General features: G+C 46.8%; 28 protein-coding genes and 1 pseudogene. 17 read left to right on the forward strand and 12 right to left on the reverse strand.

Going from position 1 to position 42,788, the window contains the following annotated elements; translation table 11 throughout:
* Positions 1-232: 232 nt before the first annotated feature.
* The 6 genes from NDA06_RS16755 to NDA06_RS16780 all read left to right on the forward strand — a co-directional run bounded on the left by NDA06_RS16755 (position 233) and on the right by NDA06_RS16780 (position 9,602).
* Positions 233-1,768 carry a ferredoxin--nitrite reductase gene (locus NDA06_RS16755; RefSeq protein WP_190985878.1) on the forward strand — a complete coding sequence of 512 codons (1,536 nt, stop codon included), beginning with the start codon at positions 233-235 and terminating at the stop codon, positions 1,766-1,768.
* An 80-nt stretch (positions 1,769-1,848) separates the two neighbouring features.
* Positions 1,849-3,183 (forward strand): CmpA/NrtA family ABC transporter substrate-binding protein, encoded by a 1,335-nt coding sequence (locus NDA06_RS16760; protein ID WP_190440138.1) that lies wholly within the window; start codon positions 1,849-1,851, stop codon positions 3,181-3,183.
* A gap of 90 nt (positions 3,184-3,273) precedes the next feature.
* Positions 3,274-4,116, forward strand: a complete 843-nt coding sequence (gene ntrB / locus NDA06_RS16765; protein WP_190440140.1) for a nitrate ABC transporter permease — start codon at positions 3,274-3,276, stop codon at positions 4,114-4,116.
* A gap of 166 nt (positions 4,117-4,282) precedes the next feature.
* Entirely contained in the window at positions 4,283-6,283 is a 2,001-nt protein-coding gene (locus NDA06_RS16770; RefSeq protein WP_190410258.1) for a nitrate ABC transporter ATP-binding protein, read from the forward strand.
* Between the two features lie 79 nt (positions 6,284-6,362).
* Positions 6,363-7,208 carry a nitrate ABC transporter ATP-binding protein gene (locus NDA06_RS16775; RefSeq protein ID WP_190430024.1) on the forward strand — a complete coding sequence of 282 codons (846 nt, stop codon included), beginning with the start codon at positions 6,363-6,365 and terminating at the stop codon, positions 7,206-7,208.
* A gap of 102 nt (positions 7,209-7,310) precedes the next feature.
* Positions 7,311-9,602 (forward strand): nitrate reductase, encoded by a 2,292-nt coding sequence (locus NDA06_RS16780; RefSeq protein ID WP_190985877.1) that lies wholly within the window; start codon positions 7,311-7,313, stop codon positions 9,600-9,602.
* 273 nt (positions 9,603-9,875) lie between these two features.
* On the opposite strand, the gene NDA06_RS16785 is transcribed toward NDA06_RS16780, so the two are convergent.
* A complete protein-coding gene (locus tag NDA06_RS16785; RefSeq protein ID WP_190985876.1) occupies positions 9,876-10,817 on the reverse strand; it encodes a DUF5996 family protein in 942 nt (313 codons plus the stop codon).
* Positions 10,818-10,976: 159 nt separating this feature from the next.
* Between NDA06_RS16785 and NDA06_RS16790 the strand changes: the two are divergent.
* The 3 genes and pseudogenes from NDA06_RS16790 to NDA06_RS16800 all read left to right on the forward strand — a co-directional run bounded on the left by NDA06_RS16790 (position 10,977) and on the right by NDA06_RS16800 (position 12,658).
* Positions 10,977-11,132 (forward strand): annotated as a pseudogene (locus tag NDA06_RS16790) (DUF4351 domain-containing protein).
* Positions 11,133-11,145: 13 nt separating this feature from the next.
* Positions 11,146-11,985 (forward strand): M28 family peptidase, encoded by an 840-nt coding sequence (locus NDA06_RS16795; RefSeq protein WP_190535916.1) that lies wholly within the window; start codon positions 11,146-11,148, stop codon positions 11,983-11,985.
* Between the two features lie 73 nt (positions 11,986-12,058).
* Positions 12,059-12,658, forward strand: a complete 600-nt coding sequence (locus NDA06_RS16800) for a metalloregulator ArsR/SmtB family transcription factor (protein ID WP_190535918.1) — start codon at positions 12,059-12,061, stop codon at positions 12,656-12,658.
* A 47-nt stretch (positions 12,659-12,705) separates the two neighbouring features.
* Here NDA06_RS16800 and NDA06_RS16805 read toward each other — a convergent pair whose 3' ends face one another.
* Together NDA06_RS16805 and NDA06_RS16810 are read right to left on the reverse strand one after the other, a co-directional pair.
* Positions 12,706-14,688, reverse strand: a complete 1,983-nt coding sequence (locus NDA06_RS16805) for an alpha-amylase family glycosyl hydrolase (protein ID WP_190985875.1) — start codon at positions 14,686-14,688, stop codon at positions 12,706-12,708.
* Positions 14,689-14,817: 129 nt separating this feature from the next.
* Entirely contained in the window at positions 14,818-15,747 is a 930-nt protein-coding gene (locus tag NDA06_RS16810) for a ribonuclease D (RefSeq protein WP_190985874.1), read from the reverse strand.
* A gap of 249 nt (positions 15,748-15,996) precedes the next feature.
* Between NDA06_RS16810 and NDA06_RS16815 the strand changes: the two genes are divergently transcribed.
* From NDA06_RS16815 to NDA06_RS16830, 4 genes are all read left to right on the forward strand, one after another.
* Positions 15,997-19,725: a hydantoinase B/oxoprolinase family protein gene (locus NDA06_RS16815; protein WP_190985873.1), complete on the forward strand. Its 3,729-nt coding sequence runs from the start codon at positions 15,997-15,999 to the stop codon at positions 19,723-19,725.
* 720 nt (positions 19,726-20,445) lie between these two features.
* Positions 20,446-25,152, forward strand: a complete 4,707-nt coding sequence (locus tag NDA06_RS16820; RefSeq protein ID WP_190985872.1) for an MHYT domain-containing protein — start codon at positions 20,446-20,448, stop codon at positions 25,150-25,152.
* 272 nt (positions 25,153-25,424) lie between these two features.
* Positions 25,425-27,239: an EAL domain-containing protein gene (locus NDA06_RS16825; RefSeq protein WP_190985871.1), complete on the forward strand. Its 1,815-nt coding sequence runs from the start codon at positions 25,425-25,427 to the stop codon at positions 27,237-27,239.
* A gap of 166 nt (positions 27,240-27,405) precedes the next feature.
* The gene (locus tag NDA06_RS16830) at positions 27,406-28,704 is read left to right on the forward strand and encodes a response regulator (RefSeq protein WP_190985870.1); all 1,299 of its coding nucleotides are present in this window, start codon (positions 27,406-27,408) and stop codon (positions 28,702-28,704) included.
* 107 nt (positions 28,705-28,811) lie between these two features.
* Here NDA06_RS16830 and NDA06_RS16835 read toward each other — a convergent pair whose 3' ends face one another.
* The 4 genes from NDA06_RS16835 to NDA06_RS16850 form a co-directional block, all read right to left on the reverse strand.
* Positions 28,812-30,359, reverse strand: a complete 1,548-nt coding sequence (locus NDA06_RS16835) for an ATP-binding protein (RefSeq protein WP_190410246.1) — start codon at positions 30,357-30,359, stop codon at positions 28,812-28,814.
* Positions 30,360-30,367: 8 nt separating this feature from the next.
* On the reverse strand, positions 30,368-30,814 hold the full coding sequence (locus tag NDA06_RS16840) for a response regulator (RefSeq protein WP_190410245.1): 447 nt from the start codon (positions 30,812-30,814) through the stop codon (positions 30,368-30,370).
* Positions 30,807-32,264: an ATP-binding protein gene (locus NDA06_RS16845; protein WP_190985869.1), complete on the reverse strand. Its 1,458-nt coding sequence runs from the start codon at positions 32,262-32,264 to the stop codon at positions 30,807-30,809. The genes NDA06_RS16840 and NDA06_RS16845 overlap by 8 nt, the downstream gene beginning before the upstream one ends.
* A gap of 364 nt (positions 32,265-32,628) precedes the next feature.
* Positions 32,629-34,086: a heme peroxidase family protein gene (locus NDA06_RS16850; RefSeq protein WP_190985868.1), complete on the reverse strand. Its 1,458-nt coding sequence runs from the start codon at positions 34,084-34,086 to the stop codon at positions 32,629-32,631.
* 778 nt (positions 34,087-34,864) lie between these two features.
* On the opposite strand from NDA06_RS16850, the gene NDA06_RS16855 reads away from it, so the two are divergent.
* Complete coding sequence (locus NDA06_RS16855; protein ID WP_190410242.1) at positions 34,865-35,077, forward strand: DUF2945 domain-containing protein; 213 nt, start codon at positions 34,865-34,867, stop codon at positions 35,075-35,077.
* Positions 35,078-35,086: 9 nt separating this feature from the next.
* Entirely contained in the window at positions 35,087-35,416 is a 330-nt protein-coding gene (locus NDA06_RS16860) for a DUF3140 domain-containing protein (protein ID WP_190410241.1), read from the forward strand.
* Positions 35,417-35,705: 289 nt separating this feature from the next.
* Here the strand turns inward: NDA06_RS16860 and NDA06_RS16865 are convergent, their stop codons facing one another.
* Together NDA06_RS16865 and NDA06_RS16870 are read right to left on the reverse strand one after the other, a co-directional pair.
* On the reverse strand, positions 35,706-36,695 hold the full coding sequence (locus NDA06_RS16865; protein WP_190410240.1) for a pentapeptide repeat-containing protein: 990 nt from the start codon (positions 36,693-36,695) through the stop codon (positions 35,706-35,708).
* Positions 36,696-37,094: 399 nt separating this feature from the next.
* The gene (locus tag NDA06_RS16870; protein ID WP_190410239.1) at positions 37,095-37,334 is read right to left on the reverse strand and encodes a hypothetical protein; all 240 of its coding nucleotides are present in this window, start codon (positions 37,332-37,334) and stop codon (positions 37,095-37,097) included.
* Positions 37,335-37,510: 176 nt separating this feature from the next.
* Between NDA06_RS16870 and NDA06_RS16875 the strand changes: the two genes are divergently transcribed.
* Positions 37,511-38,236, forward strand: coding sequence for a TPM domain-containing protein (locus NDA06_RS16875; protein ID WP_190410238.1), 726 nt, complete (start codon positions 37,511-37,513; stop codon positions 38,234-38,236).
* On the opposite strand, the gene NDA06_RS16880 is transcribed toward NDA06_RS16875, so the two are convergent.
* Together NDA06_RS16880 and NDA06_RS16885 are read right to left on the reverse strand one after the other, a co-directional pair.
* Entirely contained in the window at positions 38,233-38,616 is a 384-nt protein-coding gene (locus tag NDA06_RS16880) for a DUF4346 domain-containing protein (RefSeq protein WP_190410237.1), read from the reverse strand. The genes NDA06_RS16875 and NDA06_RS16880 overlap by 4 nt on opposite strands.
* Positions 38,617-38,726: 110 nt before the next feature.
* A complete protein-coding gene (locus tag NDA06_RS16885) occupies positions 38,727-39,908 on the reverse strand; it encodes a GNAT family N-acetyltransferase (protein ID WP_190985867.1) in 1,182 nt (393 codons plus the stop codon).
* Between the two features lie 568 nt (positions 39,909-40,476).
* On the opposite strand from NDA06_RS16885, the gene NDA06_RS16890 reads away from it, so the two are divergent.
* Positions 40,477-42,108: a chemotaxis protein CheB gene (locus NDA06_RS16890; protein ID WP_190985865.1), complete on the forward strand. Its 1,632-nt coding sequence runs from the start codon at positions 40,477-40,479 to the stop codon at positions 42,106-42,108.
* 82 nt (positions 42,109-42,190) lie between these two features.
* Here NDA06_RS16890 and NDA06_RS16895 read toward each other — a convergent pair.
* A partial coding sequence (locus NDA06_RS16895) for an S-layer homology domain-containing protein (RefSeq protein ID WP_348251782.1) occupies positions 42,191-42,788 on the reverse strand: 598 nt, incomplete at its 5' end.

Genomic DNA, 42,788 nt, shown 5'->3' on the forward strand with positions numbered 1-42,788 from the left:
CCAAAACCCCTCGCTACAAGAATTTCTTATGTAAATCATTAATCCTCCTTAAGGGGGATGTCATGACTAAATGGCATCCGATCGATGCAAAAACTTCATTTGTATTAACATTTTGTAATTTCTTATACGAATTTCACAGTTGAGTTTGCATAACTTATCATCAACGAGCAATTGACAAACACAAGATTATCCGTTTGCGGGCATTCGAGCGCCACGTAATGAGGACACACCCATGACAAGCACAGCCACGCCCACAGCAAGTCTTAATAAATTTGAAAAATTCAAAGCAGAGAAAGATGGTCTGGCGGTAAAGGCAGAAATTGAACATTTTGCCCAGGTTGGCTGGGAGGCGATGGACGAAACAGACCGCGACCACCGACTCAAGTGGGTAGGGATTTTCTTCAGACCCGTTACGCCCGGAAAATTTATGATGCGGATGCGGATGCCCAGCGGTATCCTCACCAGCGATCAAATGCGAATGCTCGCCGAGATTGTGCAGCGTTACGGCGAAGATGGCAGCGGCGACATCACCACCCGGCAAAATATCCAACTGCGGGGAGTCCGAATCGAGGATGTGCCAGAAATTTTCCGACGGTTAGAGCGAGTCGGGATGACCAGCATTCAGTCGGGGATGGATAACGTCCGCAACATCACGGGTTCGCCAGTTGCGGGGATTGATGCGGATGAATTGTTTGATACGCGAAGTCTGGTGCAGCAAGTCCAGGACATGATTACGAATCATGGGGAAGGCAACAAAGCTTTCAGCAATCTGCCCCGGAAATTCAATATTGCGATCGCGGGTTGTCGCGACAACTCGGTTCACGCTGAAATCAACGACCTTGCTTTCGTCCCCGCCTACAAAGAGGGCGTCTTTGGGTTTAATGTCCTCGTCGGTGGTTTGTTCTCTGCCAAGCGGTGCGATGCTGCCATTCCCCTGAATGCTTGGGTGCATCCTGATGATGTTGTCGAAGTATGCCGAGCCGTTTTAGAAGTTTTTCGCGATCGCGGTCCCCGATCGAATCGGCACAAGGCACGGCTGATGTGGCTGATTGATGAATTGGGGTTAGGCCAATTCCGAGCCTTGGTAGAAGAATATCTAGAGAAGCCTCTCCAACCAGCCGCCGAAAAAGACGAAATTGACTGGGAAAAGCGCGACCACATCGGCGTGTACCCCCAAAAGCAACCCGGCTTAAACTACGTCGGCTTACACGTTCCCGTGGGGCGTCTCTATGCCCAGGATATGTTTGACCTGGCTCGGATGGCTGAAGTTTACGGCAACGGCGAAATGCGGTTCACCGTTGAGCAAAATGTCATCATCCCGAATATTCCCGACTCGCGCTTAGACGCCTGCTTAGCCGAACCCCTGCTAGAACGATTCTCCATCAATCCCGCTCCCTTAGCGCGATCGCTAGTCTCCTGCACCGGATCGCAGTTCTGCAACTTTGCCTTAATTGAAACTAAAAACCGTGCCCTGGCAACGATTGAAGAACTGGGAGCAGAATTATCTCTAACTAAACCCGTGCGGATTCACTGGACTGGTTGCCCCAACTCCTGCGGTCAGCCTCAAGTAGCCGACATCGGTTTGATGGGGACAAAAGTTCGCAAAAACGGCAAAACCTTAGAAGGTGTCGATCTTTACATGGGAGGCACAGTTGGTAAAGAAGCCCATTTGGGTACCTGCGTCCAGAAAAGCATTCCCTGCGAAGACCTCAAACCTGTATTGCGGAATTTATTGATCGAACAGTTTGGGGCGACTCCTCGCTTCTAGGAGTTGCAAAGAAGCTTTTAGCGACTCCCTACCACTAATTCCCGACTACGTACCACCGAGTTACCACTTCCAAGAGAAATATGAGCAGAGTTTCTAGACGGCAATTTATCATTACAGCAGGCGCAGCCACAGCCGGAAGCTTGCTAGCTCATGGCTGTAGTTCCGGCCCGACCGATAGCGCCAAGTCCGCTTCAAAATCCTCCCCCGTTGCCACCAGCACGGCAGCCAACGCGCCGAAAGTAGAAACAACCACCGCCAAGCTAGGATTTATTGCTCTAACGGATTCCGCGCCCCTAGTTGTAGCCCAGGAAAAAGGGTTGTTTGCCAAATACGGCATGACAGAGGTTGAGGTTGTCAAGCAAGCTTCCTGGCCCGTCACCCGCGATAACTTGGAGCTAGGCACAGCCGGTAACGCCGGTGGCATTGATGGGGCGCATATTTTATCCCCCATGCCTTACTTTATGAGCTTGGGACAAACCAAGAACAAGCAGCCAGTGCCGATGTACATCCTGGCGCGGTTGAATACCAATGGTCAAGCAATTTCTGTTGCCAATACTTACAAAGAATCCAAAGTCGGCTTAGACAGCAAAGGACTTAAAGAAGCCTTTACCAAAGCTGGGGGCAAAAATGACTTCAAGGCAGCTATTACCTATCCTGGTGGCACCCACGACCTCTGGATGCGCTACTGGTTAGCCGCAGGCGGCATCGATCCAAACAAGGATATTTCTACAGTCCCCGTACCACCGCCTCAGATGGTGGCGAATATGAAAACGGGCAACATGGAAGCCTTCTGTGTAGGCGAACCGTGGAACGCCCAGCTGGTGAACCAAGGGCAGGGTTACACCGCTTTGGTAACGGGAGAACTGTGGAAAGACCATCCCGAAAAAGCTTTTGCGATGCGGGCTGATTGGGTAGATAAAAATCCCAATTCTGCCAAAGCGCTGCTAATGGCAATCCAAGAAGCCCAGCAGTGGTGCGATAAGGCAGAAAACAAAGAAGAGATGTGCCAAATTGTCTCCCAAGCAAAATGGTTTAAAGTCCCAGCCAAAGATATTATCGAACGCTCCAAAGGCAACATTGACTACGGCGATGGTCGCCCGGTCGTGCAGAATAGTCCGCTACTGATGAAGTTCTGGTCCGATAACGCTTCTTATCCCTACAAGAGTCACGACACCTGGTTCCTAACTGAAAACATCCGTTGGGGGAATATTCCTGCTGACACCAACATTAAAGAACTTGTTGACAAAGTGAACCGGGAAGACCTCTGGAAAGAGGCAGCCAAAGCACTAGGAGTTCCTGCTTCAGAAATTCCGACTAGCAGTTCTCGCGGTGTTGAAACATTCTTTGATGGCGTCAAATTTGACCCCGAAAAGCCAGAGGAATACTTGAAGAGTCTCAAGATTAAGAAGGCATAAATCGCGAATAGCGAATAGTTCCAGAGGAATCGGCTATTCGCTGTTCGCTAGCCAATGACGAATCAATATGATTAACAATTAGGAGCGAGAATGACCGCTAGAACTGAGAATCGCCTTTCAAGTAATAATCCCCAGAAGTTAATCGGAACCTTCTTTCAGAAGAAACTTAAACATATTGTGCCACCGCTGCTAGCACTTGCAGCTTTTATGATCCTTTGGCAAATCCTCTGCCCTCCGGGTTCTAAAGGTTTGCCAGGGCCAATCCAAGTACTAAGAGAAACTTGGAATCCCTATATTATCAATCCATTTTTTGATAATGGCGGTACGGATAAAGGCTTGGCGTTGCAAATTTTCGCCAGTTTACAACGGGTAGCGATTGGCTTCTCTCTGTCTACCTTAGTTGGGATTGGGTTGGGGATTTTGATTGGTACCAATCAGTTTACTTACCGCGCTTTAGACCCCCTCTTTCAGGTTCTGCGTACCATTCCCCCTCTGGCATGGCTACCGATTTCTCTGGCAGCATTTCAACAAAGTAATCCCTCAGCTATTTTCGTGATTTTTATCACGTCGATATGGCCCATTATTATTAACACCACGGTGGGAGTACAGCAAATTCCTCAAGATTACCGAAACGTTGCCAGAGTGTTGCGGCTTTCTAAGCAGAAGTATTTCTTTAAGATTCTCTTTCCCGCAGCGGTTCCTTATATCTTTACTGGACTGAGGATTGGTATTGGTTTGTCTTGGCTGGCAATTGTTGCGGCTGAAATGCTAGTCGGCGGCGTGGGAATTGGTTTCTTCATCTGGGACGCTTACAACAACTCTTTACTGAGCCAAATTATTCTCGCACTTGTGTATGTCGGTGTTGTTGGTTTGCTGCTAGATAGGCTAGTAGGCTTCGTCGCCTCCAAAGTTGTACCAGAGGAACAGAAGTAAGGACTGAGGACTGAGTAGCAAGTATTTAAGTAAACTCTTCGCCCTTAACTTCTCAACTCATCCTCAATCCTTATCCCTGACTCCTCTTTTAGTTCCTTCTCTCAGTCCTCAGCCCTCATACCTCAGTCCTCACTTCTCTCAGTCCTCATACCTCAGCCCTATTGCTATGTCTGTCTTTGTAGAAATTGACCATGTTGACCGGGTGTACTCGCTTGCCAATGGCGGTACTTATGTGGCACTCAAGAATATTGACCTGAAAATCAAACAAGGTGAATTTGTTTCTTTAATTGGACATTCTGGATGCGGCAAATCAACCCTGCTAAATATGGTGGCTGGTCTAGATAGACCGACGAGTGGGGGTGTGATTTTAGAAGGGCGACAGGTGACTTCGCCGGGACCAGACCGAATGGTCGTGTTCCAAAATTATTCGCTGCTTCCCTGGCTCACCGTGCGGGAAAACATCGCTCTGGGGGTAGATGAAGTATTACAGGATCGGCCCAGAGGTGAGCGCAAGGGGATTGTGGAGCATCACATCGATTTGGTGGGATTGCGGCACGCTGCGGATAAACGACCCGGTCAGCTATCGGGGGGAATGAGACAGCGGGTAGCGATCGCGCGTGCCCTCGCCCTTCGTCCCAAGTTGCTGCTACTCGATGAACCGTTCGGGGCGCTGGATGCTTTGACACGAGGCGGCTTGCAAGAAAAGTTGATGCAAATCTGCCAGGAAAGCAAAGTCACCGCGATCATGGTGACGCACGATGTGGACGAAGCGCTGCTACTGTCTGACCGAATTGTGATGCTGACCAACGGCCCAGATGCCCATATCGGACAGATTCTGGACGTTCCCATCCCTCGCCCACGCAAGCGCATGGAGGTCGTCAATCATCCCAGCTACTACGGCTTGCGGAATGAGATGATTTACTTCCTCAACCAGCAGAAAAAAGCCAAGCAGCGCAAAGCAACGCAACCGGCGGTGGTTGCCCGGAATGGGTTGGAGAAAGTCAATCTGGAAATTGGCTTTATTCCCCTAACTGACTGCGCCCCTTTAGTGGTGGCAAAAGAAAAAGGTTTCTTCGCCAAGCACGGGTTAGAAGATGTGACGCTGAATCGCGAACCCAGTTGGAAAGCGATCGCGCAAGGGGTGGCGACGGGACGCCTAGACGCTGCCCAGATGGTTGCCGGAATGCCGATGGCAATGACCTTGGGAGCCGATGGCCCGCCACTGCCCGTGTGTACGGCGATGACTTTATCGCGCAATGGCAATGCGATTACCTTCAGTAAGGATTTGTACGATCGCGGCGTTCGCACCTTGGCAGATTTCAAGGAAGCGATCGCGCAAACTCCCGACAAGATCCATACGCTCGGAGTGGTGCATCCTGCCTCTATGCACAACATGATGCTGCGCTACTGGCTGGCAAGTGGCGGCATCGATCCCGACCGAGATGTCAGTTTGACGGTGATTCCACCCGCCCAGATGGTCGCCAATCTGAAATCTGGAAGTATTGATGGCTACTGTGTCGGCGAACCTTGGAACTCTCGCGCCGTTCATGAAAAACTCGGTTTTGTCATCGCCACCGATATGGAGTTGTGGGCGGGACATCCGGAGAAGGTACTCGGATGCCAGGAAGAATGGGCAAATAAGTACCCGCAAACTCATATCGCATTGATAAAAGCGCTTTTGGAAGCTTGCGAATACTGCGATGACCGACGCAATCGGGAAGAAATTGTCAACTTACTGTGTCAGCCGCAATACATCGGCTCCGCCCCAGAATACACCCGTCCCGGCTTTATCGATCCCTACATTCGCGGGACGGGCGCAGCACCCGAACAGATGTTGCGTTATAACCAGTTCTTTGTCGATAAAGCGAACTTTCCAGAACCGGAGGAAGGACTGTGGGTGATGACTCAGCTAGCACGATGGGGAATTGTTCCGTTCCCCAAAAACTGGCTAGAAATTCAAGAACGAGTGCGGCGCATCGATGTATTTAGGGAAGCGGCGCGGGAACTCGGCTTAATGGATATCGGACGCGATCGCGCACCCATGCAAATGTTTGATGGCACCATTTTCAATCCCGACGATCCCATTAAGTACCTCAATAGCTTGGAAATTAAGCGTCCAATTCGTATCGAAGAGATTAACATCGACCCCTTAGTTGCGAGTCGTTAGTAATCAGTCATTAGCCATTCGCTAATGGAACTATGGCAAGAACAATTCGCGATTAGCGATTAACAACCTTCACCTCCCCATGCACACTTTGAACAACACTGGCGTCGTCACCCAACTAACCCAAGAAACCGTCAACCGCGACCCGTTTTTGGTCATTGAAGACGTTTCCAAGGTTTATCCCACTCCTACCGGACCGTATACCGTTCTAGATGGGGTAAACCTCACCGTCTATGAAGGCGAATTTATCTGCCTGATCGGTCACTCTGGTTGCGGCAAATCCACCCTGTTAAACATGGTGTCAGGTTTCAATAAGCCAACTGACGGTGAAGTGCGCCTGGAAACCCTGAAAATCCGCGAACCCGGCCCAGACCGGATGATGGTATTCCAGAATTATTGCTTGCTTCCCTGGCTGACTGCCTTCGAGAACGTTTACCTAGCAGTGGATTCTGTTTATCCTGGCAAACCCCGGTCAGAAAAAGTCACCATCGTTCGGGATCACCTCGCAATGGTGGGGCTGACTGAAGCAGCAGATAAAAAACCATCTCAGCTGTCTGGAGGGATGAAACAGCGAGTCGCGATCGCGCGTGCCCTCTCGATTCGTCCTAAAGTATTAATTCTGGATGAGCCATTCGGCGCTTTAGATGCCATCACCAAGGAAGAATTACAAGAGGAACTGCTGACCATCTGGCGCGAACATCAAGTTACTGTCTTGATGATTACCCACGACATCGACGAAGCACTCTTCCTAGCAGATCGGCTGGTGATGATGACCAACGGGCCATCGGCAAACATCGGTGAAGTTTTGAAAATTCCCTTCGCCCGCCCCCGGAATCGCGCCCGGATTATGGAAGACCCGGAATATTACAACCTGCGGAACTACGCCCTCGACTTTCTGTTCAACCGATTTGCTCATGATGATGATTAGTCATCGCTTGTTAGGTATTATCCAATGGGTAATCCCCAACAAGCGATGAAAGTATGGCTAATCGCAATTAGCAATTAGCAATTAGCAACGGACGACTGACGAATGACAACTGACAGTACAAAAACCCTTTGCCCTTACTGCGGCGTCGGCTGTGGATTGGAGGTGACACCTCCAGCGCAAGCCGGTAAGCCAACGCATCGGGATGCTCAAGGGAATCCCATCTGGAAAGTGCAGGGCGATCGCGCGCACCCTTCCAGTCACGGGATGGTGTGTGTCAAAGGTGCTACCGTTGCCGAGTCCCTTTCCAAAGACCGCCTTCTCCATCCGATGATCCGCGACTCCCTGGATGAACCTTTCCGCCGCGCCACCTGGGAGGAAGCCTTGGATCTCGTCGCGAGCAAGATTCAAAACGTTCTGGCAACTCAAGGATCGGACGCCGTGTGTATGTACGGCTCCGGGCAACTGCAAACTGAAGATTACTACGTTGCTCAGAAACTACTCAAAGGGTGTCTGGGCACGAATAATTTTGATTCCAACTCGCGCTTGTGTATGTCCTCCGCCGTTGCGGGTTATATGCAAAGCTTTGGTTCGGATGGCCCCCCTTGCTGCTACGAAGATTTAGACTTAACCGACTGTGCTTTTATCATCGGCAGCAACACCGCCGACTGTCATCCCATCATTTTTAACCGCCTGCGGAAACACCACAAGAAAAATTCTCACGTCAAAATGATTGTGGTCGATCCGCGCCGGACGAACACGGCTGAGGCAGCAGATTTGCACTTAGCGATTCGCTCAGGCACCGATATGGATCTACTCAATGGCATCGCTCACCTGCTGATGCGTTGGGGCGCAATTGATACTTATTTCATAGAGGACTGCACGACGAATTTTCCAGCTTTTGCAGAAGTCATCCAGCACTATCCACCGGAAGTGGTCGCCGAACGATGCGGTATTTCCATCTCTGACCTGGAAACAGCAGCTCGATACTGGTCACAGTCGAAGCGCGTGCTGTCTCTGTGGTCGATGGGCGTGAATCAGTCTTCTGAAGGCACTGCCAAGGTGCGAACGATCGTGAATCTGCACCTGATGACGGCTCAGATTGGCAAACCCGGTGCAGGGCCGTTTTCGCTGACGGGTCAACCGAATGCGATGGGCGGTCGGGAAACCGGCGGTCTTTGCCACATTCTGCCCGGATATCGAGTGGTCAAAAATCCCCAACATCGAGCGGAACTTGAAGCGTTTTGGCAACTCCCCGCCGGACAAATTTCGCCCTATCCGGGTCGCACGGCGTGGGACATTATCACGGGTTTGGAAACCGGAGATGTGGGCGTTCTCTGGATTGCCGCTACGAACCCGGCTGTCAGTTTACCTGACTTGGAACGTGCGAAAGCCGCATTGCAGCGATCGCCTTTTACGGTCTATCAAGACGCCTACTACCCCACTGAAACCGCCGCCTTTGCTCACGTTTTGCTCCCGGCGGCGCAGTGGAGCGAGAAAACTGGCACGATGACTAACTCCGAGCGAGTGGTCACGCTGTGTCAGGCATTTCGCACTCCCCCAGGAGAAGCCAAACCCGATTGGCAAATATTTACAGAAGTCGCACGGCGCTTAGGTTTTGCTGAAAAATTTCCCTACGAGACGCCAGCGTCTATCTATGCCGAATATGTGAAGTTGACACGCGATCGCGTCTGTGATATGAGCGGCATTAGTCACGAACGACTGGCGCAAGAAGGTCCGCTTCAGTGGCCCTGTCCCGATCGTAGTTTTGATACCCCAAGTTTGAGTTCTCCGTTAAACTCTTCAACTCAAAACTCAAAATGTGCTACGCATCGCTACGCTAACAAAACTCAAAACTCAAAACGGCTTTACACGGATTTTCACTTTCCGACGCCGGATGGACGGGCGCGGTTTGGAGCCTATCATTCGCGGGGGCTGGCAGAACCGCCCGATCCCAATTATCCTTTTGTTCTGACGACGGGCAGACTTTACGGACACTGGCACACCCAAACCCGTACCGGACGAATTGATAAAATTCGGCAGATGCACCCGCAGCCATTCATTGAAATTCATCCCCGCGATGCGGCTTCTCTGAAGATTCAGGAAAATGATTGGGTGGAAGTGCGAACCCGTCGGGGCACGGCGCGATTCCCTGCCAGAGTCACCAAGGCGATCGCTCCCGGTGTTACCTTTGTCCCCATGCACTGGGGCGCTCTTTGGGCGGATGGTGCCGAAGCGAACGTCCTCACCCATGCCGAATCTTGTCCCGAATCACTGCAACCGGAACTGAAAGCTTGTGCGGTGCAACTGGTGCCCTTGACTGCTGAAAAAGTTGACTCTGAGTATCTACTCCAGCCTACTCAGTCCAAGGCTTTTTCCTCCGCTTTGTCTGTTTAAAATTGCCCCTAAGCTGAGGTAATTTATTCTCAATTCTGGCGTTTGAAATTCAATTTTTTTAGGCTAAAAAAGGGGGACGGCATTACCGTATCCCTTTTTTTATCAATCACGTCGGTCTGCTCTCCAGTGAGAAGATTGGGGCGAGGCGCGGTTGGATTTCTTCTCTTGTCAATAATTAGATCGCCTGGTGATACCAATTCTCTATGAAGTGACGCGGAAAAAAGCACAGATAGTGTCATCCCATATACCAATAGAAGCGATCGCAGACTCACTTTATTCACTTGCTACTGGAATATCTTCCAACGCAGCTCGCTCCCAATCTCCCAAATTCGCCCCTGCCTCATAAGTGCTTTGTAGGAATTGCAGCACGGCTGTATCTGGATCGTCTGCTTGTCGCACCGCCTCATAGGGCAGGACAAATTCTTGCAGCTCCGGGCTATAGAATGCAGACTGTGGTTGAATTGGATAATCCTTAAATCCTCTTGGTGTTGGGTAGGCGTAGGCATAAAATAAGGCTTCTGTTGAACCACCCCCAAACCAAAAACCACAACTGCTGACTTCATGGGAATAAGCCTCTCGCGTTACCCAATCTGCCATGTTGGGTACACCTTCTGGATGTTCGGGTGCCCTTCGTCCCGAAAAGCGAGTCACAGCCAGATCGAAACTGCCCCAGAAAAAATGGACAGGACTGCACTTTCCAATATAGTGGGAGCGAAACACCGTCATGATGCGATTGGCTTGTACCAGAATTTGCCAGAAGCGTTGAGCAGATTCCGGATTGTAAGCATGATGTTGATGGTCTTGCTCAAAGGGAATCGCATCGGCAATTTCTTGGGGCATTGTCCAGATTTGCACTTCGATACCGAGATCCTTCAGGGTGTTCATCACTTCCTGATAAAAATCAGCCACCGAGCGAGGAGCAAGTGCCAGACTTTTGGTTGTACCTTCGCTTGTCTCGATTTTGAGTTGGTGAGCGAGAAAATCAAAGGTGATTTGAAAGCTACGTGTTCCGTTAGGAATTGAACCACTGGTAAGTCCTGGGGTGGTGACATACAGCGTCGAGTGCCACCAATGGTTGATTTTCGGGGCTAATGCTAACCGGATTTTACCAATAATTTGTGTCCACAAATGCAGCGTTTGATAGGTATCTTGCCAAGCTGAGAGTGACAAAGGGAGCCAAACAGCGTTCGATGAGCGGTGAGCGGAAGTCGTCATCAGATGAATCTCCATGCTCAGGATTGGCGGTAGATACTATAAACAGTATCAGGCTTTGAAAAAGATTTGATTAGCCAATTATTTAGAGAGGAGATTATGCAAGGTTCGGTAATTTATCAAAATATCCGCCAAAAGTGACAGCAATGAGAAAGGGTAGCATTGATTATGCATCAGCTTACCCGTCGGTTTGGCGCGATCGCTCCCGAACTACAAACTAGAATTCAGCAATTATCCATTCCCCAGTAAGAAGATTTGGGCGAGGCGCTGTTGGATTTCTCCTCTGTAAATGATTTGAGCGCTTGGTTAGAAACTTAGGAGCAATAGACAATTGGATTTAAAAGAAAACTTGCGATCGCATCTCACCCAGATAGTACGCGATCGCGACCCTTATCTCGCCAGTTCGGGGCATTTCTACGTACAGCATTACATCCGCGAACAACTGCAACAATGGGGAACTGTAGAAACCCACGAGTTCAGCATTCGCGGTCAAAATCATCAGAATCTCATTCTGAATCTACCAGCGGCGACAAATAATCAGAAGCCACCGATTCTTATTGGCGCACATTATGACGCTGCACCTGGAACCCCAGGCGCAGATGATAATGCCACGGGTGTCGCCGCGCTATTGGAATTGGCGAGAATTTTCGCAGCAGAACCTGCAAAATACCCGGTGCGATTGGTTGCTTTTGATATGGAAGAATACGGGATGCTAGGGAGTCAGCAATATGCATCTGATTTAAAGCAACAAGGACAATCACTTCGTTTGATGCTTTCCTTAGAAATGCTGGGATATTGCAACTCCGCCCCTGGTTCGCAACGCTATCCGGCCGGATTAGAACGTTTTTACCCAAATCGGGGTGATTACATTGCTTTGATTGGCAATTTACCGAGCATTCCCGATCTAATTCACCTGAGTCGCAACATTCGTAAAGTTGGAGTTCCAAGCGAATGGTTGCCGGTGCCGAATAAAGGTTTAATCGTCAGCTCAACGCGACTGAGCGATCATTCGCCCTTCTGGGATTTAGGCTATAAAGCAATGATGGTGACAGATACAGCATTTATGCGAAATCCCCATTACCATCAACCGAGCGACACCATAGAAACCCTGGATTTAAACTTTCTGACCGGCGTCTGTCGCGGTTTGGCTTCCGGTATTAGCCGTCTGTGAAAGATGACTTGCATACCGCACAATTAATTAGATAAACTTCTAGTTAGATATGTATCTAATTAGAAGTAAAACGATGGAAAAAGCGGAATTTCAAACCCTGCTACGCTTCTTCAAGGTTCTCGCTGACGAAAGCCGATTGAAGATTTTGGGGATTCTGGCGAATCGGGAATGCAGCGTCGAAGAATTAGCCGCGATTGTGAAACTGAAGGAGCCGACTGTCTCCCATCATTTGGGTAAACTGAAAGAACTCAATTTGGTGAATATGCGCCCTGACGGCAATACTCATTTGTATCGACTCAATAGCGAGGCGCTGCAAAACTTTAGCAAAGAGATTTTCACTCCAGATAACATGGCTTCTCTCGTCGAAGATGTAGAAGGGGAAGCATGGGAGAGCAAGGTATTGAAGAACTTTTTTGAGGAGATTAGCGAAGCGGGATGCGATCGCGTCCTTCGCTTGAAAGAAATTCCTGCCAGTCGTAAAAAACGCCAAGTGATTCTCAAGTGGTTGGCAAACCAATTTGAAATCGGGATTAATTACCCAGAACTTCAGGTGAATGAAATCATCAAGCGCCACCATCCTGACTCCGCCACTCTGCGACGAGAGTTGATAGCTTCTAAACTGATGCAGCGGGAAAATGGTGTGTATTGGCGTTTAGAGACCAGTATTGAGTAAGTAGGGACACGACACTGCCGTGTCTCTACCTCTGAGGGTGAATAAGTTTAAACTAGCGCGTAAACCTTCGCTTCCCACGGGAAGATGCCTTCTCTGCCTACCCATTCAGCAGGAACCATACGATCTTGCGCGATCTCTTTCCACTGTTTACCTGCCGGAGTTGCAGGCCAATTAGGTATTTTATACTCAGAACCTGGAGGGGTCCCGTACTCAGAGAAATTCGCCACCACAATCACTAATCGATCGTCTTTGCCTCGCTGCCAGACGATAACTCGCTTACCTTCATTGAAGTCAGAATGGATAAAATGAGTGTCATTTACAGCTAAAGTATCAGAAGTAGTCCGAAACTTCACTAATCTACAAACATAATTAAAAATACGCTGTCGCCAATCATCTGTCAGACGGCTGTAGTTAACCGGATCAACCTGTTTTTTATGGTCATCTGAAGTTGGCAAGTCATTTTGATCGGCGAATTCATCTCCTGCCAAAATCATCGGAATCCCGACAGCAGTGAGCAAACAAACAAATGCTAGCTTGATGCGCTTTTCTGTATCAAAAACTTGATTATTATTTAGGTAGCTGTAGAAGCGTTCGTTGCCAAAGCCTCCTACATCATGGGAAGTCAGATAATTAACTGCTTGAGAACCATCTGCAAACCCTAAATTACGACAGTCAATGAGTTTGCGGACGCTCCATTCAAAGCTAGGCTCATCAGACGAATTTTGTCCTAGAATGACGCTACGGATAATATGCTTAAACTTTTCGTTCCACAACCCATCGAGACGATTCTGTGAAATTAAAGCGAGAGGTACGCTTAATTCTTCACCGACTACGAGAAATTTATCGCCGCTTCCTTCCCGTTCCTGCCAAAGCGATCGCGCATAATCTTTGAATTCCTGTAAAAAGTCATAATTGCCGATATTGTTGACGCTATCGAGGCGCAAACCATCTACCCGATAGTAATCCATCCAGTGGGCGATGTAGGCTTTCATATATTCGCGGGCAGGAACAAAACGCGATCGCGTACCTGCAAGCGGATGATACCCTTCTACCCAATAGTTGTACTTAAACAAATCACCGCCAAATCCGTCCCGATTTCCTTGTTCTGGATCGCCACTATTAAACTTGATATAAAATTCTACATAATTAACGTTGCGGTAAGGATTGTTGTAAGAAAAAGCCATTACCGCATCAACAAAAAAGCGCACGCCGTGTTGATGACAAACTTTGATGAGATTGATTAAATCAATGGAAGCCGTAGGTGCTTCTTGACCGTCCGGGCGACCTAAGTCATAATCGGCTGCAAAATAATTAGCCGTACCGTAGCCCCAATTATCTGTTTGATCGCTATCAGATGGCGGTAAAAGTTCCAAAGCATTGACACCTAATTCCACCAGATGAGCGCGGTTTTGTAAGGCGCGGACTGAGGAAAAAGTAGGTGCGATCGCTTCTTCCACAAATAGAGAAACTACGTCTCGAAAAGTTCCGTTTCCTTCTTGAATTCCCCCAGTTGAACGAATTTGAGTCCAGCGAGTGGGCAACTCGTAAATCACTAGCCGATTATTCGGTTGTAGGTTTTCTATCGTATCTCCTTCCCAGTCCGCTGTTTGCCCCTTCGGATCGCACGGAACCAGCATTTTATCTCGGTAGAGGATGACGCTAGCTGGATCTAGGTCGGACATACCCTCTTCTGAAAGGACTTTCGGTGCAGAGAAACGCCGATCCACCGTGTAAGCGGTAGGATCGGTGCAGTAGAGAATTCGATGGGTGTTGGTGTAGGGGTCAGTGTCGCGGACTTTAAACCAGTAAAAATAAACCTCTCCGTCTGTTAAATTGCAGTTTTCCGCTGGTATTTCCCAAAGTTCTGGAAAATCTGTTGATTGGATTAAGTCGAATTCTTGAAAATTTTCAAATGAGCTTGGATTATCTCCAGCGAAGTTGCCGATGTAAAGGGTTGGAGGGGGTTGAATCTCTCCTGGACGCCACAAAACGAAATGTGTCTGTTTGCGATGCAATAAATCAGGAAGCATTACAGAAACCCCTTGGATACGAAGGTTAGCTACGAGCTTTTACACACGAGAACAGACTGTTATTCCAGATAAAAGGTGAATCTCAAGACGGGAAGAAAGAGATAGTTACTTGAATTAACAGAATATTCCTTAAAATGGAATCCCATCATCCTCTTCATCTTCCTGCTCTTTGGGATTCAACCGCCAGATAGTAGTTTTCTCTTCTTCCACTGGAAGTTCCGCGATCAATTCTCCCAAGTCTTTCTGAAGATTTTGGGTTAGTGTCACCGGAAACTCTAAATCAATTCCATGAATTTCCGCCATTCTTGCCAACTGGTTAAACGGAATTTTTTTTGTAGTTCGCTCATAACTGGATAATTGGAAATATTTCGTTTCTGATAGTTCTTGTGCTTGCATCGCGGCTTTGAGCCTATTTTGGATGTGGTCAATTTCGGTATCTAGCAACTTCCATTCCTGCTCAATTTCTCGATAGCGTTGGGCTAGAGCTGTTACATCTTCCTGTTCTGGATCTGGACTACTCAATTGAGTTAATTCCAACAGTCGCTGATGCACGTGAGCCAGATAAATCGGGTCCATTTTTGCATACTGTAGCTGACTTTCTGTCAGCGGTCGCTGTCCCCAGTCGCTGCTTTGTTCGGTTTTGTCTATATTGGGAAAATAGCACAGCTTTTCTGCCAGAGTTCTCAATTGTAAATTTGGCACTGGCAATAAATAGTAAGGGATTGATTTGGCAATCTCTAAGGTGCAACTTACATTTTTAGCTTTGGTTTTCCCTAATAACTTCAGGTCATAGCTGGAATTGTGGAAGACCTTTTCAATTGCAGGATTGACCATGATTTCTTTAATAAAAATTTCTGCAATTTCAGGATTATCTAAAACATCTAAGATGCAAACGCTATCTCCGCTTACATCGGTAAAGTCATCTAATATTTGAATTAAAGAGAGTTTAGGCTTGCGAGTATTATAATCGGCAACTTCTGTATCTAAGTATAAAAGCTGACGTTTTGAATATTCATCAATTAGAACTTTAGCTTTCTCTGTTTCTGTGAAGTAAAGCATTCTCTAAAACATCCTTTTTGTAAATAAAAGTTAAATAAAAGGTTAGATTGTTTATTTTAAGTTCGGAAGTTATAGCAATTAATATTTATAAATAATCCTGCTACAAAAGCTACTTTTATATTAAAAAATATGTTTATTAAAATAGTTTTGATTTTCTTAAACTAAAACCGGACAAACTAGCAACGGTATTTATAATAAGAATTAATTAGAAAGATTTTATCATCAACATCGCGCAATTATTTTTTTATTATGCATTCCAATCTACCTTCCCACGTAAATAACCGCTGGCAATTCTGGATCGATCGGGGTGGTACGTTTACTGATATTGTGGCGCGGCGTCCGGATGGACAACTGGTGATTCATAAGCTGCTGTCGGAGAATCCCGAACGGTATACTGACGCGCCGATACAGGGAATTCGGGACATTTTGGGAATTGCGGCAGATGCACCTATTCCATCGGAACAGATTGCAGTTGTCAAGATGGGAACCACTGTGGCGACGAATGCGCTACTGGAACGCAAGGGAGATCGCACTCTTCTGGTCATTACTCAGGGATTTCGAGATGCCCTTCGCATCGGCTACCAAAATCGCCCCGATATCTTCGCCCGTCACATTGTATTGCCAGAGATGCTCTACGAGCGAGTGATTGAGGTCGAGGAACGCTACAGCGCCCAAGGCGAAGAATTAATCCCCGTAGAAACAGGATATATCACATCTCTACAAGAAGCGTACAACGACGGGATTCGCTCCTGTGCCATTGTCTTCATGCACGGCTATCGCTATCCCGAACACGAGAAACAAATAGCAGATGCAGCGCGGAAAATTGGATTTACCCAAGTCTCGGTATCGCACGAAGTTAGCCCGTTGATGAAGTTGGTGAGTCGCGGTGATACTACCGTTGTTGATGCTTATTTATCGCCTATTTTGCGGCGTTATGTAGATCGAGTTGCCAGTCAGCTAGCCAGTTTGGAATCGGAATTTTCAACTCAAAACTCTCCCCAGTTGATGTTCATGCAGTCCAACGGTGGACTTACTGATGCCCAACAGTTTCAAGGGAAAGACAGTATTTTATCTGGCCCTGCTGGGGGCATCGTCGGCGCGGTACAGACAAGCTTGATGGCGGGATTCGACAAAATTATCAGCTTTGATATGGGCGGAACTTCTACGGATGTCGCCCACTACAACGGTGAATACGAACGCACCTTTGAAACGGAAGTTGCCGGGGTACGACTGCGAACGCCGATGATGGCAATTCATACGGTTGCTGCTGGTGGCGGTTCGATTCTCTTTTTTGATGGGGCGAGGTATCGCGTGGGACCCGAATCAGCGGGGGCGAATCCGGGTCCCGCTGCCTATGGAAAAGGCGGTTCGCTGACGGTGACGGATTGCAATGTGATGGTGGGCAAGTTGCAACCGGAGTTTTTCCCGAAATTGTTTGGAGCGAACGGAGATTTGCCGCTAGATGCAGAAGTAGTGCGGCAAAAGTTTAGTCAACTGGCGGCAGAAATTGGGGACAATCGGACGCCGGAACAAGTGGCGGCTGGATTTCTCGCGATCGCAGTTGAAACAATGGCGAGTGCAATTAAAAAAATCTCTCTCCAGCGCGGTTATGACGTTTCGGAATATACTTTGTGCTGCTTTGGGGGCGCGGGGGGACAACACGCTTGTCTGATTGCCGATGCGTTGGGGATGAAGCAGGTATTTCTGCATCCCTACGCTGGCGTGTTATCGGCTTATGGTATGGGTTTGGCAGATATGCGGGTGCTGCGAGAACGGGCGGTGGAAGCACCGCTGAGTGAGGAGTTAGTGCTGAGTTTGGAGGGGATGTTAAGCCAGTTGGCAAGGGAGGGGCAGGAGGAATTAAACCGCCACGACGCCAAGGACGCAGAGGAAAGAGAGGAAGAAGAGAGAAGGGAGGATGTTGAGATTGAGGTTTTTCGGAAGGTGCATTTACGGTATGAGGGGACTGATTCGGCGCTGATTGTGGATTTTGGGGATACGGCGGCGATGAGGGGGCGGTTTGAGGAGTTGCACCGGCAGCGTTACGGCTTTGTTGTGGAAGATAAAAGGCTGATTGTAGAGGCGGTTTCGGTTGAGGTGGTGGCGAAGACAGAGAGAGTAGAGGAAGCTGTCATACAGCGTCGCAGCGATGAACTTCCCTCGCCGGTGGCAACTGTACAGATGTATGCGGCGGATCGGTGGCACGAGACGCCAGTGTATAAGCGAGAGGATTTGCAACCCGGAGACTGGATTTCTAGCCCTGCGATTATTGCCGATGCGACGGGTACGAATGTGATTGAACCCGGTTGGCAGGCACAACTAAGCGATCGCAATCATCTGATTTTGCAGCGTTCGGCAGATTTACAATTTTCAATCCAAAATCTAGAATCGAGAATCCTCAATCGTCCCGATCCGGTGATGCTGGAGATTTTCAATAATTTGTTTCGCGCGATCGCCGAACAAATGGGTATCACTCTGCAAAATACCAGTTCCTCGGTCAACATCAAAGAACGCTTAGATTTCTCCTGTGCAATTTTTGACCAACATGGGCAGTTAGTCGCCAACGCCCCCCATATTCCCGTACATTTGGGTTCTATGAGTGAAAGCGTCAAAAGTTTAATTGACGCTTGTGGCGACACGATTCAACCTGGAGATGTTTTTGCCTCAAATAATCCCTACAACGGCGGCACGCACCTACCCGATATCACCGTAATTACCCCTGTATTTGCTTCTTCTCCAGACGCAATAAATCGCGTTACAATCTCTCCTCCTACGCTTCCCCTCTTCTACGTTGCCTCGCGGGGACATCATGCAGATATTGGGGGGATTACCCCAGGTTCCATGCCTCCAAACAGCACCACAGTAGAACAAGAAGGAGTGCTACTTGATAATTTCCAACTAGGAGAGGGAGGACATTTTCGAGAAAAAGAATTGCTGGAACTGCTGGCATCCAGCGCTTATCCAGCCCGAAATCCCAGTAAAAATATTGCAGATTTGCAAGCACAAATTGCGGCGAACGAACGCGGCGTGCAGGAACTCCACAAGATGATGGAGCATTATGGTTTAGAGACTGTGCAAGCTTATATGGGCTTTGTACAGGACAATGCGGAAGAGTCGGTACGTCGGGTTATCGAAGTTCTCAAAGATGGCAGTTTCACCTGTCCTCTGGATAATGGCAGCGCGATCGCCGTTACCATCACCATCAACAAATCGACTCGCAGCGCCAAAATAGATTTTACCGGCACTTCTCCTCAGCAACCGAGTAATTTAAACGCACCAGCAGCCGTGTGCAAGGCAGCAGTATTGTATGTCTTCCGCACTTTAGTGAATGACAATATTCCCCTCAATGCGGGTTGTCTCAAACCTTTGGAAATTATTATTCCCGAAGGCTGTATGTTAAATCCGCGTTATCCTGCTGCTGTGGTGGCGGGAAATGTAGAGACTTCGCAAAACATTACCGATGCTTTGTATGGGGCGCTGGGGGTGATGGCAGCTTCCCAAGGAACGATGAATAATTTCACCTTTGGAAGCGATCGCTATCAATATTACGAAACCATCTGTGGCGGTTCCGGCGCTGGCGCTGACTTCGACGGCACCGACGCCGTACAAACTCACATGACAAACTCCCGTCTTACCGACCCAGAAGTATTGGAATGGCGATTTCCTATCCTTTTAGAAAGTTTTGCGATTCGTCCCAATAGTGGCGGGAATGGACATCATCATGGAGGGAATGGTGTTATCCGTCGCCTGCGTTTTCTTGAACCCATGACTGCTGGAATTTTATCAAGTCGTCGTGTCATTTCTCCCTTTGGTTTGCATGGTGGTGAAGCGGGTGCAGTCGGGGAAAATTATGTGCAGCGTACTGATGAAACTATAGAGGAATTAGGTAGTACAGGGGTTGTAGAAATGCAGCGTGACGATGTATTTGTTATCGAAACACCAGGAGGTGGAGGTTATGGAATTGCCAAGAATCTGTAACCTAATAATTGATACATGATAAAAGCGCGATCGCAACCCTTGACCTTTGATAGATGATTATATTCAACCCAAACAGCAAGTAGGAAAAGTAGGAAAAGTAGGGAATTATACTTAGTAATTTATTTGCTTGAATTGGGAAAACTGCTGAAATCCTTTGTTTGCAAGGCTTGTAAACGAATCGCTTAAAGCAATAAGGTTAGCGCCTATCTGTAAGTGATTCTTAATAAGGCATATTTAATTAAAGAATGCTAGTTTAGGTAGTTGACAGAACTTTATACTGCCTCCATCCAACGCTTTAGTTGAAGTACTATCTTATGAAATCAAAAAAATCAAGTACAAACTTACGGATTTTAAAGCAAATTCTCAAAAAAATTTAATTGTCCGATTCGGGCAATGTTTACTGATTCGTCTAAACACAGAGGAAGTTCTTTCTTTAGGCGGGCTAATTCGATACGACGTACACGGAGGTTCCCCTAAATCTCATTTTTCAAGGGGAACTTTGACTATATTTCCCCTCCTTTTTCTACCGTTTTGTAGCAGCGCGAATGCGATAGGCTATGCCTGCCATTATGCAGGGGTTGGTAGGAATCGAAACGGGACTTGTAAGTTCAAAAAAACTCGTGGGGCGAGATTAAGGAAGCCATTCACAAATGCATTCCTTTCGCTGAAAAACTTTTTTATATCGATTGATTTTTAGAAATCCGCGACATTGAAAAAGATATGCATAGCGTAATGGCTGGCACTTATAACCTAGGTTTAGTAATCCTTTCTTTTGCGATCGCGGTAATAGCTTCTTACACAGCCCTAGACTTAGCCGGACGAGTGCGGTCTGCTGTGGAACGGGGACGATGGCGCTGGCTTCTGGGTGGAGCAGGGGCAATGGGAACCGGAATTTGGTCAATGCATTTCATTGCTATGCTGGCTTTCCAATTGCCACAGGCTGTCAATTACGATGTGTGGATCACCCTGTTCTCCTTGATGTGCGCGATTCTTGCTTCAACTATTGCTTTATGGCTGCTGAGTCGCGCTGTTTCAATCCCGCTGGTCATCGGCGGCGGGGTTTGTATGGGAATTGCCATTGCATGGATGCACTACACAGGTATGGCAGCCATGCAAGTCCAGGCGACGATTGAGTATGACTGGAGATTGGTGAGCCTATCGGTAGCGATCGCTATCATTGCTTCTTTTGCCGCGCTTTGGCTGGCATTTCGACTACAAGAGCAATCCTCCAAAGGTCTGCTGTGGCAGAAATTCGGCAGCGCTCTCCTGATGGGAATTGCCATCAGTGGGATGCACTACACGGGAATGTGGGCGACTCACTTTACCCCTCACAAAGTCTTTCCACTAGAGCCGTCTCCCCCCATCACTCAGTCTTGGTTGGCGATCGCTATCGGGATTGCTACCTTGTTCATTTTGAGCCTAGCCCTATTAACCTCTCTATTCGATCGGCGTTTAACAGCGCAGTTAGTTCGAGAGCAAGCGTTACAGGAAAGTGAGAACCGCTTTCGGATGCTGATCCGAGAAATGCAGGTAGGAGTATTACTGCTCAATGCTAATGCCGAAATTCTCACCTACAATCAAGCTGCAATTAATCTCCTCAATCTCAACGCAGAAGATTTATCGCATCAGGTATTTGGTGCAAATTGGCTGTTGCAGCAAGAAGATGGTACACCCTTCCCAACGCCAGAGCTACCCGTGCAGTCCAGCATTGCCCAGCGCCAACCGATTCATAATATTATCGTCAGAATCGACCATCCTGAGAGCCATAATCAACGCTGGCTGCTAGTAAATGCCGACCCGCAGCTAGCAGAGGACGGGAGTGTAGAGCGAATTGTTTGTACCCTCAGCAATATTACGAACCAAAAGCAAGCGGAAGCCGCACTCCGCCAAAGTGAAGAACGATTTGCTTTAGCGGTAGAAGGAGTTAATGGCGGGATTTGGGATTGGAATATTCCAGCAAATTATATATATCTGTCGCCTCGCTGGAAAAGTATGTTGGGCTATGAAGACTTAGAAATTCCGAATAGCATCGATACTTTCAACCAAATTCTGCACCCAGAAGACTCAGAGCGAGTGTTAGCGGTGATGCTTGCCTATTTAACTAAGAAAATCCCCAACTACGAGGTAGAGTTTCGGGCATCCCATAAAGATGGCAGCTGGCGCTGGATTCTGACCCGTGGCGTGGCATTGTGGGATGAAACCGGCACAGCCTATCGCATAGCAGGTTCCCATACTGATATTACCGATCGCAAGCAGAGGGAAGAGGCACTGCACTTAATGGTTGAGGGAACAGCTTCTGCAACTGGCAATGAGTTCTTTCGCTCTTGTGTCCGCTATCTCGCCAAAGTTTTGGGAGTCCGCTACGCTGTAGTCGGTCAATTTGCAGATGATACTGAAACTAGAGTGCGAACTTTGGCATTCTGGACGGGTGAGGATTTTGGCGAAAATTTCGAGTACGACTTGGCGGGTAGTCCTTGCGAAAACGTGTTGAAAGGAACGAGCGGTTTTTATCCATCCGAGGTACAAGAACTTTTTCCTAACTTCCCAGCGTTAGAGCAGTTAGGCGCACAAAGCTACTGGGGAATTCCGTTAAGAGACTCGGCTGGCAATACAATTGGCAATTTGGCGGTGTTGGATGTGCAGCCAATGGCTCACGATCCTGGCAAAGAAATGATTATGAAAATTTTTGTTGCCAGAGCGGGAGCCGAGCTGGAGCGGAACTTAGCGGAGGAATTGCTGACAAAACGAGCAGCGATGGACAGTTGCTTGAGCCGGATTTCTGGAATGCTGATTGACGAAAACTTAGATACTGCGATCACTTTCACGCTGCAAGCCGTTGGCGAGTTTTTGGGGTGCGATCGCACTTACCTGTTTGATTACTCCGATCGCCAAAACGGCTGGAATATGACCCACGAGTGGTGCGGCTTTGGCATTCAGCCAGCGATCGAGCGGTTTCAAGGTTTACCCGTTGAAAATCATCACTGGGTTCACAACCAACTTTTGAGTGGCAAAACGGTTCAATTTCCTGCCGAACGCCCACCCTTAGCCGCCGAACCAACCTTGACGAAACTTCAGTGTATCCAGTCTCGGCTTGCCGTTCCGACGCTTTACGCTGGTACGGTTGTCGGTTTTATGGGTTTAGATGCCATCAGCTCTTCCAAAATCTGGAGTCAAGAAGAAATTAATTGGCTTAAATTAGTCAACGAATTCATTGCAGTGACTCAGGCACGTCAAGCAGCACAAGCCGCATTACGGGAGAGTGCAGAACGGGAAAAAGCGATCGCTTTCGTGATTCAGCGAATGCGCCAAACCTTAGAAATTGACAAAATTTTTAGCGCTACGACTGAAGAATTACGCCATGCGATTAATTGCGATCGCGTTGGTCTCTATCGTTTCCATCCCGACTGGAGTGGGGATTTTGTATCGGAGTCGGTAGCAGAAGGTTGGAATTTGCTAGTTCCCGAACAAATTCATCAATCTCAGCTGCCCAAGGTTGCCGTTAACCAGGTGGGTTGTGCTGGCAAAACTTTAGGAAGTGCAGAGGAGCCAATCCAAGATACTTATTTGCAAGCAAATCAAGGCGGGACTTATCGCCAAGGAACCAGTTATCGTTGTGTCCCAGACATCTACCAGGCTGGATTTGACGCTTGTTACCTAGAACTGTTGGAGCGCTTTCAAGCACGAGCTTATATCATTGTTCCGATTTTCCATAGCAATCAACTGTGGGGCTTGCTAGCAACTTACCAAAATTCCGGTTCTCGCCAATGGCAAGAGGCAGAAATCAAGATGGTTGTTCAAGTTGGGGCACAGTTAGGCGTTGCGATCCAACAGGCAGAATTGCTAGCGCGAACTCAACAGCAGTCAATTGAACTGATGATCGCCAAGGAAGCCGCTGATGCTGCCAACAGTGCTAAAAGCGAATTTCTTGCCAATATGAGCCACGAACTAAGGACACCCCTCAATGCCATCCTTGGTTTTACCCAATTGATGAGCCTTGATACCTCCCTATCTGCCGAACATCAGAAATACCTGGAGATCATCAGTCGCAGTGGCGATCATCTGCTGGCATTGATTAACGATGTTTTAGAGATGGCTAAAATCGAGGCAGGGCGAGTCACGCTACATGAAAATGACTTTGACCTGTATTGTCTGCTCAATAGTCTCGAACAGATGCTACAACTCAAAGCCACAAGCAAGGGACTCTTGCTTAACTTTGAATGCACGGCTGCTGTCCCCCAGTACGTCAGAACCGACGAAAGTAAGCTGCGTCAGGTCTTGATTAACCTTCTCGGTAATGCCATCAAATTTACTGACAAAGGGAGCGTAACCCTGCGCGTTACAGGGGAGGAAGGAGAGGCGGAAAGCAGGAGTGTCGGGGAACAAGCAGACTCCTCACCTGTGCCTTTTATCCGCCTGCTCTTTGAAGTGGAAGATACTGGCCCCGGTATTGACCCAAATGAATTCGATCGGTTATTTGAAGCTTTTGGACAAACCTCAGTTGGGCTGAAGTCCTGTCAAGGCACGGGTTTGGGCTTACCGATCAGTCAAAAGTTTGTCCAACTGATGGGGGGAGGAGCGATCGCAGTCAGTAGTCATCCAGGTCAGGGAGCCAAATTTACCTTTGACATTCAGGCAGGTTTGGTTGAGCAGATGGAGATTGAAACATCCCAATCTATCTATAAAAAAGTTATTGGTTTAGCTCCTGACCAACCCATCTATCGTGTTCTAGTTGTGGAGGATAAGCCCACAAATCGTCTCCTCCTAGTTAAGCTTCTTACTTACTTGGGCTTTGAGGTGCAAGAAGCTGAAAATGGTCAAGAAGCTGTGGCAATTTGGGAGAGTTGGGAACCCCATCTAATCTGGATGGATATGCGGATGCCTGTGATGAACGGCTATGAAGCTACCAAAAAAATTAGAGCTTCCTTAAAAGGTGAGGCAACCATAATTATTGCCCTAACTGCCAGCGTTTTTGAAGAAGACAGACAAATTATCTTGTCAGCGGGATGCGATGACTTCGTGCGTAAACCTTTTCGAGAAGAGGAACTACTCTTTAAAATGAATAAATATCTAGGGGTGCAATATCTCTATGAGGAGGAAGCATTACCCACCGAAAGCAGGAAGGAAAATTTACCAGAGACTTCCGATTCTGACATCCCCCTTCAGATTTCCACTATGCCCTCTGAATGGATACAACAGCTACACTATGCAGCTTCCCAAGGCAGCGATTTCTTGCTCCTTCAGCTCCTTCAGGAAATTCCCCCAGAAAATTCGTTTGTTATAAATGCTTTGACCAATTTGGTTGAAAATTTTCAGTTTGAGCAAATTATGGAATTAATTCAATCAACTCAAACACAGCTTACTGGTAAAAACTCACAGCAAACCTCCCTCAATTTTTCGCCTCTTCTATCACATTCCCAACAGGAGTAGGATATTGAAAAATTTTGTTGCAGGATGGCAAATAGGTTTTTTCCCATTGCCTTCCTCTACTCTCACACCTGTGGAAGATGATTGCAGAATGTCTAAGATAAGTGGTTAAATAATATTTAACGCTGCAATCAATTCGTTCAAAACTTTTTAAACCTTTATCATTAACTGCAAACAGGAAATATAAAAAAGATGACTTTTAAATAATATTCCAAACTAACGAATTTTCCAAAATCGATGATAAAAGAATTGAAATAAATAATTTCTCCCTCGTTATGGCAAAAGAAGATATTCTCATCGTTGATGACACCCCTGAAAACTTGCGTTTTCTGTCTGGTCTGCTAATGAAGCAAGGCTATACCATTCGCAAGGCATTAAGCGGGCAAATGGCACTGACAGCAATACAAACTGTTATCCCCGATCTAATTTTGCTTGATATTATGATGCCTAGCATGGATGGTTATGAAGTTTGCGAAAAACTGAAAGCCGATCCAAAAACTGCTGCAATTCCTGTAATTTTCTTAAGCGCTCTCAGCGAGGCTTTTGATAAAGTAAAAGCTTTTTCGGTTGGCGGAGCTGATTATATTGTCAAACCTTTTCAATTTGAAGAAGTTTTAGTTCGTGTTCAAAATCAACTAGAGTTAAGAGCCGCAAAAATCCAAAACCAACAACTGAATGCTCAACTTGAAGAACGAGTGAAAGAGCGGACTTTTCAGCTAGAAGTAGCGAATCAAGAACTGAGGCGAGAAATCAACGAGCGAAAGCTCCTTCAAGAAAAACTCATAAAAATGGCACTTTATGACAATCTCACAGGGTTGCCTAATCGAGTTTTATTTATGGAGCGTCTAGAACAAGCTCTCACACGCACCAAGGAACATTCAAAAGAGGCGTTTGCCGTGTTGTTTCTTGATTGCGATCGCTTTAAAGTAGTCAATGATTCTCTCGGTCATCTTGCTGGTAACGAACTGTTAATTAATTTAGCTCGCCGCCTAGAAAAATTACTCAGTCAACATCATACTTTGGCCCGGTTGGGCGGTGATGAATTTGCGATTATCTTGACAGACGTTGGAAATATCAGCAGTGTACTCCTTATCGCCGATCAAATCCTTCAATCTTTTGCTTCTCCGTTTCAACTAAATAAACAGGAAATTTTCATCAACGCTAGTGTTGGAATTGCTATGAGCAATCCTAATTATGAGCGAGCAGAACATATATTGCGAGATGCAGACATCGCAATGTATCGTGCCAAAACCTTAGGAAAAGGTCAATACCAAATTTTTGACCCAAAGATGCACGATGCTGTGATTCAAGTTTTACAGCTTGAAAATGACCTGCGTAGAGCCATCGAACGACAAGAATTTATTGTCCACTATCAGCCAATTATTGCCCTTGATACCAGCAAGATTGTTGGGTTTGAAGCATTAGTTCGCTGGTATCATCCTCAACGAGGAATGGTATCGCCTGGATTGTTTATTCCTGTAGCAGAAGAAACAGGTTTGATTAACCAACTTGGCAATTGGGTTTTGCGGGAAGCTTGCTATCAGCTTCAGCAATGGTATCAGGAAAAACTGATCGATTATCCCCTATTTATGAGTGTCAATCTTTCAGCGCGACAATTTGCTCAGCTAGATTTAATTGAGCAAATTGACCAAATCCTCGCGGAAACCCAACTGAATCCTCAAAGCTTGAAGTTAGAAATCACAGAAAGTGTTCTGATGAATAATACTCAATCTGTAAAAGCGATTATTCAGCAACTTCGAGAACGTAAGATTCAGTTATGTATTGATGACTTTGGTACCGGGTATTCTTCTCTGAGTTATTTATATAATTTTCCTGTTGATACTCTCAAAATCGACCGTTCTTTTATTAGTTATTTAGATGAAAAAACAGATAGTTTAGGACTAATTCCGGCGATTATGAAGATTGCTCAAACTCTAAATATGAGTGTAATTGCTGAAGGAATTGAGACGGGCGAACAGCTATCTCAGCTAAGAAACTTAAATTGTGAATTTGGACAGGGATATCTATTTTCCAAACCCGTAGAGGGAAAAAAAGCAACAAACTTAATCGTATCGGATACACAGCAATAATATTTAAGCTAAACGTGTAGTCTATGTTACTAGATATAAGTTTAAATTAAATAAAGATAGTTAATTAAATTGAAATAGCACCTATTTTTTTACAAAGATTAACTATTTTGGATGCAGCGATAATCAGCAGGTTGACAATTTTGATACTCTTTTAATTCAAAGCCCAATGGATTCCAAATTAGCAAATACCTTCAAAGCCGATATTCTGATAGTTGATGATACACCAGACAATATTCGCTTTTTATCTTCCCTGCTGTTAGATAAAGGATATAACGTTCGTAAATCGATTAATGGTCAAATGGCTTTAACCGCAGTTAAGACACTTCAGCCGGATCTAATCTTGTTAGATATTAATATGTCGGGCATGAATGGTTATGAAGTTTGCAAAAGGTTAAAGGAAGATACTGAAACTTCCTCTGTACCTGTAATTTTTTTAAGTGCTTTGGATGATGTTTTAGATAAAGTGAAAGCTTTTCAAGTTGGGGGCGTAGACTATATTACTAAGCCTTTTCAAATTGAGGAGGTTTTGGCGAGAATTCAAAATCAACTAACAATTCAAAGCCTTCAAACTCAGTTGAAAAATCAGAATTCACAACTTCAACAAGCCTTGGGCGATCTCAAAAAGGCTCAAGCACAACTAGTTCAAAAAGAAAAGATGCTTGGGTTGGGTCAATTAGCCGCAGGAATGGCTCACGAAATCAATAATTCTATTGGCTTTATTTCTGGCAATCTCGATCCAGCACGCAAATATATTCAAGACTTGATAAATCTAATTTCCCTCTATCAAAAAGAGTATCCAAAGCCTACTCTTTCCATTCAAAAAGCAATCCAAGAAATCGATTTAGATTTTCTCAATTCAGATATTCAGAACCTTGTAGGCTCAATGCAAACGGGTGTAGAGCGTATCTGCACAACGCTCCTGGCTTTACGTATTTTCTCCCGCCTTAATGAATCAGATATTAAAGCTGTAGACATCCATGAAGGGTTGAATAGCACTTTATTATTGTTGCAGCATCGACTTAGAGGAGAAGGGAAACGTCCGGAGATTCAGGTAATCAAAAAATATGAAAACTTACCCTTAGTTAATTGTTATGCTAGCCAGCTTAACCAGGCTTTTCTTAATATTTTAAATAATGCTATTGATGCTCTAGAATTGGGGGTTGGGCAAAACTTTTCTGAATCTTCCAGTCCAACAATTTGGATTAGTACAGAGTTTAGTGCTTGGGAAACGATTGTTATCCGAATTAAAGACAATGGGATTGGCATTGCTGAAGAAATGCGATCGCGTTTATTTGACCCGTTTTTTACGACAAAGCCTATAGGTCAAGGCAGCGGGTTAGGGTTATTGACGACTTATGAGATTATAGTAGAAAAGCATAAAGGTCAACTGTCGTGTCATTCATTCCCCGGACAGGGTGCAGAGTTTACGATTGAAATTCCAGTACATCTTGTGAAGACCACATAGGCTTAAACGAAGCCGAAAGCGGAAGAGACGCTACGCTCAACTTTTTTAGTCACCAATTTATCTTCGGTTGGAGGCTCGAAATGTCAAGCAAAATTTTTTCAAATTCCCTAAGATTGGTGATGTAAATGGCGTTCCTGTGGAGGAACCCGTCCCGGTGAGTGATTGAATGGCAACGTGACGATAAATGTTGTTCCAATACCGACTTCACTTTCTACTTGAATCTCTCCCCGATGTAAATCTACACACATTTTGGCAATGGAAAGACCTAATCCGGTTCCTTGAATTGGTCCTACATTGCTACAGCGATGGAAGGTTTCAAACAGACGTTGTTGATCTTTTAAAGGAATACCAATTCCTTCATCTTTTAAGCGGAAAGTAGCTTCTCCATTTTGGAAAACTAAATCAAAGTAGATATTGCCACCTTGGGGCGAATACTTAATCGCGTTGGAAAGTAAATTAGTGAAGATATGCCGCAGCAAGACTTCATCCATTTCAACTTGGGGGCGTTTCCCTTGACAGGTAAAGATAATGTTGTGCTGTCTAGTAGCACAAGCTTGTAAAGTTGCTGTGAGATCCCAGCAAAATTTTTCTAAATCGAGTCGTGCGGGTTTAAACTGAAGTCCACCTGCCTGAGTTTGACCCAAGATCAATACCTCATCTAATAGGTGGAGCATATTGCCGATGGCACCTTCAATCCGCTCGAAGTATTCATTTCTCTTCTGTTCGGTTAAGCTCTGATTGTAGGCTCGAAGTAACTCCGCAGACATCCGAATTGTCGTCATGGGAGTGCGGAACTCATGGGAAACGATGGAAACGAAGTTTGATTTGAGTTGGTTGAGTTCTCGTTCCTGTTCCAGGGCTTTGAGGATTTCTGTCATTGCGAGTTTGCGATCGCTAATATCTCTGCCTTCCACAATCAGCAACACCACTTTCCCCGTTTCGTCCGTCAAGGGCTTTAAGGAAAAATCAATCCACAGCATCACATTCAGTTCGCCCTGTACCTGGATCTCATGACGGACAAAATGACCGTTCGCGGCGTAGGCGATCGCATTTTTCAACCAATCCTGGCTTTCCTGGCAATAATTCCAACATTTTGTCTGCCACATCAAGTGACCAACATAATCTTCTAATTGAAGACCGCTGAAGTTAAGAACTGTTTGGTTAACTTCCAGGATCTTTCCTTCTGGTGTCAACAACCCCATTAATTGAAATGTCTGCTCAAAAATCCCTCGGAAGCGTCGTTCGCTTTCGTGCAGCTGCTTGAGAATTTGTCCGCGTTCAATGGCGTAGCGGATCGTCCGCACTAGCAATTGCATTGTAATTTGATTTTTGACGAGATAATCCTGTGCCCCTGTTGCTACCGCTTGTAGGGCAAGTTCCTCATCATCAAACCCGGTCAGCACCACAATGGGGATATCTGGTGCAGCTATCCGGAATTGTGCTACTGTGTCCAATCCATCCGAGTCAGGAAGAGAAAGATCCAATAAAGCAACATCCCAGGAATCAGCGCTACAAGCATCAATTGCGTCGCCCAGCCGCTCAACGTGTACTAATTGCCATCCCTCCTGATTTGAGCGCGAGAACAGTTGGCGTAGCAAGTTGGCATCGCTGGGGCTATCTTCCACTAGGAGGACTTGAATCGGCGTTTTGTACATAACTGGGGTTACTCTAGTGGGAGTCTTACTGCTGCCAGCCAGAAATCATTGATCAATTGCACAATCCGAATAAATTGCTGCATATCAACCGGCTTCGTTACGTAGCAGTTGGCACTGAGGTTATAAGACTTAAGTACATCCTCTTCATCGGCTGAGGTGGTGAGAACGACAACTGGGATACGTTTAAGATCGGGGTCTGATTTGACTTCCATGAGGACTTCTCGCCCATCCATCCCTGGTAAATTGAGATCGAGTAAAATCAGGTCTGGACGTGGAGCATTGGCATATTCACCTTCCTGTCGCAGAAATTCCATTCCCGCCTCGCCATATTCAACCCAGTGCAGGTTGTTAGCAATCTTAGCTTTTTTAAATTCTCGGATGGTTAAATTCGCATCGCTGGGAGAGTCTTCAATCAGCAAAATTTCCACGGATCGGAAGGTATAGCGGCTATTCATGCGAGTTCGTGGCTTCTAAGAGTGAAGGGTCAGGCGTGAGGGGAATGGTAAAGTAAAATGTCGTTCCTACTCCTGGTTGCGATTCGGCCCAGATGCTTCCACCGTGACGCTCGACAATTTTTTTGCACATAGCCAGACCAATGCCAGTACCAGGAAACTCTCGACGGGTATGAAGACGCTTGAATATCTCAAAAATGCGATCGAGATACTGTGGCTTGATACCAATTCCATTATCACGTACCGAAAAAAGCCATTCCCGATCTTTTAACTCCGCTGTAATGTGAACTTGGGGCGGTTCCTCACGGCGGAACTTAATGGCGTTGGCGATTAAATTTTGAAATAACTGGAGCCATTGGGTTTTGTCACCGTTTACTTGGGGCAGAGGGTCGTGGGTGATGGTGGCGTTACTTTCTGCGATCGCGACTTGCAAATTGTTTATCGCCTGAAGCAACACCTTCTCCCCATCAATGGAGACAAACGCTTGAGTTCGAGTGCTGACGCGGGAATAGGCGAGCAAGTCTTGAATCAACTGCTGCATCCGCGTTGCACCGTCTATTACATAAGCCATATATTCCTGTGCAGACTCATCCAGACTGTTTTGATACTCCTGCACTAACAGTTGGGTATAACCTGACACTGCCCGTAATGGCTCTTGCAAATCATGGGAAGCTACATAAGCAAACTGCTCTAGTTCTCGATTGGAGCGCTGCAAGTTGGTTGTGAGTTGCTCCAATTTCCGCTCTGCTTCTAACCGTTCCGCAATCTCAGTTTCTAAAGCAGCGTTTGTCTGAGCAAGTTTTTCGGTTGCTAGGATGCGATCGCGAATTTGCTTTCGCAACAGAAAGTAAATCGCAATCAGTAGGCTGAAACTCAACAAACCGCCAATACAAACAACCAGAATGGTATAACGAACGCTTCTATTTGTTGCCGCTGCGCGACGCTGCAATAACATTTGCTCTTCTTTTTGCATTGCAGCCAGTAGCTCTTTAATTTTCTCGTATATCGCTGAGTTCCTATCTGTAAAGGCAATTTGAGCGTTCCTGTCTTCTCCTAAATTCCGCTGTCGCAGCTCAATGGATTCTTGCAGCCCCTTCAGTTTTTCGGCAATCAGAGGTTCGAGGAGAGCGAGCCTCTGCTGTTGGAGAAGGTTATCAGCCGTTAATGTCCGAAGGGTTGTGAAGCCCCGGTTACTTTCTTGAATGCCCTGCCGGTAATTGATCAGGTAAGTGTCTTGTCCCGTGATGATGTAGCCTCGCCTTGCTTTTTCGGCACTGTTGATTCCCGAAAGGGTATGCTCGATCTCTTCCCGGACTTGATAAGTGTGATCTACCCATCTAGAGTTATTCAACAGCCTTTGGACGCTCCAGGAGAAAGTGACACCGACGCCAAACAACAAAAGCAGCGCCAGAGTAAATCCACCGCTAACCATTTTTTCTGATGGTTCTTTCATGCCTGTTTTTTCTTTCGAGCGATTGACTAGTGCAATTGGCAACGCTGGGAATAGGGAGCGACTGAGTTTCCGTCCCAACGAAGGCTCAATCTCTTTGAGCAGATGAAGATGACCTAGAAATACTATAAACAACTAAAAAAAATCTAGCAGTCGATAGATTCATTTGAACAACACCCACTTAGGGAACAAGCCGGACCCGAATCGCTAAACCTTGCTACAGAAAAAAGCGGGCAGATTTTCATCCAACCGCTTATCTCTTAGTGGAGAATAGATTTTGCTTGCGTGCGTAGCTTGTGAGAGATTGGCAGCACGCACAAGCGCGATCGCGTACCCAAAAATTAGCCGTTCAGCACTCAGTCGTTCCTTATGGAGCAAGTCCCGCAAACTTTAACAAGTCAACTATCTTGAAGTCGTGCTTTTGCCCTAAAACTGGCTTCCACTTGGGGTCTTGCCGAAGATAGGATTTGCGATCGCCTTGTAGCAGACCGATGAACACCTCCGCAACAATGCGTCCGCCGACAGGCCCCAGTGTCTTGCCTTGCGCTCTCAGCTCCGCTTCCTTCAAAATATAGAACCACAAGGGTGTTCGCTTGTCGAATCCCAAATCTTTGAGGTCGCGCAGATCGGATGGACTCAGAGGATCGATTTCCATCGCTCTGGCTACATCCTGACCGGACGGCAAGCTGAAGGTGAGGTGACGCAGCAGATTGCGCTGCGCGAGCGACCGGATTGGCTCCTCTTGTCCTGGCAAACCGGGTGCTGGAAAAGGCAGCGTGAATAATGCACTTGAGAGTTTAGGATCGATCTTTTTGTTGGGCTTGACTTTTCCGTTTTTGAAATCAAAGAAGGTATCCCAGTCAACAAATCGTCGGGGTGCGCGTTTCCCACCGCGCAGGTCATCCGGGTCACAAAGATTAGGGTCTAAACTGAAATTGAAAATTGGTGCCCTAAACTCTGGCATATCCTGAGTGCCATGATTGGCGATGTATCCCGGTCTGACTTGGCTGTGACCGAAGCGATAGGCAGCGACCGAGAACTCAACTGGGATAAATGGCTGGTTGCGCCAGTTGTAGAACCGCCGACCTTTTTTCAGAATGTCATCCACCAAATCCTGTCCTACGGTTGTGGGCAGGAACTCATGCACGATAATCCACTGGTAGTGCCAGCGAACTAGCTTCTGTGCCTCGGTGAATGCATCATTCGGATCTTTGAGTCCACTATCGATGACGTAATCCACAACATGATTGTGGAATTTCAGAAATGCCAATTGCATCTGAGAAATAATCGTGTTCTCATCATTCCTTGGGTCGCCGATGAGCGCCATATTTTGGCTATTTCGAGGGAGATCGTCCTTCGACCCTTCCCCACCCAATTTCTCAATCAGGAACTTGATGCCTCCCGTTGTTTTGTCATACAAGTGAGGACTGGCTGCACGACCCGAACCATAAACGTTATCTAGCTCTAAGAAAGGCGTTCGGAAATTTTCAATAGATTCCGGGTCATTTTGTCGCTCAAGGCTAGAGGTGGAATCGAAGGTCATATCATGATCTAGAAACTGCCCCAAAAAAGTGAACCCTGCGGTCATATTGGGGTTATCGGTGTTGCTAGGACTTCCAGGTACGGGGTCTGTTGAGTTTAAATTGTCTCCTGCATCCATCAAACCGCCTGGTTTCCCTAGCTCCATCAGCCTCTGGCGCACTGATTTGGAGTCGCTAGCAAAGGGAGGTAAGGACGGGAATAGCCGACCAAATTTTCCTTGATCGTAAGCAGTGGAACGAGGTGGAACTTGGTCTCTTAGATAGAGTTGTCCGTGTCTAGTCATTATGTTTCCTCCTTGTTGATTACCGTTTTATGTGGCGCTGGTTTTGACCTCTACCTCGATCGAAATTTCCGTTTTTCTTGCGTCCAGATTCCACAAAATTGAATTTTCAGTGTTTCTAATCGGCTAATTTTTTTGAAAAATCTCGCTCTGATTATCGATTTAGGAAGAGGTTGAAGAATTCGGATTCCTCAAAATCAATTTGAAATTTACCCTACTTATCAGTAATTTAAAAAAAATGGGGATTTATGAAACTGGTATCTAGTTAGACGATTTAAAATTGCAGATTGTGAAAGATTAGATAGTAATTAATTTCTGCAATTTAAATCGGCAATCGTAAAAGAAGATGGTACTGCTCGCAGGCGATACTAATTTTCAGGTTGCCAGCCAAATCCCTTTGCTTTACAGATATAACCTTTGCTGAAAGTTTCTTGCCAGTCGCTTATTTTTGGTAACTCAGTTGGGTGTCAGTCGATTGGGCGACTTGAAAAATTTTTAATATTGTGCTAGCAAAATCAAGCAATTGGGCGCGATCGCTACCAGGTAAATTTAAGTACGAACTAATGTACTGATCTGTACTCGCATCTAGGCGCACTTGCGATCGCTCAATTTACTCTGCAATTAACTAATCAGTTTCCTAGCAATCAACCACTTACAAAAGGCATATTTGTGGTAGCAAACTTCGGGCGGCTAATCTGTAACTAGACTGATTACTCCCTGGAAATCAGCCACCATAATGTGACAGTTAGTAGATAAAGAAATATTAAGCAGGAGTCAAACTTTGAGCGATCAATTAAAGAAAGGCGACAAGGTTACATGGAAGACCTCACAAGGTGAAACCAGCGGCACTGTGAAGAAAAAACTCACTTCACCCACAGATATCAAAGGACACCACGTCGCCGCATCCAAAGATAATCCTGAGTATCTAGTTGAAAGCGAAAAAACTGGGAAAGAAGCTGCTCACAAGCCTGAATCCCTCAAGAAAGAGGAGTAATGCTGAATTATGAATAATGATGTGAAATCAGCCATCGACGAGTTTCACAGCGTTGTTAACATGACTCCGCAGGAACTTGAGTCCTGGCTTAAAACTGAAGATTCTAAAGCTGTTGGGCAGAAGGATGGAGAGGAAGAATCAACAGGTCACAAATCTGGTAAGCGTATCATCGAGCTGTTGCACAAGAAGAAGGATGAGTACAGCGAAGATGATATATCGCACCTTAAGAAAGTGATTAGTTACGTCCACCGCCACAGCGCACAGCAGCCGTCAGGCGATATAGAACACACGCGCTGGCGCTACTCACTGATGAATTGGGGTCACGATCCGCTCAAGTAACTGTAGTTTTACCAAGAAATTGCAAAAACTCTCTCCAATTTCCCAAAAAAATTTCTCGTTTCTTACGCCTGGAAACGAGAACCTACAATTAACAGCACCGACATAGAATTGCAGCGATACGCTTAGCGCGTATCGCTTCGAGTGTTAAAACCATTTTTTCTATAAATGCCTGCTACAAATAAATGCTCATGAGCTGTAACGAGAAAACAATTACCAATTACCCTTTAGTTCATGTTGTAGCCACAGATACAAATGGTAGAAGTATCGCCCAGGATGCCCGCCAGATAACTTATTCGTGGACTGTGCCATCAGGGAGGATTGCACCCGTTAAGATTGCTTGTTGCCAATCAGAGTCTTCCAGGTAGGCTCCCCGTAGGCTAGCACCAGTCAAGTCGGCTCCACGCATTTCTGCCACATTCAAGTTAGCTCCCCACAAATAGGCTCCCCGCAAACTTGCTTCACTCAGGTTGGCTTCACGCAAGCTTGCCATATTCAGGTTTGCTCCCGTCATGTCAGCTTCACTCAAATTGGCTTGACTCAAGTCTGCCTTACTTAAGTTCGCTTCACATAAGTCTGCTTTGGCAAGTGAGGAGTGATTTAGATTGGATGCGTGCAAATTTGCTCTAGATAGAATCGTTACACGCATCTGGGCTTCAGACAGATTTGTGGCTGCTAGGTTGGCACCACTCAGATTAGCTCCATTCAGTTTGGTCTCGCTGAGGTTGACGCCATCCAAGTCTATGCCATTGAGATCGACGCCATTTAAGTAAGCTCCTCTCAGGTGTACGCCGTTGAGTATCGTTCCTCGCAGCAATGCGCCGCTCAATCTGGCTCCACTCAGATTTGCCCAACTTAGGTTAGCATCCACCAAGTTAGCCGACCGCAAGTTTATCCCCCGCAGGTCCGAACCGCACAGGTTAACTCCGCGCAAGTTTGACAAACGCAGATTTACTGATGTCAGGATTGCACCACTTAGTTTTGCTCCGACCAGCACCGACTTAACGAGGACAGCTCCTCTTAAGTTGGCTTTTGTCAAGTCTGTCTCGATGAATCGTGCTTCGTTGACTTTGGCAAAACTCAGATCGGCTCGATGCAGGCAGGCTCCACTGAAGTTTGCTCCGATTAGGACTGCGCGACTAAGGTTTGCCGCTGATAGATAGGCTCCTGAAAAGTCTGACCCTGATAGATTGGCTCTTTCCAGGTTTATCCCTATAAGATTTTCGCCGCTAAAATCTCTTTGTCCTTCTTCATAGCGCTGTTTCAGTTCTTGTGAATCCATAGGGTTTCTCCAGATTCGCTTACAGATAACTTGTCTATTTTTAGAGTTCCCAAATATATCGCCAAAAATGCATTAACTTTTGGATCATTTTTTGATTTAAGTAGTTTAAATTTTATGAATTTTTTTACATAAAAATTAAGACAATGCGATCGCTTTGTTAGTGGCTCAATTCTCTTTACTGAAGCGAACCGAGTTTTGCCACTCTAGATGCGATCGCTCTCTTTCCATTGCCAAGAGCAAGTCGCGGACTACAGCCCCGAACTAAATGGGCTAAAAGCTAACATCCGTTGAAACGGGTTCAACCGCTTACCAGTAAGCTAAAGCTTACTTTAGCTTCTCGTCGAAATTTATTTCTAAGCTCGCGTCAGTGCGATGAGATTACTCAAAGGATGCGATCGCTCAAAACGGAATATCATCGTCGTAGTCAATCTCATTGGAAAATGGATCGAACGAGTTGGGCTGAGGATTTTCTGGTGCTGTTTGCAGGTCGATCCAACGCTTCGCCAACTCCAGTGCTTCTGCCTCGGTTTTGGCATTATGGACGGGAATCAGGCATTCTCCACCAGCACTCCAAACCTGAACGCAGAATACTGGTCGTGCTTCAATTAGCCAACCCCTGTAAATTTCTGGTGAACTCATAGCTGATACCACCCAGAGCGATTTTATTGATTATTTTGCTAACCTATCGCGCTCACTTTCGATATAACCGAAAAAAGGCTATTTTTAAAAACTAACACGTTCGCTTCCCCGAAAGTGAGTTTTCGGGGAGTTTGTGTAGTATTTTTTGAAAAAAGTCATTTTTGTCATTTCATCCAATGAGACAATTCCTCACTCAAGTCTTTCGCCGAATAAAATTCCAGACGCGCTTGATAGTAGCCATTGCCCTGATGGTTCTGGCTACTCAGCTAATCGCAGCGCCAGTAAATGCTACAGGCGTTTATCAAATTCCCAATTTAGCAGCAGGCGATCGCAACTGGATTCTCGATAAAGCTGAAATTCTCAGTCGCCTTACCGAAGGTCAAATTAACACCGAGTTGGATAAATTAGCCAACGACACAGGCAATCAAGTCCGATTTGTGACCATCCGCCACCTCGATTATGGCGAAACAGTGGAAAGTTTTACCAATCAGTTGTTTGAAAAATGGTTTCCCACGCCAGAAGCGCAAGCGAATCAAATTTTACTGGTGATTGATAGCGTTACGAACAACACTGCGATTCGCACAGGTGAAAAGGTAAAGTCTATCTTGAGCGATGATATCGCCAAGAGCATTGCCGAAGAAACCGTGCTGGTGCCACTGCGGGAAGGCGACAAATACAATCAAGCTTTTTCGGATGCAGGCGATCGCTTAATTGCCGTACTAACAGGTGAGCCAGACCCAGGTCCGCCGGAAGTCAAAGATACGGTTAACGTCGAAAGAACCTTTAAAAAGGCAGAAGAAACCGACACTGGCAACGCGACTATCTGGGTGGTTGGCTTACTGCTCGCTGCCACTGTCATTCCAATGGTGACTTACTTTTTCTATCAAGGCTTCTCCGGCTAGTCTTGAACGTACTCCTGCCCGTTAATTAGAGCAAACTCAGCCCTGACAAATTCGCGCCCCAAATAAGCGGCATGATCCAGCATGGTGAGTGGGGCGGACTGAGTTTGCTCAAAAATTTTTATGCAAAGCTCTTTAGCTGTTCTGCCACTATAGACAGCGGTGTGGGTACGTTCTACCTTGCCTCGCACCGGGATGGGTTTGCCAGTTTCGGGATCGACTGCTAAACCGCGTTCGTTAATGATATTCGTGAAATGTTTAGCGCAAATTAGCCCCGCTTCCCGATCCAGGTAAATGATGAAATATCCAGCCGGATCGAGGTGAATATAACGTTTGGAAAGCTGGTCATCAATGGCAGCTAAATCTTGAGCAGTTTGAGGCATAAAAATCAAGAGATTTCTAAACAATCGACACTGTAAACAGGCTTACAGCCTATCTCAAGTTTAGTTCGTTCCTCTATTTCTCCAGAGCTTTCGTGCCTCTTAAGGTTGTTTTATTCATCGCGCTGGGCAAAAGGTAACTCTTGGTTAATTGCATCAATTTCCAGTTGCTCCATTTCGTTGATTTGATGGATGTGAGTCCGCAGAACTTGACCCAAACGCGGATTATAGAATCGATGCATACTGTAGTTGGAAGTGGCTGGGAAACCGCGACGTTTTTTATGACGCCCACCTGCACCGGGGTCGAAGCTTTGGATGCCATGCGCGATCGCCCACTCAATTGGTGCGTAGTAGCAGGCATTAAAATGCAGACAGTCAATGTCCTGGTAGCTACCCCAATAACGCCCATATAGTTGCTCGCCCTTGGTAAGGCAAAAAGACATTCCGATGGGGTGCAGGTCATTCTCCTCGTCGTAGGCGGCAACAAATAACACTCGATGACGATACTGGGGATACAACTGTTCAAAAAATCGCCGAGTTAAATACTTACTTCCCCACCAGCCAAACTTGTCGCACGTATCGGCGTAGAAGTCATACATTAACGAAAACAGCGGCTTTGGAATCTCATCACCCGTGAGGGTTCTGATTTGCAAACCGGCTTTTTCTACCGCTTTGCGTTCCCGTTTGATGTTACGGCGCTGATTGGCGTTAAAAGCCCCCAGGTAATCATCAAACGTATTAAAGCCCGTATTTTGCCAAATGAAACTATGGTGCAGCCACGGCGTATAACCGTGCCGTTCCAGAACTGGTCGCCATTCGGGGTCTACATAGAGGAAATGACAGCCGCTAATCCGGTTCTTTTGGCAAAAATGGTCAATCGCCTCCACCATTAGCTCGGTTAGCTCATTCTCATCTTCACCAGGGGCGATTAAGAAGCGATAGCCTTCCGCTGGTGTCATCGGAGACATTCCCAGCAATTTTGGATAGTATTGCACCCCTAAGCGTTGGGCTAAATCTGCCCACTGATGGTCAAATACAAATTCACCATAACTATGCCCTTTCAGATAAAGCGGTGCAGCCCCAATTAGCTGCCTGTCTCGCCATATCGTTAGGTGAGTGGGTAGCCAACCCGTTTTAGCGCCGACGCTACTAGAAGTTTCCATATTGTTGAGCCAATCCCATTCTAGGAAAGGCGTTTTCAACGGCAGAGCGATCGCGTCCCACTCGGCTTGCGGCACTTCAGCGATTTTACTAATCCAAGCAACAGAATAGCGGGGTTTAAGTTGTTCCACCATTTAAGAAATTGGGGGTAGAGCGTTGGTTGCGACTCAGACTGGATGAGAAAGCCTCTTCTAGGGTAATGGAACTTTCCCCATCTCATCAAAGAGAAAGCAAAGAGAAAGCGATCGCTTGTGCAAAAACTTATAAATTATTTATTTTGAATCCGCAGCAACGTCTGCTGGCTGCTTCAAGACGCAATTTAATAAAAAGCAGCCGCTAGTACCAAGCTTCTAGTGCTGTAAATCATCAAGGCTTTTTGTATTTATGGTCACTTATGAAGTTCATAGTGAACTCATTCCCCAGCTAGAAGATGGGTGCAACACGAGTAGTTACATTAGTTATAAGTAAGCCAAAGCTTTAAAAATTCCACTGCCTTGCAAGCTTTACAGGGAAGGCAGAAAATAGTGGTTCTCTCAAGAAGATGCTTGGCGACAGAAGGATAGAGCTTCTCGCCAAGCACATTTTCCTTGTAGAAATTCAGCTAAAACCGCCGTAGGTACAATCATCACTAATTGAGCAGAGTTTTCACCCCATTCCATCAATCGGATGGATTTTTCCGCAGTGTTCCATCAGGAGAGGCAAATGCCTGGTCACGACATTATCGTTATTGGAGCTTCCGCCGGGGGGGTAGAAGCCTTGACTCAATTGGTCGCTGATTTGCCGTCGGATCTTCCGGCTGCGATTTTCGTCGTCGTTCACTTTCCAGCGTGGGGTAAGAGTATTCTGCCGCAGCTTTTGAATGGTTCCTTGCACGCAGACCATGCTAAAAACAATGAGAAGATTGAGTATGGGCGAATCTATGTAGCACCGCCAGATTATCACCTGCTGGTGAAGCGCGGATATATCCGCTTGGTGCAGGGGCCAAAAGAAAACAACGCTCGTCCGGCAGTCGATCCCCTGTTTCGCACCGCAGCGAGAGCGTACAAACGCCGGGTAGTTGGGGTGGTATTGTCGGGTACCCTCGACGATGGCACGGCGGGACTGATCGATTTAAAGCGGCAAGGGGGCGTGGCAGTCGTTCAAGACCCAACGGACGCCTTTTTCTCAGGGATGCCAAAAAGCGCCATCGAACACGCAGATGTTGATTTTATCCTGCCGCTGTCGTCAATCGCCCCTGCTTTAGTGCGTCTAGCCCATGAAACTGTGGCAGAGGAAGGAGCCAGCACTGTGTCTAGCGAAAGCGAATTTGATACGGATACCGATATTGTGGAAGTGGATGGAGCCGCTTTACGGGAACGGGGAAAGCCTGGAACCCACTCAAGCTTTACTTGTCCAGATTGTGGCGGGAGTTTGTTCCAACTGAATGAGAGAGGATTGCTCCAGTACCGCTGTCGCGTGGGGCACGCTTATTCAGCAGAGACTCTGGTAGCGGGGCAGTCTCAGGCTCAGGAGGAGGCGCTGTGGGCCGCAATCCGTTCTCTAGAAGAGCGTGCGGAGCTGATGTATAAGATGGCGAAGTATTCGCGCGATCGCAACAAAACCTTGTCAGCACAGCGTTATGAAGCAAAAGCTAAAGAAGCGGAACAACGCTCTGATTTCATCCGGCAGGGGCTTTTCCAAGGTCAATTGCCTGCGACAGTACGGCTAGCCGAGAGTGAGGAATCAGGCGAGAGTGCAGACGGAAATGGAAATCCGCACTCCCCTTTCAAAGTAGTGGTGCTAGCGGCATCTGAGGGGGGGCTGAGAGCCTTAAGCCACATCCTGCCTGCCTTCCCCCCGGACTTTCCGGCAGCGATTATTGTGGTGCAAAAACCCGACATTCAGTCTGCCTCCAGTTTGATAACCGACGCTTTAAATCGCCCTACGACCTTGCCACTCAAGCAGGCACAAGAAGGAGAGCTATTAAAACCGGGGATGGTCTACGTGGCTCCTCCAAATCAGCATCTACTCGTCACCCCGGAGGGGACTTTTTGCCTGTCTGGGGCGGTACTCGTGGACTTTGCACGCCCCTCTGCTGACTTGCTATTGCAGTCACTGGCGGCGAGTTTTAAAGAACGGGCGATCGCGGTTATTCTCTCTGGAATTGGCAGCGATGGTGCAACCGGGGTGCAGGCAATTCATAAGATGGGTGGATTAGCGATCGCCCAAGATGAAAGTACATCGGAATTTTTTGAGATGCCTCGCGCCGCCATTGAGACGGGAAGTGTAGATTTCGTTCTCCCCCTGCACGAGATCGGGTCTACCCTCGTAAATCTCGTGGTTTCTCCAGTGTAGATTTGAGAAGTAGAGGCGAACAACTGTTCGCCCCTAAAGCCGATCGAAACATTTAATCAAGGTGAGGCAGTTTCAGCCTCGATCAAGCCGTCACGATATAGGGTGAGTTGATAGCTGAGACTCGGTTAGCATTCACCAAGGCTTGATAAACGATTGCCGCTACTTCCGCCCGCGTTGCATCGCGGGTGGGGTTAAGTTTTTTGAGCGTTGGATGATTGACAACCAGCTGCTTTTGGGCGGCTGTTGCGACCTCGTCCTTGGCATAGTCAGGAATGCCCGTGCGGTCATCGAAGAAGTTTAACGCGGTGAGAGCGCCCCCGGTTAACTTTAGTCCATTCACCAAGGAGACAATCACTTGGACGCGCTGGACATTGTCGTTCGGTTTGAAGGTTTTATCGGGGAACCCAGAGAGAAATTCACCGCGATAGGCTTGTTGAATCGCAGCGTAACCCCAGAAACTGTTTGCCACATCTTTGAAAGCGATCGCTTCTCGTTTGGCAGGTGGGGTAAAGGCTTTTGTCAATAAGGCAGCATATTGCGCTCGCGTCAGACTGGCATCGGGTCTGAAGGTTTTGTCAGGAAAACCGCTGATAATCTCTTGCTTCACTAATTCCTGAATAAAAGTCTCAGCCCAATGACCTTTAATATCGGTTAGCTCAAGGACTGGAGAGCCACCGCCA

The sequence above is a fragment of the Trichocoleus sp. ST-U1 genome, from assembly GCF_039961835.1.
Classification (GTDB): Bacteria; Cyanobacteriota; Cyanobacteriia; order Cyanobacteriales; family FACHB-T130; genus FACHB-T130.

Excerpts from the sequence above, each read along its gene's own strand:
- NDA06_RS16815 (WP_190985873.1), top strand. The coding sequence starts at position 15,997 with ATGCATTCCAATCTACCTTCCCACGTAAATAACCGCTGGCAATTCTGG.
- NDA06_RS16845 (WP_190985869.1), bottom strand. The coding sequence starts at position 32,264 with ATGAAAGAACCATCAGAAAAAATGGTTAGCGGTGGATTTACTCTGGCG.
- NDA06_RS16805 (WP_190985875.1), bottom strand. The coding sequence starts at position 14,688 with ATGCTTCCTGATTTATTGCATCGCAAACAGACACATTTCGTTTTGTGG.
- NDA06_RS16755 (WP_190985878.1), top strand. The coding sequence starts at position 233 with ATGACAAGCACAGCCACGCCCACAGCAAGTCTTAATAAATTTGAAAAA.
- NDA06_RS16835 (WP_190410246.1), bottom strand. The coding sequence starts at position 30,359 with ATGTACAAAACGCCGATTCAAGTCCTCCTAGTGGAAGATAGCCCCAGC.
- NDA06_RS16840 (WP_190410245.1), bottom strand. The coding sequence starts at position 30,814 with ATGAATAGCCGCTATACCTTCCGATCCGTGGAAATTTTGCTGATTGAA.
- NDA06_RS16865 (WP_190410240.1), bottom strand. The coding sequence starts at position 36,695 with ATGGATTCACAAGAACTGAAACAGCGCTATGAAGAAGGACAAAGAGAT.
- NDA06_RS16870 (WP_190410239.1), bottom strand. The coding sequence starts at position 37,334 with ATGAGTTCACCAGAAATTTACAGGGGTTGGCTAATTGAAGCACGACCA.
- NDA06_RS16800 (WP_190535918.1), top strand. The coding sequence starts at position 12,059 with ATGGAAAAAGCGGAATTTCAAACCCTGCTACGCTTCTTCAAGGTTCTC.
- NDA06_RS16890 (WP_190985865.1), top strand. The coding sequence starts at position 40,477 with ATGCCTGGTCACGACATTATCGTTATTGGAGCTTCCGCCGGGGGGGTA.
- NDA06_RS16780 (WP_190985877.1), top strand. The coding sequence starts at position 7,311 with ATGACAACTGACAGTACAAAAACCCTTTGCCCTTACTGCGGCGTCGGC.
- NDA06_RS16830 (WP_190985870.1), top strand. The coding sequence starts at position 27,406 with ATGGATTCCAAATTAGCAAATACCTTCAAAGCCGATATTCTGATAGTT.
- NDA06_RS16880 (WP_190410237.1), bottom strand. The coding sequence starts at position 38,616 with ATGCCTCAAACTGCTCAAGATTTAGCTGCCATTGATGACCAGCTTTCC.
- NDA06_RS16810 (WP_190985874.1), bottom strand. The coding sequence starts at position 15,747 with ATGCTTTACTTCACAGAAACAGAGAAAGCTAAAGTTCTAATTGATGAA.
- NDA06_RS16875 (WP_190410238.1), top strand. The coding sequence starts at position 37,511 with ATGAGACAATTCCTCACTCAAGTCTTTCGCCGAATAAAATTCCAGACG.
- NDA06_RS16775 (WP_190430024.1), top strand. The coding sequence starts at position 6,363 with ATGCACACTTTGAACAACACTGGCGTCGTCACCCAACTAACCCAAGAA.
- NDA06_RS16785 (WP_190985876.1), bottom strand. The coding sequence starts at position 10,817 with ATGACGACTTCCGCTCACCGCTCATCGAACGCTGTTTGGCTCCCTTTG.
- NDA06_RS16885 (WP_190985867.1), bottom strand. The coding sequence starts at position 39,908 with ATGGTGGAACAACTTAAACCCCGCTATTCTGTTGCTTGGATTAGTAAA.
- NDA06_RS16770 (WP_190410258.1), top strand. The coding sequence starts at position 4,283 with ATGTCTGTCTTTGTAGAAATTGACCATGTTGACCGGGTGTACTCGCTT.
- NDA06_RS16825 (WP_190985871.1), top strand. The coding sequence starts at position 25,425 with ATGGCAAAAGAAGATATTCTCATCGTTGATGACACCCCTGAAAACTTG.
- NDA06_RS16820 (WP_190985872.1), top strand. The coding sequence starts at position 20,446 with ATGCATAGCGTAATGGCTGGCACTTATAACCTAGGTTTAGTAATCCTT.
- NDA06_RS16860 (WP_190410241.1), top strand. The coding sequence starts at position 35,087 with ATGAATAATGATGTGAAATCAGCCATCGACGAGTTTCACAGCGTTGTT.
- NDA06_RS16850 (WP_190985868.1), bottom strand. The coding sequence starts at position 34,086 with ATGACTAGACACGGACAACTCTATCTAAGAGACCAAGTTCCACCTCGT.
- ntrB (WP_190440140.1), top strand. The coding sequence starts at position 3,274 with ATGACCGCTAGAACTGAGAATCGCCTTTCAAGTAATAATCCCCAGAAG.
- NDA06_RS16760 (WP_190440138.1), top strand. The coding sequence starts at position 1,849 with ATGAGCAGAGTTTCTAGACGGCAATTTATCATTACAGCAGGCGCAGCC.